Annotated in this window: 72 protein-coding genes (1 of these 72 only partly in view); 15 read left to right on the top strand and 57 right to left on the bottom strand. The window is 33.9% G+C overall.

What is annotated here, in order from left to right; translation table 11 throughout:
- From KA900_RS12410 to rpsJ, 30 genes are all read right to left on the bottom strand, one after another.
- Positions 1-443 carry the 5' portion of an energy-coupling factor transporter ATPase gene (locus KA900_RS12410; protein ID WP_096811200.1) on the bottom strand. It extends 367 nt beyond the left edge of the window, so the window shows 443 of its 810 coding nt (coding positions 1-443); the start codon lies at positions 441-443; its stop codon lies beyond the left edge, outside the window.
- Positions 444-1,087: 644 nt separating this feature from the next.
- Positions 1,088-1,456, bottom strand: coding sequence for a 50S ribosomal protein L17 (gene rplQ, locus KA900_RS12405; protein WP_096808701.1), 369 nt, complete (start codon positions 1,454-1,456; stop codon positions 1,088-1,090).
- Positions 1,457-1,475: 19 nt separating this feature from the next.
- On the bottom strand, positions 1,476-2,420 hold the full coding sequence (locus tag KA900_RS12400) for a DNA-directed RNA polymerase subunit alpha (protein WP_019468661.1): 945 nt from the start codon (positions 2,418-2,420) through the stop codon (positions 1,476-1,478).
- Positions 2,421-2,496: 76 nt separating this feature from the next.
- The gene (gene rpsK, locus KA900_RS12395) at positions 2,497-2,886 is read right to left on the bottom strand and encodes a 30S ribosomal protein S11 (protein WP_096808700.1); all 390 of its coding nucleotides are present in this window, start codon (positions 2,884-2,886) and stop codon (positions 2,497-2,499) included.
- 23 nt (positions 2,887-2,909) lie between these two features.
- Positions 2,910-3,275: a 30S ribosomal protein S13 gene (gene rpsM / locus KA900_RS12390; protein WP_096808699.1), complete on the bottom strand. Its 366-nt coding sequence runs from the start codon at positions 3,273-3,275 to the stop codon at positions 2,910-2,912.
- A 22-nt stretch (positions 3,276-3,297) separates the two neighbouring features.
- The gene (gene rpmJ / locus KA900_RS12385; RefSeq protein WP_002482634.1) at positions 3,298-3,411 is read right to left on the bottom strand and encodes a 50S ribosomal protein L36; all 114 of its coding nucleotides are present in this window, start codon (positions 3,409-3,411) and stop codon (positions 3,298-3,300) included.
- A gap of 31 nt (positions 3,412-3,442) precedes the next feature.
- Positions 3,443-3,661: a translation initiation factor IF-1 gene (gene infA, locus KA900_RS12380; protein ID WP_001118443.1), complete on the bottom strand. Its 219-nt coding sequence runs from the start codon at positions 3,659-3,661 to the stop codon at positions 3,443-3,445.
- 171 nt (positions 3,662-3,832) lie between these two features.
- A complete protein-coding gene (locus tag KA900_RS12375; RefSeq protein ID WP_096808698.1) occupies positions 3,833-4,483 on the bottom strand; it encodes an adenylate kinase in 651 nt (216 codons plus the stop codon).
- A gap of 17 nt (positions 4,484-4,500) precedes the next feature.
- The gene (secY, locus tag KA900_RS12370) at positions 4,501-5,793 is read right to left on the bottom strand and encodes a preprotein translocase subunit SecY (RefSeq protein ID WP_096808697.1); all 1,293 of its coding nucleotides are present in this window, start codon (positions 5,791-5,793) and stop codon (positions 4,501-4,503) included.
- Positions 5,793-6,233: a 50S ribosomal protein L15 gene (rplO, locus tag KA900_RS12365; protein ID WP_096808696.1), complete on the bottom strand. Its 441-nt coding sequence runs from the start codon at positions 6,231-6,233 to the stop codon at positions 5,793-5,795. Before rplO ends, secY begins: the two co-directional genes overlap by 1 nt.
- A gap of 16 nt (positions 6,234-6,249) precedes the next feature.
- Complete coding sequence (gene rpmD / locus KA900_RS12360) at positions 6,250-6,429, bottom strand: 50S ribosomal protein L30 (protein WP_096808695.1); 180 nt, start codon at positions 6,427-6,429, stop codon at positions 6,250-6,252.
- A gap of 16 nt (positions 6,430-6,445) precedes the next feature.
- Entirely contained in the window at positions 6,446-6,943 is a 498-nt protein-coding gene (rpsE, locus tag KA900_RS12355; protein WP_096808694.1) for a 30S ribosomal protein S5, read from the bottom strand.
- 20 nt (positions 6,944-6,963) lie between these two features.
- Positions 6,964-7,326: a 50S ribosomal protein L18 gene (gene rplR / locus KA900_RS12350; RefSeq protein ID WP_096808693.1), complete on the bottom strand. Its 363-nt coding sequence runs from the start codon at positions 7,324-7,326 to the stop codon at positions 6,964-6,966.
- Between the two features lie 31 nt (positions 7,327-7,357).
- Positions 7,358-7,894: a 50S ribosomal protein L6 gene (rplF, locus tag KA900_RS12345; protein WP_096808692.1), complete on the bottom strand. Its 537-nt coding sequence runs from the start codon at positions 7,892-7,894 to the stop codon at positions 7,358-7,360.
- Between the two features lie 27 nt (positions 7,895-7,921).
- Positions 7,922-8,320, bottom strand: a complete 399-nt coding sequence (gene rpsH / locus KA900_RS12340; protein ID WP_096808691.1) for a 30S ribosomal protein S8 — start codon at positions 8,318-8,320, stop codon at positions 7,922-7,924.
- Between the two features lie 31 nt (positions 8,321-8,351).
- On the bottom strand, positions 8,352-8,537 hold the full coding sequence (locus KA900_RS12335; RefSeq protein WP_096808690.1) for a type Z 30S ribosomal protein S14: 186 nt from the start codon (positions 8,535-8,537) through the stop codon (positions 8,352-8,354).
- A gap of 21 nt (positions 8,538-8,558) precedes the next feature.
- Positions 8,559-9,098 carry a 50S ribosomal protein L5 gene (rplE, locus tag KA900_RS12330; RefSeq protein WP_096808689.1) on the bottom strand — a complete coding sequence of 180 codons (540 nt, stop codon included), beginning with the start codon at positions 9,096-9,098 and terminating at the stop codon, positions 8,559-8,561.
- A gap of 25 nt (positions 9,099-9,123) precedes the next feature.
- Positions 9,124-9,441 carry a 50S ribosomal protein L24 gene (rplX, locus tag KA900_RS12325; RefSeq protein ID WP_096808688.1) on the bottom strand — a complete coding sequence of 106 codons (318 nt, stop codon included), beginning with the start codon at positions 9,439-9,441 and terminating at the stop codon, positions 9,124-9,126.
- A 41-nt stretch (positions 9,442-9,482) separates the two neighbouring features.
- Positions 9,483-9,851, bottom strand: a complete 369-nt coding sequence (rplN, locus tag KA900_RS12320) for a 50S ribosomal protein L14 (RefSeq protein WP_019468649.1) — start codon at positions 9,849-9,851, stop codon at positions 9,483-9,485.
- 30 nt (positions 9,852-9,881) lie between these two features.
- A complete protein-coding gene (rpsQ, locus tag KA900_RS12315; protein WP_096808687.1) occupies positions 9,882-10,145 on the bottom strand; it encodes a 30S ribosomal protein S17 in 264 nt (87 codons plus the stop codon).
- 26 nt (positions 10,146-10,171) lie between these two features.
- Complete coding sequence (rpmC, locus tag KA900_RS12310; RefSeq protein WP_002509269.1) at positions 10,172-10,381, bottom strand: 50S ribosomal protein L29; 210 nt, start codon at positions 10,379-10,381, stop codon at positions 10,172-10,174.
- Positions 10,371-10,805: a 50S ribosomal protein L16 gene (rplP, locus tag KA900_RS12305; RefSeq protein ID WP_019468647.1), complete on the bottom strand. Its 435-nt coding sequence runs from the start codon at positions 10,803-10,805 to the stop codon at positions 10,371-10,373. The genes rpmC and rplP overlap by 11 nt, the downstream gene beginning before the upstream one ends.
- A gap of 2 nt (positions 10,806-10,807) precedes the next feature.
- Positions 10,808-11,461 (bottom strand): 30S ribosomal protein S3, encoded by a 654-nt coding sequence (gene rpsC, locus KA900_RS12300; protein ID WP_096808686.1) that lies wholly within the window; start codon positions 11,459-11,461, stop codon positions 10,808-10,810.
- Positions 11,462-11,484: 23 nt separating this feature from the next.
- Positions 11,485-11,838, bottom strand: a complete 354-nt coding sequence (gene rplV / locus KA900_RS12295; protein WP_096808685.1) for a 50S ribosomal protein L22 — start codon at positions 11,836-11,838, stop codon at positions 11,485-11,487.
- A 28-nt stretch (positions 11,839-11,866) separates the two neighbouring features.
- Positions 11,867-12,145, bottom strand: a complete 279-nt coding sequence (gene rpsS / locus KA900_RS12290; RefSeq protein ID WP_096808684.1) for a 30S ribosomal protein S19 — start codon at positions 12,143-12,145, stop codon at positions 11,867-11,869.
- Positions 12,146-12,209: 64 nt separating this feature from the next.
- Positions 12,210-13,046, bottom strand: a complete 837-nt coding sequence (gene rplB / locus KA900_RS12285; RefSeq protein ID WP_096808683.1) for a 50S ribosomal protein L2 — start codon at positions 13,044-13,046, stop codon at positions 12,210-12,212.
- A 28-nt stretch (positions 13,047-13,074) separates the two neighbouring features.
- Positions 13,075-13,350 (bottom strand): 50S ribosomal protein L23, encoded by a 276-nt coding sequence (gene rplW / locus KA900_RS12280; protein WP_019468642.1) that lies wholly within the window; start codon positions 13,348-13,350, stop codon positions 13,075-13,077.
- On the bottom strand, positions 13,350-13,973 hold the full coding sequence (rplD, locus tag KA900_RS12275; protein WP_096808682.1) for a 50S ribosomal protein L4: 624 nt from the start codon (positions 13,971-13,973) through the stop codon (positions 13,350-13,352). Before rplD ends, rplW begins: the two co-directional genes overlap by 1 nt.
- A 26-nt stretch (positions 13,974-13,999) precedes the next feature.
- Positions 14,000-14,659, bottom strand: a complete 660-nt coding sequence (gene rplC, locus KA900_RS12270; RefSeq protein ID WP_096808681.1) for a 50S ribosomal protein L3 — start codon at positions 14,657-14,659, stop codon at positions 14,000-14,002.
- Positions 14,660-14,682: 23 nt separating this feature from the next.
- Positions 14,683-14,991, bottom strand: a complete 309-nt coding sequence (gene rpsJ / locus KA900_RS12265) for a 30S ribosomal protein S10 (protein ID WP_002482611.1) — start codon at positions 14,989-14,991, stop codon at positions 14,683-14,685.
- A gap of 355 nt (positions 14,992-15,346) precedes the next feature.
- On the opposite strand from rpsJ, the gene KA900_RS12260 reads away from it, so the two are divergent.
- Positions 15,347-15,736 carry a hypothetical protein gene (locus tag KA900_RS12260; RefSeq protein WP_207572738.1) on the top strand — a complete coding sequence of 130 codons (390 nt, stop codon included), beginning with the start codon at positions 15,347-15,349 and terminating at the stop codon, positions 15,734-15,736.
- 138 nt (positions 15,737-15,874) lie between these two features.
- Here the strand turns inward: KA900_RS12260 and KA900_RS12255 are convergent, their stop codons facing one another.
- Complete coding sequence (locus KA900_RS12255) at positions 15,875-17,209, bottom strand: NCS2 family permease (RefSeq protein ID WP_096808679.1); 1,335 nt, start codon at positions 17,207-17,209, stop codon at positions 15,875-15,877.
- A gap of 110 nt (positions 17,210-17,319) precedes the next feature.
- A complete protein-coding gene (locus KA900_RS12250; protein ID WP_207572739.1) occupies positions 17,320-19,458 on the bottom strand; it encodes a DNA topoisomerase III in 2,139 nt (712 codons plus the stop codon).
- 123 nt (positions 19,459-19,581) lie between these two features.
- Between KA900_RS12250 and KA900_RS12245 the strand changes: the two genes are divergently transcribed.
- The 3 genes from KA900_RS12245 to KA900_RS12235 all read left to right on the top strand — a co-directional run bounded on the left by KA900_RS12245 (position 19,582) and on the right by KA900_RS12235 (position 22,388).
- A complete protein-coding gene (locus tag KA900_RS12245) occupies positions 19,582-20,451 on the top strand; it encodes a GNAT family N-acetyltransferase (protein WP_115359560.1) in 870 nt (289 codons plus the stop codon).
- A 193-nt stretch (positions 20,452-20,644) separates the two neighbouring features.
- A complete protein-coding gene (locus tag KA900_RS12240; RefSeq protein WP_103372525.1) occupies positions 20,645-21,502 on the top strand; it encodes a RhaT/GlcU family sugar-proton symporter in 858 nt (285 codons plus the stop codon).
- A gap of 94 nt (positions 21,503-21,596) precedes the next feature.
- Positions 21,597-22,388: a glucose 1-dehydrogenase gene (locus tag KA900_RS12235; protein ID WP_119487683.1), complete on the top strand. Its 792-nt coding sequence runs from the start codon at positions 21,597-21,599 to the stop codon at positions 22,386-22,388.
- A 541-nt stretch (positions 22,389-22,929) separates the two neighbouring features.
- On the opposite strand, the gene KA900_RS12230 is transcribed toward KA900_RS12235, so the two are convergent.
- Positions 22,930-23,838, bottom strand: a complete 909-nt coding sequence (locus KA900_RS12230; protein WP_119487684.1) for an AEC family transporter — start codon at positions 23,836-23,838, stop codon at positions 22,930-22,932.
- A 148-nt stretch (positions 23,839-23,986) separates the two neighbouring features.
- Between KA900_RS12230 and KA900_RS12225 the strand changes: the two genes are divergently transcribed.
- Complete coding sequence (locus KA900_RS12225) at positions 23,987-24,163, top strand: SE1832 family protein (protein WP_096808672.1); 177 nt, start codon at positions 23,987-23,989, stop codon at positions 24,161-24,163.
- A gap of 63 nt (positions 24,164-24,226) precedes the next feature.
- Positions 24,227-24,544 (top strand): membrane stabilizing protein MspA, encoded by a 318-nt coding sequence (gene mspA, locus KA900_RS12220; protein ID WP_096808671.1) that lies wholly within the window; start codon positions 24,227-24,229, stop codon positions 24,542-24,544.
- Positions 24,545-24,700: 156 nt separating this feature from the next.
- Here the strand turns inward: mspA and KA900_RS12215 are convergent, their stop codons facing one another.
- Both KA900_RS12215 and KA900_RS12210 read right to left on the bottom strand, forming a co-directional pair.
- Complete coding sequence (locus KA900_RS12215; RefSeq protein ID WP_115342002.1) at positions 24,701-27,880, bottom strand: efflux RND transporter permease subunit; 3,180 nt, start codon at positions 27,878-27,880, stop codon at positions 24,701-24,703.
- Positions 27,881-28,074: 194 nt separating this feature from the next.
- Positions 28,075-29,325: a lipid II:glycine glycyltransferase FemX gene (locus tag KA900_RS12210; protein WP_207572740.1), complete on the bottom strand. Its 1,251-nt coding sequence runs from the start codon at positions 29,323-29,325 to the stop codon at positions 28,075-28,077.
- Positions 29,326-29,445: 120 nt separating this feature from the next.
- Here KA900_RS12210 and KA900_RS12205 point away from each other — a divergent pair, with 120 nt between their 5' ends.
- Entirely contained in the window at positions 29,446-29,700 is a 255-nt protein-coding gene (locus tag KA900_RS12205) for a hypothetical protein (protein ID WP_103372519.1), read from the top strand.
- Here the strand turns inward: KA900_RS12205 and KA900_RS12200 are convergent.
- Entirely contained in the window at positions 29,697-30,458 is a 762-nt protein-coding gene (locus tag KA900_RS12200; protein ID WP_210139693.1) for a VOC family protein, read from the bottom strand. The genes KA900_RS12205 and KA900_RS12200 overlap by 4 nt on opposite strands.
- Before the next feature lie 220 nt (positions 30,459-30,678).
- On the opposite strand from KA900_RS12200, the gene KA900_RS12195 reads away from it, so the two are divergent.
- On the top strand, positions 30,679-31,113 hold the full coding sequence (locus KA900_RS12195) for a MarR family winged helix-turn-helix transcriptional regulator (RefSeq protein ID WP_210139692.1): 435 nt from the start codon (positions 30,679-30,681) through the stop codon (positions 31,111-31,113).
- Between the two features lies 1 nt (position 31,114).
- Entirely contained in the window at positions 31,115-32,323 is a 1,209-nt protein-coding gene (locus KA900_RS12190) for an MFS transporter (RefSeq protein WP_210139691.1), read from the top strand.
- A gap of 320 nt (positions 32,324-32,643) precedes the next feature.
- Here KA900_RS12190 and KA900_RS12185 read toward each other — a convergent pair whose 3' ends face one another.
- The 7 genes from KA900_RS12185 to KA900_RS12155 all read right to left on the bottom strand — a co-directional run bounded on the left by KA900_RS12185 (position 32,644) and on the right by KA900_RS12155 (position 37,574).
- A complete protein-coding gene (locus tag KA900_RS12185; RefSeq protein WP_096808664.1) occupies positions 32,644-32,991 on the bottom strand; it encodes a transcriptional regulator, SarA/Rot family in 348 nt (115 codons plus the stop codon).
- A 506-nt stretch (positions 32,992-33,497) separates the two neighbouring features.
- Positions 33,498-34,520, bottom strand: coding sequence for a GTP 3',8-cyclase MoaA (moaA, locus tag KA900_RS12180; protein WP_096808663.1), 1,023 nt, complete (start codon positions 34,518-34,520; stop codon positions 33,498-33,500).
- A 13-nt stretch (positions 34,521-34,533) separates the two neighbouring features.
- Positions 34,534-35,142 (bottom strand): molybdenum cofactor guanylyltransferase MobA, encoded by a 609-nt coding sequence (gene mobA / locus KA900_RS12175; protein WP_096808662.1) that lies wholly within the window; start codon positions 35,140-35,142, stop codon positions 34,534-34,536.
- Between the two features lie 7 nt (positions 35,143-35,149).
- Entirely contained in the window at positions 35,150-35,383 is a 234-nt protein-coding gene (moaD, locus tag KA900_RS12170) for a molybdopterin converting factor subunit 1 (RefSeq protein WP_115342001.1), read from the bottom strand.
- Positions 35,380-35,832 carry a molybdenum cofactor biosynthesis protein MoaE gene (locus KA900_RS12165; protein ID WP_096808660.1) on the bottom strand — a complete coding sequence of 151 codons (453 nt, stop codon included), beginning with the start codon at positions 35,830-35,832 and terminating at the stop codon, positions 35,380-35,382. The genes moaD and KA900_RS12165 overlap by 4 nt, the downstream gene beginning before the upstream one ends.
- Positions 35,833-36,318, bottom strand: a complete 486-nt coding sequence (gene mobB, locus KA900_RS12160) for a molybdopterin-guanine dinucleotide biosynthesis protein B (RefSeq protein WP_096823767.1) — start codon at positions 36,316-36,318, stop codon at positions 35,833-35,835.
- Complete coding sequence (locus tag KA900_RS12155) at positions 36,315-37,574, bottom strand: molybdopterin molybdotransferase MoeA (protein WP_207572741.1); 1,260 nt, start codon at positions 37,572-37,574, stop codon at positions 36,315-36,317. Before KA900_RS12155 ends, mobB begins: the two co-directional genes overlap by 4 nt.
- A gap of 63 nt (positions 37,575-37,637) precedes the next feature.
- Between KA900_RS12155 and moaC the strand changes: the two genes are divergently transcribed.
- Positions 37,638-38,117 (top strand): cyclic pyranopterin monophosphate synthase MoaC, encoded by a 480-nt coding sequence (gene moaC, locus KA900_RS12150; protein WP_096808657.1) that lies wholly within the window; start codon positions 37,638-37,640, stop codon positions 38,115-38,117.
- Between the two features lie 197 nt (positions 38,118-38,314).
- Here the strand turns inward: moaC and KA900_RS12145 are convergent, their stop codons facing one another.
- From KA900_RS12145 to KA900_RS12100, 10 genes are all read right to left on the bottom strand, one after another.
- Complete coding sequence (locus KA900_RS12145) at positions 38,315-38,815, bottom strand: MogA/MoaB family molybdenum cofactor biosynthesis protein (RefSeq protein WP_096808656.1); 501 nt, start codon at positions 38,813-38,815, stop codon at positions 38,315-38,317.
- Positions 38,816-38,827: 12 nt separating this feature from the next.
- The gene (locus tag KA900_RS12140; RefSeq protein WP_115341999.1) at positions 38,828-39,832 is read right to left on the bottom strand and encodes a ThiF family adenylyltransferase; all 1,005 of its coding nucleotides are present in this window, start codon (positions 39,830-39,832) and stop codon (positions 38,828-38,830) included.
- 315 nt (positions 39,833-40,147) lie between these two features.
- The gene (locus KA900_RS12135; RefSeq protein WP_207572742.1) at positions 40,148-40,978 is read right to left on the bottom strand and encodes an MBL fold metallo-hydrolase; all 831 of its coding nucleotides are present in this window, start codon (positions 40,976-40,978) and stop codon (positions 40,148-40,150) included.
- A gap of 238 nt (positions 40,979-41,216) precedes the next feature.
- On the bottom strand, positions 41,217-41,822 hold the full coding sequence (locus KA900_RS12130) for an ATP-binding cassette domain-containing protein (RefSeq protein WP_115341998.1): 606 nt from the start codon (positions 41,820-41,822) through the stop codon (positions 41,217-41,219).
- Positions 41,822-42,493, bottom strand: a complete 672-nt coding sequence (gene modB / locus KA900_RS12125) for a molybdate ABC transporter permease subunit (RefSeq protein WP_096808652.1) — start codon at positions 42,491-42,493, stop codon at positions 41,822-41,824. Before modB ends, KA900_RS12130 begins: the two co-directional genes overlap by 1 nt.
- A gap of 12 nt (positions 42,494-42,505) precedes the next feature.
- Complete coding sequence (gene modA / locus KA900_RS12120) at positions 42,506-43,282, bottom strand: molybdate ABC transporter substrate-binding protein (RefSeq protein ID WP_103372526.1); 777 nt, start codon at positions 43,280-43,282, stop codon at positions 42,506-42,508.
- A gap of 114 nt (positions 43,283-43,396) precedes the next feature.
- Positions 43,397-44,887 carry a UDP-glucose--hexose-1-phosphate uridylyltransferase gene (gene galT, locus KA900_RS12115; protein WP_210139690.1) on the bottom strand — a complete coding sequence of 497 codons (1,491 nt, stop codon included), beginning with the start codon at positions 44,885-44,887 and terminating at the stop codon, positions 43,397-43,399.
- A 3-nt stretch (positions 44,888-44,890) separates the two neighbouring features.
- Complete coding sequence (gene galE / locus KA900_RS12110) at positions 44,891-45,883, bottom strand: UDP-glucose 4-epimerase GalE (protein ID WP_096808650.1); 993 nt, start codon at positions 45,881-45,883, stop codon at positions 44,891-44,893.
- A 31-nt stretch (positions 45,884-45,914) separates the two neighbouring features.
- Entirely contained in the window at positions 45,915-47,075 is a 1,161-nt protein-coding gene (locus tag KA900_RS12105; protein WP_096808649.1) for a galactokinase, read from the bottom strand.
- A gap of 90 nt (positions 47,076-47,165) precedes the next feature.
- Complete coding sequence (locus KA900_RS12100) at positions 47,166-48,191, bottom strand: LacI family DNA-binding transcriptional regulator (RefSeq protein WP_115341997.1); 1,026 nt, start codon at positions 48,189-48,191, stop codon at positions 47,166-47,168.
- A 309-nt stretch (positions 48,192-48,500) separates the two neighbouring features.
- Here KA900_RS12100 and fdhD point away from each other — a divergent pair, with 309 nt between their 5' ends.
- Positions 48,501-49,301, top strand: coding sequence for a formate dehydrogenase accessory sulfurtransferase FdhD (gene fdhD, locus KA900_RS12095; protein ID WP_103372509.1), 801 nt, complete (start codon positions 48,501-48,503; stop codon positions 49,299-49,301).
- A 146-nt stretch (positions 49,302-49,447) separates the two neighbouring features.
- Here fdhD and KA900_RS12090 read toward each other — a convergent pair whose 3' ends face one another.
- The 4 genes from KA900_RS12090 to KA900_RS12075 all read right to left on the bottom strand — a co-directional run bounded on the left by KA900_RS12090 (position 49,448) and on the right by KA900_RS12075 (position 53,618).
- Positions 49,448-50,197, bottom strand: coding sequence for a GNAT family N-acetyltransferase (locus tag KA900_RS12090; protein ID WP_103372508.1), 750 nt, complete (start codon positions 50,195-50,197; stop codon positions 49,448-49,450).
- Between the two features lie 28 nt (positions 50,198-50,225).
- Positions 50,226-50,774, bottom strand: coding sequence for a biotin transporter BioY (locus tag KA900_RS12085; protein WP_096808645.1), 549 nt, complete (start codon positions 50,772-50,774; stop codon positions 50,226-50,228).
- A gap of 322 nt (positions 50,775-51,096) precedes the next feature.
- Entirely contained in the window at positions 51,097-52,014 is a 918-nt protein-coding gene (locus KA900_RS12080) for an ABC transporter substrate-binding protein (protein WP_103372507.1), read from the bottom strand.
- A 452-nt stretch (positions 52,015-52,466) separates the two neighbouring features.
- On the bottom strand, positions 52,467-53,618 hold the full coding sequence (locus tag KA900_RS12075; protein WP_096808643.1) for an acyl-CoA dehydrogenase family protein: 1,152 nt from the start codon (positions 53,616-53,618) through the stop codon (positions 52,467-52,469).
- 152 nt (positions 53,619-53,770) lie between these two features.
- Between KA900_RS12075 and KA900_RS12070 the strand changes: the two genes are divergently transcribed.
- The 4 genes from KA900_RS12070 (at position 53,771) to KA900_RS12055 (ending at position 56,769) form a co-directional block, all read left to right on the top strand.
- The gene (locus tag KA900_RS12070) at positions 53,771-54,520 is read left to right on the top strand and encodes an amino acid ABC transporter ATP-binding protein (RefSeq protein WP_096808642.1); all 750 of its coding nucleotides are present in this window, start codon (positions 53,771-53,773) and stop codon (positions 54,518-54,520) included.
- Positions 54,521-54,588: 68 nt separating this feature from the next.
- Entirely contained in the window at positions 54,589-55,371 is a 783-nt protein-coding gene (locus KA900_RS12065) for an amino acid ABC transporter substrate-binding protein (protein ID WP_369970492.1), read from the top strand.
- Entirely contained in the window at positions 55,368-56,054 is a 687-nt protein-coding gene (locus KA900_RS12060) for an amino acid ABC transporter permease (RefSeq protein WP_210139689.1), read from the top strand. The genes KA900_RS12065 and KA900_RS12060 overlap by 4 nt, the downstream gene beginning before the upstream one ends.
- A gap of 13 nt (positions 56,055-56,067) precedes the next feature.
- Positions 56,068-56,769 carry an amino acid ABC transporter permease gene (locus tag KA900_RS12055; RefSeq protein ID WP_096808639.1) on the top strand — a complete coding sequence of 234 codons (702 nt, stop codon included), beginning with the start codon at positions 56,068-56,070 and terminating at the stop codon, positions 56,767-56,769.
- Positions 56,770-56,786: the final 17 nt, after the last annotated feature.

Raw genomic sequence — 56,786 nt, 5'->3', positions numbered from 1 at the left:
TTTTGCCCTCCAGAAAGCGACTGTGGTTCATAAGTAGCTCTATCTAACATATCAACATCCATTAACGCGTTAGGCACAATGGCTTGCATATCCTCATATGACACGCCATTGTTCTCTAAGCCAAACGCCACATCGAATTCTACAGTTGAACCAACAAATTGATTTTCTGGATTTTGAAATACAATCCCTATATGTCGTCTTAGTTCATTTAAATTCTCATCATTAATACAAACGTCGTTTAAGTATATTTGACCTTCAAATGGCTTTTCAATACCAATCATCAATTTAGCTATAGTAGATTTACCCGAACCGTTATGGCCTACTATAGATGTCCATTTGCCTTTAGGGATACGAAATGATACATCATTTAACGCAAGTGGTTCATCGCTATTATATTTAAATGATACATGATTAAATATAATCATGCCTTCTTCTTGCGTCATCATATCAATTGCCTCCTAAATCTATACTTTCTCATCATATATTATCTTATTTTACATGAAAAATTAAAAAGAATCACTGTTTCTTCTCTAATTATTTTTAATTTTCATATTAAATTATACTCCTTCGTCTATATCAATGTACTGTCTTATATAAGTCAAAGTGCTTTATTAAATGCAGGATAGATTTAACATAATACTTTCGTGTTTTTCACAAATATATGCAAGTAATACACTAAACTTATTTTGCTAGTACTGCTTATGTATTTGCTTTAGCAAATTTAATTGTCATTCACAGAACACAAAAAAAAAACAAATTTTTCAGTTCGCTATTGCATAAGTCTAAAGCAGCACGCTAAACTTTCTTTAGCTAGCACTGCTTATGCATTCGCTTATCGAATGTATTCCTTTTTTATTCTGAAGAATTAAGGTTCTGCAGTTCGCTATTGCTTCGCAATTGCATAAGTCCCCCTAAATTCTGAAGAATTAAGGGGGACTAAATAAAAAAGCGCGCACCCCATCTATTTGAGTTCACGCTTTAAAGTTTATTAAGTTTGATGGGGTACTCTGAGCTAGACAATATCTGTATGTGGCAAACATTATCGTTGCACTCATTTGCTTTATATATAGTAGTACGTATATTTAAATTAAACTAATTCTATAATTACTGATTCAGCACCGTCACCACGACGTGGGCCTACTTTAAGGATACGAGTGTAGCCACCTTGACGTTCTGTATAACGTTCAGCAACTTCACCAAATAATTTTTGAAGTGCAGTTTGTGTTGTTTCATCTTCATTTAAGATTTCAACATTACGCAAAGTCTTAGCTGCTTGACGACGAGATGCTAAATCTCCTTTTTTACCTAAAGTGATTAATTTTTCAACAACACTACGTAATTCTTTTGCACGTGCTTCTGTAGTTTCAACACGTTCACTTATGATAAGTGAAGTAGCTAAGTCACGTAACATCGCTTTACGTTGATCAGAAGTACGACCTAATTTTCTGTAACCCATGAGTTAACCTCCTTTTTTATTAATCTTCTTTTCTTAGACCTAGACCTAAATCTTCGAGTTTATATTTAACTTCTTCTAATGATTTACGACCTAAATTGCGGACTTTCATCATGTCAGCTTCAGATTTATCAGCTAATTCTTGAACAGAATTAATACCCGCGCGTTTTAAGCAGTTATATGAACGTACAGATAAATCCAATTCTTCGATAGACATTTCAAGTACTTTTTCTTTTTGGTCTTCTTCTTTTTCAATCATGATTTCAGCATTTTGTGCTTCATCAGTCAATCCAACGAAGATGTTTAAATGTTCAGTTAAGATTTTTGCCGCTAGAGAAACAGACTCTTGTGGCGTGATTGAACCGTTAGTCCAAACATCTAAAGTTAATTTATCAAAATCACTACTTTGACCTACACGTGTATTTTCTACTGTATAGTTAACACGTTCTACTGGTGAATAAAGTGAATCCACTGGAATTACACCAATTGGTAAATCACTAGTGTTATTTTGTTCTGCTAATGCGTAACCTCTACCCTTATTAGCAACAAGACGGATTTTTAAATGTCCACCTTTAGAAACTGTTGCGATTTTAATCTCAGGATTTAAAATCTCTACATCACTATCATGAGTAATGTCACTTGCAGTTACTTCGCCTTCATCTTTTACATCAATTTCTAATGTTTTGTCTTCTTCAGAATAAATTTTTAATGCTAGTTTTTTGATGTTCATAATAATTGTCGAAACATCTTCTACAACATTATCTATTGCTGAGAATTCATGTAACACACCTTCGATTTCGATGTACTTAACGGCTGCACCTGGTAATGAAGATAGTAGGATACGACGTAAGGAGTTTCCTAGTGTAGTACCGTAGCCACGTTCTAGTGGTTCAACAACGAACTTACCGAATTTAGCATCTTCACTAATTTCAATTGTTTCAATTCTAGGTTTTTCGATTTCAATCATTTACAAATATCCTCCTTGATTACGTCGACTTAAATTATACTGTATTTCTCAGTGACCTGCGACAATAACGATAATATTATACGCGACGACGTTTTGGTGGACGACAACCATTATGTGGTACTGGAGTAACGTCACGGATTGCAGTTACATCTAATCCAGCTGATTGTAATGCACGGATTGCTGATTCACGACCAGGACCTGGTCCTTTAACAGTCACTTCAACCGTTTTTAAGCCATGTTCCATAGCTGCTTTCGATGCAGTTTCTGAAGCCATTTGAGCTGCAAAAGGTGTTGATTTTTTTGATCCTTTGAATCCAAGTGCACCTGCTGATGACCATGATAAAGCATTACCAAATTCATCAGTAATAGTTACGATTGTATTATTGAATGTTGAGCGGATGTGTGCTACACCATTCTCAATATTCTTTTTCACTCTACGTTTACGAGATACTTGTTTACGTGCCATTTAAAATTTGCCTCCTTTACCTATTATTTTTTCTTGTTAGCTACAGTTTTAACTGGACCTTTACGAGTACGAGCATTGTTTTTTGTCTTTTGTCCGCGTACTGGTAATCCGCGACGGTGACGAATACCACGGTATGATGAGATTTCCATTAAACGTTTAATGTTTAAGTTTTGCTCACGACGTAAGTCACCTTCTACTTTATAGTTGTCAACTACTTCACGGATACGACCTAATTCGTCATCAGTTAATTCGTTAACGCGTGTATCTGGTGATACATTAGCTTCTTCCACAATCTTTTTAGCTGTAGTAGTGCCGATACCATATACATAAGTTAAAGAAATAACAATACGTTTTTCACGTGGAATATCTACTCCTGCAATACGTGCCATAATTATTTACACCTCTCTTTTATTAGCCTTGTCTTTGTTTATGTTTTGGGTTGCTACAAATTACCATTACTTTACCTTTACGTTTAATGACTTTACATTTTTCGCAAATTGGTTTTACTGATGGTCTTACTTTCATTTTAATACCTCCCTATATTATGGAGTGACGATTATTTATAACGATACGTAATTCTGCCGCGTGTTAAATCATACGGAGACATTTCTACTGTTACTTTGTCGCCAGGTAGAATACGAATATAATTCATTCTGATTTTGCCACTCACGTGAGCTAAAATCTCATGACCATTTTCTAATTCTACTTTAAACATTGCATTTGGTAAAGTATCTAATACTGTACCTTCTAATTCAATAACATCTTGCTTAGCCATTTATTAACTTCCCCCTTTTTACAATAGTTGGTTATCGTCTAAGATCAACTCTAACCATACGAGTCTATAAGTGTTGTTAATAAGTTCAACAAAAATAAAATGAATTACTATATCGCATTGTCACTCTTTCGTTTATACTCTTGGCATTACATAGACCGTACAAAGTTGATACTATTTTAGATTCTCAAGAATTTCGATTACGTCTGAAGTAACCTCTTTAATATCTTTTGAACCGTCAATGTTTTTCAATACATTTTCATTATCATAGTATTCTAAGATAGGCTTAGATTGTTTAACATTGACATTTAAACGATTTGCAACTGTCTCTGGGTTGTCATCTTCACGTTGGTATAATTTACCGCCGTCAATATCACAAATGCCGTCAACTTTTGGAGGATTGAATACAAGATGATAAGTGGTTCCGCATTTTTCGCAAATTCTACGACCAGTAAGGCGGTTCATTAATTCTTCTTCAGGGACCTCTATATTGATAACAGCGTCAATTGTTCTATCTAATTCTTGCATGATTTCACTTAATGCTTTAGCTTGTTCAATAGTACGAGGAAAGCCGTCAAGTAAGAATCCTTTTTTTGCATCGTCTTCTGAAATTCTATCTTTAACGATGCCCACAGTAACTTCATCAGGGACTAATTCTCCACGATCCATGTACGATTTAGCTTCTTTGCCTAAATCCGTTTCATCTTTAATCGCTTTTCTGAACATGTCTCCAGTAGATATGTGTGGAATCGGGAATTTCTTAACAATTTCACTCGCTTGAGTTCCTTTACCTGCGCCAGGTAAACCCATTAAAATGATATTCATAAGTGCCCTCCTACAATTTATCTACCACCAAAGCCTCTATAATCTTTTTGACTCACTTGAGCTTCAAGACTCTTCATTGTTTCAATCGCAACACCAATTACGATAAGTAGACTTGTACCACCAACTTGAATACTTTGTGGTAAATCCATCACCTTAGTGGCAATGATTGGAAGAATAGCAACGACTGCTAAGAATATTGATCCTACAAAGGTCAATCTGTAGAGAACTTTAGTAATATATTTTTTGGTTTGTTCGCCAGGTCTGATCCCTGGGACATAGCTTCCTTGTTTTTTAAGGTTATCAGACATCTTTTCAGGATTGACTTGTACAAATGCATAGAAATAAGTGAAAGCAATGATGAGTACTACGTAAACGATCATTCCGATATTATTCGATGGATTTGCAACGTCAGATATTTTTTGCGCCCAACTAGCATCAGGGAAGAACAATGTTAATGTTCTTGGTAATAAGAAGAACGCCATTGCAAAGATGACTGGTATAACCCCTGCAGAGTTAACTTTCAAAGGTAAATATGTTGCTTGTGAACCTAATCGTTGTGCTGATTGTTTTTTCGCATATTGAATTGGTATTTTACGAATAGCTTGTAGTACAAATATTGCACCAACTGTTAATAATATCATTCCAACAATTAATCCAATAACTTTTAACCATGCTAATGTTGTATCATCTTGCCCCACAAAGGATTGTTGGTAGAACTGGATTAATGATGAAGGTAATGAAGATAAAATACCACCAAAGATTATAATGGAAATACCATTACCAACACCGAATTGAGTGATTTGTTCACCTATCCAAATTAAGAATGCGGTACCCGCTGTTAACACAACAGCTATCGTTAAATAACTAATTACTGATTGGTCTATAATAAGTTGTCCTTGTAAATAATTATTAAACTGGAACGCCATACCTATAGATTGGATAAATGCAAGTACAATTGCAAAATAACGTGTTACATTATTAAGTTTCTTTCTACCTGCATCACCTTGTTTTGCCCACTCAGAAAACTTCGGAACAATATCCATTTGTAATAACTGCATCACAATAGATGCAGTGATATAAGGCATTATACCCATGGCAAAGATAGAAAAGTTCTGCAAGGCTCCGCCACCAAATGTGTTTAACAAGTCAGTGACACCTTGAGAACCTTGTTGACTGTCAAATGCAGCTGGATTTACACCAGGTGCAGGAATATAAGTACCTATTTTAAAAATAACTAACATTGCGAGAGTAAAAAAGATCTTGTTACGAACTTCTTTTGTAGTAAAGAAGCTCACAAGCGTTTGAAACATTAGATCACCTCGTGTGCTCCGCCTTTAGCATCAATAGCTTCTGCTGCAGATGCAGAGAATTTGTTAGCTTTCACTGTTAACTTCTTGTCAAGTGAACCTTTACCTAATACTTTAATACCAGATTTTTCACTTTTAACTACACCAGATTCTACTAATAAAGCAGGAGTTACTTCAGTACCATCCTCAAATTTATTAAGTTGGTCTAAGTTAACAATAGCATATTCTTTGCGGTTAATGTTAGTAAAGCCTCGTTTTGGTAAACGACGGAATAAAGGTAATTGTCCACCTTCGAAACCTGGTCTTAAACTACCACCTGAACGCGCTTTTTGTCCTTTTTGTCCACGGCCACTAGTTTTACCGTTACCAGTAGCTGCACCACGACCTACGCGGTTACGAACTTTGCGAGAACCTTCTGCTGGTTTTAACTCATGTAATTTCATTTCGGCACCTCCTTAATTATTGTTTTTCTACTGTCACTAAGTGACTTACTTTGTTGATTTGCCCACGAATAGCAGGGTTATCTTCAACAACTACTGAAGAGTTTGTTTTTTTCAAACCTAAAGCTTCAACAGTTTTACGTTGTGTTTCTGGACGACCTATAACACTACGAGTGAGGGTAATTTGTAATTTAGCCATAACTTATTTTCCCTCCTTAATTATATAATTCTTCTACTGACTTGCCACGTAATTTCGCAACTTGTTCAGCATTTTTAAGGTTTTGTAATCCATTAAGTGTTGCACGCACCATGTTGATTGGTGTGTTTGATCCTAAAGATTTACTTAAGATATCAGTGATACCTGCTAATTCTAATACTGCACGAACAGGGCCACCCGCAATAACACCAGTACCAGGAGCTGCTGGTTTCATTAATACACTACCTGAACTGAATTGTCCAGTAATCGTGTGAGGCGTTGTACCTTCGACACGTGGAACTTCAACTAAGTTTTTCTTAGCTGCTTCTACTGCTTTTTTGATTGCTTCAGGTACCTCTTGTGCTTTACCAGTACCGAATCCAACGCGACCGTTTTTGTCTCCAACTACTACTAAAGCGCTAAAACGGAAACTACGACCACCTTTTACAACTTTTGCAACACGGTTAATTGTAACAACGCGTTCTTCAAATTCTTTCGCTTCTTCTCTACGAGCCATGTAAATGTCCCTCCTTTAAATTAAAATTCTAAACCATTTTCACGAGCTGCATCTGCTAACGCTTTAACACGTCCGTGATATAAATATCCTCCACGGTCAAAAACAATTGTTTTCACACCATTTTCGCTAGCTCTTTTAGCAACAGTTTCGCCGACTTTAGCTGACAAATCAACTTTTGATCCAGTTTCGTTAGCTAGATCTTTATCTTGAGTTGAAGCTTGTGCTAATGTTCTGCCATTAACATCATCGATAACTTGTGCATAAATGTGTTTATTTGAACGATAAACATTTAAACGTGGTTTTTCAGCAGTGCCAGCTAGTTTGCTACGGACACGTGCATGTCTTTTTAAACGCACTTTATTTTTATCAATTTTGCTGATCATTTTATTACTCCTTTCTTCTGAAAGTTATTTATTATTTACCAGTTTTACCTTCTTTACGGCGAACATATTCACCTTGGTAACGAATTCCTTTACCTTTATAAGGTTCTGGAGGTCTTACTGAACGAATGTTTGAAGCGATAGCTCCAACTTGTTCTTTAGAGATACCTTCTACAGTTACTGTAGTGTTCTTCTCAACGCCGAACGTGATACCGTCTTCAGCTTTAAACTCAACTGGGTGAGAGTAGCCAACGTTTAATAATAGGTCATTACCTTGCATTTGCGCACGGTAACCTACACCTACAAGTTCAAGTGTTTTTTTGTAACCATCTTTAACACCTTGAATCATATTATTGATTAAAGCACGCGTTGTACCATGAACTGTTCTATCATCTTGAGAATCAGTTGGTCTTACAACTTCTAATGTGTTTTCATCTTGTTTATATGTCATTCTTTCATTCATTGTTTGTGATAATTCACCTTTAGGACCTTTGACAGAAACTGTATTTCCTTCGATAGTTACTGTAACGTCACTAGGGATGTCAATAATTTTTTTACCAACACGACTCATGTTATCGCACCTCCTTATTATTAATAATTACCAAACGTAACCTAAGATTTCTCCACCAATATTACGTTTTCTTGCTTCTTTATCAGTGATAACACCTTCAGAAGTTGAAACTAATGCAATACCTAAACCATTAAGTACTCTTGGTACTTCATTCGCTTTAGCATACACACGTAAACCTGGTTTTGAGATACGTTTTAATCCAGTGATAACACGTTCATTATTTTGACCATATTTAAGGAATAAACGGATAACCCCTTGTTTATCGTCTTCAACATATTCTACGTTTTTAATGAAACCTTCACTTTTTAATATTTCAGCAATTTCTTTTTTAATATTTGAAGCAGGTAATTCTAACTTGTCATGACGCACCATGTTTGCGTTTCTTACTCGAGTTAGCATATCTGCAATTGGATCGTTGATTGTCATTGAATGTTGCCTCCTTTCAGACTTTTTTCTATTACCAGCTAGCTTTACGAACGCCAGGGATTTGGCCTTTATAAGCTAATTCACGGAAACAAATACGGCATAATTTAAATTTACGATATACAGAATGTGGACGACCACAGCGTTGACAACGCGTATATTCACGTACTTGGAACTTTTGTTTTTTTTGTTGCTTAGCAACCATTGAACTTTTAGCCACTTAATTAGCCTCCTTTAGAGATTATTTTTGAAATGGCATACCGAATTGTGTTAACAATTCACGAGCTTCCTCGTCAGTGTTAGCAGTCGTTACGATAACGATATCCATTCCTCTTATTTTGCTTACGCGATCATAGTCGATTTCAGGGAAAATTAATTGTTCTTTAACACCTAATGTGTAGTTACCTCTACCGTCGAATGCTGATTTTGAAACACCACGGAAGTCACGTACACGTGGAAGTGATACAGATATTAATTTATCTAAAAAGTCATACATTCTTTCACCACGAAGTGTTACTTTAGCTCCAATTGGCATACCTTCACGTAAACGGAATGTAGCGACAGATTTTTTTGCTTTAGTTACTAATGGTTTTTGCCCAGTGATTGCTTGTAATTCTTCTACAGCATCATCTAATACTTTAGCGTTTTGTACAGCATCACCAACACCCATGTTTACTACAATTTTTTCTATTTTTGGTACTTCCATTACAGAACTATAGTTGAATTTTTTCACTAAGTCGGATGTAACTTCGGTATTGAATTTTTCTTTTAAACGATTCACAGTGGATCCTCCTTTCAACTAGTTATTAATTATTAGATTTGATTTCTTCGCCAGATTTTTTAGCTACACGAACTTTTTTGCCATCTTCGAATTTATAACCTACACGAGTCGGTTCATTCGTTTTTGGATCTAATAATTGTACATTAGAAACATGGATTGCTGCCTCTGTTTCTAAGATTCCACCTTCAGGATTAAATTGAGTTGGTTTTTGGTGTTTTTTGATAGTGTTAACACCTTCCACAACGACACGGTCTTTTTTAGGTTCAGTAGCTACTACTTTACCTTCTTTACCTTTGTCTTTACCTGCGATAACTTTTACGTTGTCACCTTTTTTGATATGCATGTGTGGCACCTCCTTAAATTTATATATTTATAAATAGTTTATTATAGTACTTCTGGAGCTAATGATACGATTTTCATGAAATTACCTTCACGTAATTCACGCGCAACTGGTCCAAAAATACGAGTACCACGTGGGCCTTTGTCGTCACGAATGATGACACATGCATTTTCATCAAATTTGATATATGAACCGTCATTACGACGTACACCTGATTTAGTACGTACAACAACAGCTTTAACTACTTCACCTTTTTTGACAACGCCGCCTGGTGTAGCATGTTTAACAGTAACGACGATAACGTCACCAATGTTCGCTGTTTTACGACCAGATCCACCTAATACTTTGACTGTAAGTACTTCACGTGCACCAGAGTTATCTGCTACTTTTAATCGTGTTTCTTGTTGGATCATGAGTTAAACCTCCTTTATCTTCACTGTTTATTAAATAATTACTGATTCTTCAACAATATCTACTAAACGGAAACGCTTAGTTGCTGATAAAGGACGTGTTTCTTGAATCTTAACGATGTCCCCTAATTTAGCTGAGTTGTTTTCATCATGTGTTTTGTATTTTTTAGAGTATTTTACTCGTTTGCCATATAGTTTGTCGGTCTTGTATGTTTCAACAAGTACAGTTACTGTCTTATCCATTTTATCGGAAACGACTCTACCTACATAAACTTTACGATCATTTCTTTCGCTCACTTTAGTAACCTCCTCTTTCAATTAAATTATTGATTAGCCTTACCTTGTTCAATTTCTCTTTCACGAGCAACAGTTTTTAGACGTGCAATCGTTTTTCTTACTGTACGAATACGTGCAGTTTCCTCTAATTGACCTGTAGCTAACTGAAAGCGTAGGTTAAAAAGCTCCTCTTTTGAAGATTTGATTTGTGCTTCGATTTCAGAAGTGGTTAAGTCTCTAATTTCCTTAGCTTTCATTTGTTTCACCACCCAATTCTTCACGTTTTACAAACTTAGTTTTAACTGGAAGTTTGTGACTTGCTAAACGTAATGCTTCACGCGCAACTTCTTCGTTTACGCCTGCAACTTCAAATAAAATTCTACCTGGTTTTGCAACAGCAATCCAGCCTTCAACGGCACCTTTACCAGCACCCATACGAACTTCTAAAGGTTTTTTAGTGTAAGGTGTATGTGGGAAGATTTTGATCCAAACTTTCCCGCCACGTTTCATATAACGAGTCATTGCAATACGAGCTGATTCGATTTGACGAGATGTAATCCAAGACGTTGTAGTAGCTTGTAAACCATACTCACCAAATGTTACATAGTTACCGCCTTTAGAACGACCAGTTGTTTTAGGACGATGTTGACGACGATATTTAACACGTTTTGGTAGTAACATTATTATTTTCCTCCTTCACTAGTGTTCTTAGTAGGAAGAACTTCTCCACGATAAATCCACACTTTGACACCTAACTTACCATAAGTTGTGTCTGCTTCTGCGTGTGCATAGCCTATGTCAGCACGTAGTGTATGAAGTGGAACAGTTCCTTCTGAATATTGTTCTGCACGAGCGATATCAGCACCAGCTAAACGACCAGATACTTGTGTTTTGATACCTTTAGCACCTTGTTTCATCGCTCTTGTAATTGCTTGTTTTTGTACACGACGGAATGATGCACGGTTTTCTAATTGACGTGCAATGTTTTCTGCTACTAATTTAGCATCTAAATCAACTTTTTTGATTTCAATTACGTTGATGTGTACTTTTTTGTTTGTTAATGAATTTAATTTGTTACGAAGTTTTTCAATTTCTGAACCGCCTTTACCGATTACCATACCTGGCTTACCAGTGTGAATAGCGATGTTGATACGATTAGCAGCACGTTCAATTTCTACATGAGAAACTGAAGCTTCTTTTAATGCGTTATCAATAAACTTACGGATTTTTAAATCTTCGTGTAATAATGATGCGAAGTCTTTTTCTGCATACCATTTAGCTTCCCAATCACGGATTACACCGACACGAAGTCCAATTGGATTAATTTTTTGACCCACAGTGTTCCCTCCTTAAGAATTTATTAAGCTTCTTTCGCTTCTTCTTTACCGTCACTCACGACGATTGTAATGTGGCTTGTACGTTTGTTGATCGCACTTGCACTACCTTGTGCACGTGGACGGAAACGTTTTAATGTTGGTCCTTCATTAGCATAAGCTTCTTTAACTACTAATTCATCTGTATTCATGTCGTAGTTATGTTCAGCATTCGCTAAAGCGGACATTAATAATTTTTCAATTACTGGCGATGAAGCCTTGTTTGTTAATTTTAAGATCGCAATCGCTTCACCAGCGCTTTTGCCTCTAATTAGATCTAATACTAATCTAACTTTACGAGGTGCGATTCTTATTGTTTTAGCAACCGCTTTTGCTTCCATTCCAATTTCCTCCTCTACCTGTTAGATACTATCTTCTTGTTTTTTTATCGTCTGCTACGTGACCTTTAAATGTACGTGTTGGTGCAAACTCTCCTAGTTTATGACCAACCATATCTTCTGTTACGAATACAGGTACATGTTTACGTCCATCATAAACAGCGAATGTATGTCCGATGAAATCAGGGAAAACAGTTGAACGACGTGACCAAGTTTTGATTACTTGTTTTTTCTCACTTCCGCTTTGAGCTTCAACCTTTTTCATTAAGTGATCGTCAACGAAAGGTCCTTTTTTAATACTACGAGCCATAGTGGCGCCTCCCTTCTTATTATGTGCGTGCAGCGTTTAAGCCGCACACCCAAATAAGTTATTTTTATTTTTTCTTCTTACGTCCACGAACGATAAGTTTATCAGATGATTTTTTACCGCGACGTGTTTTCTTACCAAGTGTTGGTTTGCCCCATGGTGACATTGGAGAAGGCATACCGATTGGTGCGCGTCCTTCACCACCACCGTGTGGGTGATCGTTAGGGTTCATAACAGAACCACGAACTGTTGGGCGAAGACCTTTCCATCTTGAACGGCCAGCTTTACCAACATTAACAAGTTCATGTTGAATATTGCCAACTTGACCTATTGTCGCACGGCAAGTTGAAAGAATCATACGTACTTCGCCAGATCTTAATCTGATTAATACATATTTACCTTCTTTACCTAATACTTGCGCACTAGCGCCAGCAGAACGAGCAATTTGTCCACCTTTACCAGGTTTCAACTCGATATTATGAATAATTGTACCTACTGGAATGTTTTGTAATGGTAATGCATTACCAACTTTAATATCTGCATTTTCACCGTTTTCAAGTATTTGACCTACTTTTAAGTTTTTAGGCGCAATAATGTAACGTTTTTCTCCATCAGCATAAAATAACAATGCGATGTTTGCTGAACGGTTTGGATCATATTGAATTGAATCAACTTTTGCTTGGATACCATCTTTGTTACGTTTGAAATCAATTACACGGTATTGACGTTTATGCCCTCCACCATGGTGGCGAACAGTCAATTTACCTTGGTGATTTCGTCCCGCTCTTTTCGGTAGCGGTTGTAATAATGACTTTTCTGGAGTAGTTTTCGTAATTTCTGCGAAATCTAAACTAGTCATATTACGACGACCGTTAGTAATTGGCTTATATTTTTTTAGAGCCATTGTCGTTTACCTCCTTATTGGTAATTTATTAGTTAAATAGATCGATTGATCCTTCTTTTAGTTTAACGATTGCTACGCGTCGTTTGTTTGTATAGCCTTGGTAACGGCCCATACGTTTTTTCTTCGGTTTGTAGTTGATGATGTTTACACTATCAACTTTAACATCGAAGATTTCTTCTACAGCAATTTTTACTTGTGTTTTATTAGCACGAGTATCAACATCGAATGTATATTTGTCTTCAGCCATTGCAACTGATGATTTTTCAGTAATTACGGGGCGCTTAAGAACGTCTCTTGCTTCCATTATCCGAGCACCTCCTCAACTTTTTTAGCAGCTGCTTCTGTGATTACTACACTGTCAGCGCTTGTTAAATCTAGAACGTTTAAACCTTGTGCTGTTGTCACTTGAACGCCAGGGATGTTACGAGCTGATAATGCCACGTTCACATCTTCAGATTCTGTGATTACTAACACTTTTTCAGGTTGTTCTAAGTTAGAAAGTACAGTTTTGAATTCTTTCGTTTTCGGAGCTTCAAAACTTAATGTATCTACAACTGTTAAGCTATTTTCTTGTGCTTTAAATGATAATGCTGAACGCAATGCTAAACGGCGCATTTTTTTAGGCATTTTATAAGCATAGCTTCTTGGTGTTGGTCCAAATACGATACCACCACCACGCCATTGTGGAGCACGAATTGTACCTTGACGCGCACGTCCTGTACCTTTTTGTCTCCATGGTTTACGTCCACCACCACGTACTGCTGAACGGTTCTTAACAGCATGAGTACCTTGGCGTAATGAAGCACGTTGTAAGTTAATTGCTTCAAAAAGAACATTGTTGTTTGGTTCGATTGCAAATACTGCATCGCTTAATTCAACTGAACCTGATTTAGTTCCATCTACTTTTAATACATCATAATTTGCCATTATGCATTTCCTCCTTTCGCTCTATTTTATTTATTACCTTTAATTGATGAAGAAATTTCTAAGAATCCTTTTTTAGGACCTGGCACGTTACCTTTTACTAAAATAACATTATTTTCAGTATCAACTTGAACTACTTCTAAGTTTTGGACTGTTACAGTGTTTCCACCCATACGTCCAGGCATCTTTTGCCCTTTGAAAACTTTTGAAGCGTCTGACGCCATACCTACTGAACCAGGTGATCTATGGAAATGAGAACCATGTGACATTGGTCCGCGTGCTTGATTATGACGCTTAATGGCACCTTGGAAACCTTTACCTTTAGATACGCCAGTTACATCAATGATTTCACCGGCTTCAAATGTATCAACTGAGACTTCTTGACCTACTTCGTATTCATCAACGTTAACGTTTCTGAATTCACGAATGAAGCGCTTAGGTGCTGAATCTGCTTTTTTAGCATGTCCTTCAGCTGGCTTATTAGCATATTTGCTTGATTTGCTTCCTTTTTTGTAAGCTTCTTTATCAGCATAGCCTACTTGGATTGCATTATAGCCATCTACTTCTTCAGTTTTCTTTTGTAATACTACGTTTTTACTAGCTTCTACTACTGTTACTGGGATTAAATCACCGTTTTCACCGAAAACTTGTGTCATCCCGATTTTTCTTCCTAAGATTCCTTTGGTCATCGAAAGTCCACCTCCTAATTTTTTTATAATTTAATTTCGATGTCTACACCGGATGGTAAGTTTAAGCCCATAAGAGCGTCTACTGTTTTTGGTGTAGGGTTAACAATATCGATTAAGCGTTTATGTGTACGTTGTTCGAATTGTTCACGTGAATCTTTGTACTTATGCACGGCACGAATTACAGTGTAAACTGATCTTTCAGTTGGTAACGGAATTGGTCCAGAAACGTCTGCACCAGAACGTTTTGCTGTTTCAACAATTTTTTCTGCAGATTGATCGATAACTCTGTGATCATAAGCTTTTAATCTGATTCTGATTTTTTGTTTTGCCATAATTTTCCCTCCTTATACGTCTACATTTAAGTGATAGACTTCTCCACGAAAACTATCTCACACAGCGCCATGGCAAAGCGGCCGGGTGTGTCAGTAACCTTTCGCTTCATCGCGTGTTCTTAAAGTCCAACATTAGATATGTTACATGAAAAGCAGTGAGTTTTCAAGCTTTTCTGCAAAACTTTTTTACTTTTTGCCTAACACATACCTTGTTATTATACTTGAATAAAATATTCAGTTCAACCTCTTTTGAAAAATTTTTATACTTTTATTTTATGATAGTCATCGAATGACTAAATATTATTTTTCTTTTTTAATTTCGTTTATACTATACAATGTCAGGTGGTGAATATTTATGAAAAGTGGTATTCGTACAACGCTTATCGTATTAAGTCTCATTTTAATTATTGGAGAATTTATATATGGCGTTCCCTTTTTAGGAGGCAGTATTATCTTTAGTCTTGGTTGGCAGCCATTGCTTTTGAATGCATTGCTGTATTTTATAATTGTTATTATATTAGTTGCAGATAAGCAAAATACTATTAAACCAATGTTATTAATTCCATTATTAGGTGTGATTGGTTCATTTATAGCATTTGTACCGTTTATCGGTATGATCATCCATTGGATTTTATTCTTTTTAATGTTGTTCTTTATTTTAATTGTATTTTCTACGCCACTATATATCCCCAATAAGCATGCAAAAGTTGTTTATACTCAAGAAAAACAGGAAGAAAAAAATTAGTTATCATATTATTCATACTTTCTAGTTAGGTGAAACATTATAATGTAGAAACTGGTTTTAATACGTCGTTATGTAACTTATATATAAATAAAAAATCCCTTTGCATTCGAATTATCTCGAAGCAAGGGGATTTTATTTTTAACCATGAACAAATACAAAATATAATATAAACAATATCATCAAACCGTACATAATGGGATGTACTTCTTTATGTCTTTTAGAAATTAACATTGTAATAGGATAAAAAATGAAACCACATGCAATACCTGTAGCGATTGAATACGACAACGGCATCATGATAATCGTAATAAACGCGGGCACCGCAACTTCAAATTTTTTCCAATCAATTTCTGCAAAGTTAGCCGCCATTAAAACCCCTACTACAACTAATGCTGGCGTAGTAACTGCGCTTGTTACTACTTCCATAAGCGGACTGAAGAATATCGCTAACAAAAAACAGAAGCCTGTAACTACACTGGCAAATCCTGTTCGCGCACCAACAGCTACACCAGAACTAGACTCTATATAGGATGTTGTCGTAGTTGTACCAAAAATTGCGCCCACAATCGTGGCTAATGAATCAGAGAAAAGCGCACGTCCGGCTCTTGGTAATTTATTATCTTTCATGATACCTGCTTGTGTAGCTACGGCAACAAGTGTCCCCGCAGTATCAAAGAAATCTATAAACAAGAAAGTTAAAATAACGATTAAAAATTGAACCGTAAATAGTTGCGCTGGATCTTTAAATGCTTCAAATGCAGCACCAAAGGTTGGTTCAATACTTGGTATCTTACCTACGATTCCACTCGGCGTATGTATTAAGCCAGTTAACATACCTGAGATAGAAGTGATAACCATACCTATAAATATGGCACCTGGAACTCTTACTGCGTAAAGTATCACTGTAACCACGATACCAAATATTGTTAGCAATACTGGACCATCTGTAATATTTCCTAGTGTTACTAATGTAGAATCATTATTAACAATAATTCCTGAACTTTGTAATCCTACAAATGTAATGAAGAGCCCTATACCTGCAGATACTGCCATTTTCATTTGAAAAGGTATTGCATTAATAATTGTTTCCCTAAGACCTGTCATAGTTAGAAATGCGAAAACGACACCAGAAAATAGTACGCCTGTTAATCCAATTTCCCATGGTATACCCATAGTTAATACAACAGTAAAAGCGAAGAATGCATTTAATCCCATACCTGGCGCTAAACCTATAGGATATCTAGCTATTAGTCCCATAAATAGCGAACCAACAAATGCTGCTAGCGCAGTGGCAACAAAAATGGCGCCTTGGTCCATCTTCATGCTTTCGGATACCCCGTCTACACCTGCTAAACTAAGTACTTGAGGGTTAACAGCTAAAATATATGCCATTGATAAGAAAGTTGTTAAACCACCAAGTATTTCTTTTTTATAATTAGTCTCATGTTTATCAAACTTGAAATACTTTTTCACAGTAAGTTCTCCTTTTTTTAAAATACCTACATATTCTAATACCAAACTTACTAATTTACAATAGTAAACACGAACTTTGATATATTTTTATATCTTTTTGTTCGATAAAACTAAAATTTAAGTCCTTTTAATGCGTCTTGGAATGGATTATTTTCTATACCTTCATCATTATTCATATATTTTTTTAGATCTTTTTTATTTACTTTATCAGACTTTTTATTTTTATGGCGTTTATCCATTTGTGCCTGTGTTTCAGTATGGCCACATACACAACGATAAACTGCTTCTTTACCTTTACCAAATAACATCATTTTTTTATGACAATTAGGACAACGTGCGTTCGTTTTTCTTTGGACATTTTTCTTAGTCTTACATTTAGGGTCCTGACAAACAAGCATTTGTCCATTTTTTGTTTTAACTTTAATCATAAATTTTCCACACGTTGGACATTCAGTTGTTGTTAGGTTATCGTGTTTATAATTTTGCTTACTTTCTTTAATTTCATTAACGACTTCATGCGTAAAAGACTTCATCTCAGATATAAATTGATTTGCATTATATTTTCCTTGTTCAATTAATGAAAGTTTTTCTTCCCATTCTGCTGTTAATAATGGGGAAGTTAATTTTTGTGGCGCTAATTCTAAAATTTGCTTACCTTTGGAAGTAACTTTTATTTTTCCATCACGTGATTCAATCGCATTCATATTAAATAGCTTATCGATGATATCTGCTCTAGTCGCAACTGTGCCAATACCGCCTGTTTCTTTCAATGTTTCATTGTGCTTTTTATTATTCAATTTAAAGAATTTTTGTGGGCTTTCCATCGCTTTTAATAAAGTTCCTTCATTAAAGTACGATGGAGGTGTTGTTTCTTGTTGTTCGATTTTGTATTGTGTAATTTTTAATTTGGAGCCTTCCGATAATTGCTCAACTTGATTATTAACCGCTTCCTTATTTTCATAAATCGCTTTGAAACCTAATTTTGTTGTAATTTTATCTTTTAATACAAATTGATAGTTTCCTATTAATAAATTAATAGCTACAGCTTCATATTCATGAGGAGGCATAAGATTTTCTAAAAATCTTTGAGCAATCATCATATATATTTTTGATTCACGTTGCGTTAACTGTTGCATATCAGGACGCACTTCTGTTGGTATAATTGCATGATGGTCTGATACTTTTTGGTTATTTATAAATTTTTGATTTTTTGAAAATGATTGTGCTATTTGTAATTTTGCAATTTCCTTTAAAGAAGTACCCATAATTGCTTGAACGCGATCTTTAAGTGTGTTTACCATGTCATCAGTTAAATAATTCGAATCTGTACGTGGATACGTTACAAGTTTATGTCTTTCATACAAAGCTTGTAAGACATTCAATGTTTCTTTTGGCCCGAAGTGATAACGTTTATAAGCCTCCTGTTGTAAATCTGTTAGATTAAATAGTTTAGGCGCGTATGATTTCTTATGCGTTTTATTTATTTTTTCCACTAACGCTGGTTTGTTGTTTATTTCATTTTTAATGTTTTCAAACACAGTTTTATCAGTTGCTGATTGTGGATTCACACTTTGGAATGTAAGGCCATCAGCAATAACTTTCATTGTAAAATACATCTGTGGTGCGAAATGATTAATTTCGTTTTGTCTCATTTGAACAAGTTGTATTGTCGGCGTTTGAACTCTTCCAAGTGATAGTTGAGCATCATATTTCGTAGTTAATGCACGTGTTGCATTAATTCCAACAATCCAATCTGCTTCGCTTCGAGCTAACGCTGCATAATATAAATTATTAAATTTGCGTCCATCTTGTAACTTTGAAAAACCATTTTTAATAGCTTTATTCGTTACTGAGCTGATCCATAACCTTTGAATAGGTTTTTTATTATGGGCTTTATCCAATATTAATCGAGCAACCAGTTCGCCTTCTCTCCCAGCATCTGTTGCTATAATAATGTCTTTTACACTTTTATTATTGATTAAAGATTGTACTATAGAAAATTGTTTTTTTGTCTTGCTAATGACAACCGTCTTCATATGTTTAGGTATAATCGGCAGGTCATCCAGCTTCCATTCTTTATAATTATTATCGTATTGTTCTGGCGTCGCATTTGTGACTAAATGTCCTAGCGCCCAAGTCACGATATATTTACTATTTTCGAAATAGCCATTACGTTTTTCATTTATATTTAGTGCTTTGGCAATGTCTCTGCCTACTGAAGGTTTTTCAGCAATAATAAGTGATTTCATAATTTCGTCCTTTCAAATTCAATATAATATTTATTGTAACATGTATATAGCACATCAAAACTTCCATTTACATGAAAAAGTTCTTATAATTAACTTAATAGTTCATCATATGGAGGGAATGATATGAAAACAACAAATCCGAAAGATGTCGATCAAATTCTAGAATTTCTAAATAGTGCTAACTACCAATTTGCTTCTTATTTATATAAACTACCTCAAATGCACAATGATATTAGAACTGTTATTTCAGACGCTATAAAAGATCCAGGTGTATTTGCAAGTGTCAATGAGCAAAACCAAATAACGATGTTAATCTTAGCACTAAAATATGAGCATAATAAATATAAAGTGATTGGGCCTTTCTTAGCTGAAAATATAAAACCATCTATTGAAGATATGAATCATCTTTTTGAAAGTTTGGCAAAGAGCAAACCTGATTTTGCAAATTTCAATTTCTCTTTCGAAGAAAACGAACAAGACTATTTACCATTCATGAAATCTTTAGGTGCGTCTTATAACTTTACTGACTATCATCTCATTACTACGAAAGATATGGGCGAAGTCAATAACACCCAAAATATTATTGAATATCAACCTGCTTTTTACCGTTATTTTAGTAAACTTCACAATGAAACGTTTAAACATGATGTCATGACTGCTGATGAAATCGTCGAATCATTGGATGACTGTCATCGCTTATTTATATTTATGTCAGAGGGATTGCTTAAAGGTTATCTATTCCTTGAAATCTATGAAAATAATCATATTGCTGAAATTAAGTATTTTTCTTCTCATTCTGATTATAGATTAATGGGTATCGCTTTTGATTTACTTTCATATTCATTACATTTTGCATTTACATCTTATAATATCAACAAAATTTATTTTAAAATTCGTAGCAAAAATTCAACTTTAGTTGAGCGGTTCAACGAACTAGGTTTCAATATTAATTATGAATATAAAAAATTCAAATATGTAGCTGCATATATTTAATTGTAAGCGTTTTATAAGTTTCTTGTTTAAATTATCTATTCATATTAATTTTATAAATAAAAAGGCTGCACTATAATCTAATATTTTTACTATCCGATAACTTTACTTTAGAATATGTATCTAGGGCGATCAAAAATGATTGTTTTATATAGAAGGAAAGTAAAATTAAATAGAGAGTGAGTGAAGCTTAATTATGGATTTATTAATTGCCCTACTCCCTGCGTTGTTTTGGGGGAGTGTTGTTTTAATTAATGTGCTCGTTGGTGGAGGCCCTTACAACCAAATTAGAGGTACTACTTTCGGTGCGCTTATTATTGGTATTTTACTCTTACTTACTGGCAATACAAAATTCGATGACCCCATCGTTATTATTGTAGGTTTAATTTCTGGTGCTTTTTGGGCATTAGGACAAGGATATCAATTAAAATCAGTGAGTTTAATTGGTGTATCTAAAACCATGCCAATTTCTACAGGTTTGCAACTTGTCGGCACAACTTTATTTAGTGCCATTTTCTTAGGTGAGTGGAGTACTGGAACTCAAGTTGCGCTCGGCTTAGTAGCAATGGTTTTACTTGTTGGCGGTATTGCGCTTACATCTATTAAAGGAAAAAATGAAGCATCAGAGAATACCAAAAACTTTGGTAAAGCGATTCCTATTTTATTAATTTCTACAGTAGGCTATGTCGTCTATGTGGTAGTTGCTCAAATATTTGGTGTAGATGGCATGAATGCCCTCTTCTTCCAATCTATAGGTATGGCAATTGGCGGATTAATTTTATCTGCTAAACATGAAACTTCAATAAAAAGTACAGTTTGGAATTTAATCCCAGGTGTAATTTGGGGAATAGGTAACTTGTTTATGTTCTATTCACAACCTAAAGTAGGCGTAGCAACTAGCTTTTCATTTTCACAATTATTAGTAATCGTCTCTACACTTGGAGGAATATTCTTATTAGGTGAAAGAAAAGACAAACGTCAAATGATTGGCATATGGACAGGTATAGTACTAATCGTTATAGCTGCCTTTGTCTTAGGTAATATTAAAGGTTAATATAGAAGCGTTACAACAAAGCATTATCAATCAATATACTTTATTATATGATCTAAACTTTTAAAGTATGCCGAATAACAAGGAGGAATTTTAAATGTTTAAAGATTTAGAAGGTAAAGTCGTTGTTATTACTGGGTCTGGCAGTGGTATAGGAAAAGCAATGGCAGAACAATTTGGTGAAGAAAAAGCCAATGTCATATTAAACTATCGTTCTGAACGTCATATGGATGCTATCGAGTCCTCAATTAAATTCATAGAGGACGCTGGTGGTAAAGCTATTAAAGTTCAAGCAGATATCTCAAAAGAAGATGATGTTAATCATCTTGTCCAATCTGCCGTTAAACATTTTGGTACACTTGACATTATGATTAATAACGCTGGGTTCGAAAAACCTATACCAACTCACGAGATGCCTTTAGAAGAATGGCAAAAAGTGATTGATGTCAACCTAACTGGTGCTTTTTTAGGTTCAAAAGCTGCAGTTAATCAATTTCTTAAAGAAGATAAACAAGGTATTATTATTAATACATCAAGCGTTCACGACAAAATTCCTTGGCCAAACTATGTCAATTATGCCGCGAGTAAAGGCGGGTTAAAATTAATGATGGAAACAATGTCTATGGAATACGCGCAATACGGCATTCGCATTAATAATATCTCACCAGGCGCAATTGTAACTGAACATACAAGAGAAAAATTCTCAGATTCTAAAACACGCGAAGAAACCTTAGAAATGATTCCAGCTAAAGCAATCGGCGAAGCTGATGAAGTAGCTAACGTTGCAAGATTCCTCGCATCTGATTTAGCAAGCTATATTCACGGAACTACCATTTATGTGGATGGCGGAATGACAAACTATCCAGCATTTATGGGAGGTAAAGGTTAACATACCTCCTCGTCTATAACAAACCAACTTATTTAGATTGGCTCAAAAAATAGACAAATCTTACGCAAACATTTGATTTGCGCTAGGTTTGTCTATTTTTGTTTGTATAACATTAATGTGAGGTTGATGAATAGATTTATTAAGTTGTTAAATGATGTAATTTATCTAAAAACGACATCCTAAATATGAGCAGTAGTTACATTAATTTTGTCCCAATGATCGCTTATCTCATCGACTTTATTCCAAAAATTTTTTAAAATAGCAATATTTTCACTAAAATCATAGCATTTGTTAATTACTTTACTATATTTATGCAACCTATAAACTCGCTTGCTATATAATTTCATATATTTTATTGCTTTCATTTTAAATGCAGCAGTAATTGGATACGATGCCTGCAAATACACTAACCGAAAACGACGAGCTATAGCAATGCCTACGGAAAGTATGCATAAAAAACTGCCAACAAAGTCGGAAACTTTGTCGACAGTTAGAACTAACCTATCCAGATTAGTTTAGAAATATTATCTATTTTAATGATTTATACAAATAAAGCTTGATAGATATACAAAATAATAATACTAATTACAATCGTCAAGTTACTGACCATACCTACCAATGGCAACGTCTTATATTTAAACTGAATAGAATAAGGTATGATAGCTACACCAATCGGTAATAACCAAGCAACTTGTAATGTTGTTTTAATCATTTGGTCGTCTACTGGTAACAAGAAATAAACTAATAATCCCGCTAATATGCCTAAGCCATAATGCAAGCCTAAATATTTTAAAGCAATAGGTAAAAAGCGATTATCAATACTGAAGTTTAGCATTAAACCAAGTAAAATCATAGATAATGGCATATTAGCACCTGATAAAACAGAGAAGAAGTTAATTACAGGTTCTGGGAAATGAATATTAAGCATATTTAAAATAAACATGATGATATATGTCATTAAAGGAACAGATTTAAGCAAATTTTTACCTAAATACTTGAAATCAAAATTATCGCCAGCACTGCTGAAGTAACTCCCAACAAAATAAGTTACCCCAAACATAATAATAGCACCACCGATATCAGCCATGCCGAAATATATCATACCTGTTTTAGGCCAAATAGCCTCTACAAGAGGATAAGCAAATAAACCAATATTGAGTGATGCCGTCATCATCCCAACAGTGCCACGTATATGATTATCGTATTTTAAGAAAAACCAAATCACAATGACTTTTGCAATAACACCGTATAGTATCATCATAATAGGCAATATAGAAAGCGATAAATCTAAGCTTGCCCCATTTAAATTGACGATTACTAAAGAAGGTAACGTGACATTTAAGACTAAGGTTGAAAAGACTTGACTATCATTAGCTTTAAAGTATTTTATGCGTTTAAGTGTATAGCCTAAGGCAATAAGTAAAATAATAATAATAAATTGTTGGGTCACATAAATCCTTCTTTCATTCAATCATATCATTTTCATTCTATTTTCATACTTTAACATAAGTTACATCTATTTTAGAAGCTTTCGAATCCATGTTATAATTCTAACTATATACTGAAAGCCTATACAAGATAGTGAAGGAGGTAATTAAATGGATTTAAATGATAAGCTAGCAGAACTAAAACATGATTACGTTCGATTACAAGGTGATCTTGAAAAAAGAGAATCCGTTAGTCAATCTGTAGATCCTTTAATTCGACAACTTGAACAAATAGAACAAGAAATGGCAGAAGTACGTTCAGAAATTAGACAAAAAGAAAATAAATAACATCCTAGTAAATAAATATTTTACATGCTAAGATTAAGGACGAACATAGAAAGGATGTAATATATGCAACTGTATCTTATATTTTTGCCCGTGTTATATTTAATCGTAAGCTACATAAGTATATTTAAGATGAACACAATTATTACACGTATTTTACGTATCATTATGGCTTTACTTTTGTTATTCGTTGTAGCTATTACAACATTATCATTCCCCGCTGTAAATTGGTGGGTATTTATCGTGCTATTACTTATCGTAGGTAATGTGGAAATTACAGGCTTTAAAAATAGTAAGAACGACCAGAAAGCTGTACAAATTTTAAATATAATGAGTATTGTTTTATTTGTAATCTATGTCATTTTGACGTTAGTTTTATATTAAAAACACCCATTTTAATGCTGATGTAGCTAAGCTATTTCAGCATTTTTTATTAAATTAAAAGACGGGCGTACGGTATCTACAACTTGATACGGTACGCCCGATTCATATTTTATTAGTTCAATAATTATAATGCATTTCTATGTTGTCCTGCATCAGTTATTTTGATTTATTTTCTTTTTTTAATATTTTGGCTTTTAAAGTAAACAATATTTCATAAATAACTGGCACAACAATTAATGTCAGTAATGTCGAAGATATTAAACCGCCTACAACTGTTGCAGCCATACCTTTGGAAATAATAATAGAACTATCTTCACCAAATAACATTGGTGTTAATGCACCAATCGTTGCTAATGCAGTCATCAGGATTGGTCTGATACGCGTGCCCCCTGCTTCTAATAGCGCTGCTTTCATTTCCATGCCTTGTTGTTGCTTATTGATTACTCTATCGATTAACACAATTGCATTTGTTACCACGATACCAATCAACATTAGCATACCAATCATACTTGGTACAGAAACTGTTTCACCAGTTACAATTAGTGCAACAACAACGCCGATAACTGTATAAGGTAATGAGAATAATATTGTAAATGGTGCCAATGCGCCTTTAAACGTCAACACTAATACTAAATAAACAATAATAATTGCTGCGAGCATTGCCATAGTTAGTTGCGTTACTGCATTATTAATATCTTCATTAGCGCCCCCTACATTAATATCTACATTATCAGGTTTCTCTATTTCATTGACTTTTGAAAGTATTTTTTGAGATGTACCACCAACATCATCACTTGTTACTTTACCGGAAACTTTTGAAGTATAGTCCCCTGCTTTTGTTTCTATCTTGTTCGGTGTGCTTGTCTTCTCTAATTCAGCTATATCACTTAATTCAATTGATTGACCTGTTGGTGTCTGAAGCTCAGTGTTGTTAAGTTTTGCTTCTGTCCAGTCAGTCTCTTTATCTTCTTTAATCTTTACGTCAATCTCTTTACCGCTTTCTTTAACTGTGGTTACACTTTGTTCTGGTGTGTTTTGGTTTAATGTCATAGCTAATTGTGACGCAGATAAACCATAATTTGAAGCTTTATTCTGATCTACTTTGATATTATATTGTTCGTATGTTTTTGTTAAATCAGATTTTACATTTGCCATCCCCTCAATATCTTTCATATCATTCTCAACTTTATTAACCGTATCTTTTATTGCGTCAAGTGATGGTCCTGTTACGGATACTTCTAATTCATTATTTGTGCCGCCACCACTCATATCTTGGTTCGCCCAATCCCCGGGATGCTGATATGTCTCGATATGATTCAAGACTTTATCAGGTTCTTCATCGAAATTAGGGGTGTTAGATTCATATTCCACCATAATCGCCATACTGTTTGAACTACCTGTCGGATCTGTTGGTGTTGCTCCACCAACAGAATATTGTACTGTTTTCACTTTATCTTTATTATTCAAATATTTTTGTACTTGTTCAGCATGTTCTAAGACACCTGCTTCTGTTTCACCTGGCTCTGGTGTATACGTTAATGCCATAAATTTATCTTCACCAGTTGAGATAAAGCTAGTTCCTAGTTTCGCAGCACCTAAGCCCACACTAGCTATTAAAACAACAGTACTTATAAGCATTACTATCCATTTATGCGCGAGTGACCAACGTAATATCTTTTTATAGCCCCTACCTACTATGCCTAAAGATGTTTCTTTTTTCCGTTTTATACCTTTTTTAAAAAATGTAGCACTCAAGGAAGGTACAATCGTAATTGAAACAAGTAACGACGCTAATAAACTAAACGCAATTGCAAGTGCAAATGGCCTAAACATTTCACCTACTGAACCAGTTACAAATGCTAACGGTAGAAATACGATAATCGTAACAATAGTAGAAGACATGATTGGTTTGAAAACTTCTTTTGTTGCACTGATGATTAGCTTATCACCCGTTAATGCCTCTTTTTTGTCTGATAAACGTCTATATATGTTTTCAACTACAACGATTGAATCGTCGATAACACGTCCGATTGCAACTGTCAGCGCACCAAGTGTTAAAATGTTTAATGAAACATTGGCTAATTTCAGCGCAACCATCGCAATAAGTATAGACATAGGTATGGAAACGACTGAAATCGCCGTAGTTCTAATGTTTCTTAAGAATAATAAGATGACAATAATAGCTACAATCGTACCGAGTGCTGCTTTTTCAATCATTGTATACAGTGAATCTTCTATTGGTTTGGCCGTATCCATCACTTTTGTAGCTTTTATATCTTTATTTTCTTTTGTGAATTCATCTATGGCTTTTTTAGTATCATTTGCTACTTGAACAGTGTTTGCATCTTGGGCTTTTGTCACTTGTACATTAATTGCGTCTTTGCCATTTGTTTTAGAAATAGACTCACGTTCCTCACCTACTGAAACACTTGCAATGTCCTGAAGTTTAACTGAAGGTACACTACTATCATTAGCCGCTTCATCCGAATTATTATCAGACGATGGTGTATCAGCTGCTTGTGACGAAAGTTGCGCCTCACCATTTTGAGTTGACTCTCCATCACTTTGTCCTTGGCTACTCATACTTGATGCTGATAATGGGATTTCCAAATTTTGCAACGCTTCTACTGAAGTGAATTGTCCATCGATTACTACCGATTTCTCAGTTTTACCAAATTGGAATAATCCTAACGGGGTTTCACTAGTAGCACTTTTTAAAAATTGTTCCACACTTTCTACAGTCAAACCACTCTGTTGTAATTTATCTTGGTCAAATTTTATTGAAACTTCTCGTGATGTTTGCCCGTTCAATTGTGCATTTTGTACGCCATCAATTGTCTGTAATTTAGGCAATAGTTGGTTATTAACTTTGCTTGTTGTATCTTTAAGATTATTATCATCTGTGGTAAATGAATAGGCTACAATTGGAAAAGCATTCATGGAACTTCTCGTTAACTCTGGTTCTTCAACTTCATCACTGAAGTTAATTTTATCCAATTCCTTTTTTAAATCATTTTCAGCTTTATCCATATTCGTTCCATTTTCATATTCAACAGATACCATAGAAGCATTTTGAATGGATTGAGCATTAACATTTTTTACATTTGCCATGGATCTTATTTGGTCGTCAATCTTATCACTTATATCATCTTTGATCGTTTCAGGCGTAGCTCCTGCCATTGTCGTTTGTACAGTAATTACTGGTGGTTCTACGTCAGGTAATAGTTCAAGTTTCATTTTAGCACTTGAATATACGCCACCTAATATAACCAGTATGACCATAAGGAAGATAGCAAACTTATTTCCCAGTGAAAACTGTAAAAGTTTTTTGATCATATTTTCTTTCTCCTCTACATTATAATTCAGCTTATGTCAGTATATTGTTTTATTATTCAATCATTTGTTTGTATCACTTTAACTTTTAAAATATATGTATACTTTAAAACCCATAAAAAATGCACGTTATAAAGTTTAACTTTCATATTAATACCTTATAACGTGTCTATCTTTATAACATACTCTTCTTAATATTAATTACGTTTTAATTTACGTGAAAGTTTGATTTTCGCTTTCGTCAATTTAGGTTTAAGGTTTTCAATCACTTGGTATAACGGTTTATTTAAAACATAATCAAATTCCCCAATTTTTTCACTTAAATAAGTGCCCCACACTTTCTTAAATGTCCATAGTCCATAGTGGTCTGAATCTTTATCTGGATTATTATCTGTGCCACCAAAATCATATGTAGTCGCGCCATGTTCTCTGGCATATTGCATCATCGCAAATTGCATATGATGGTTTGGTAAGAAATCACGATAATCATTTGAGGAAGCACCGTAAAGATAATATGACTTGTTTCCTGCAAACATAAGTAACGCCCCAGATAAATAGATGCCTTCTGGATGCTTGTCTTCTAGCGCTTCCATTTCATCAATTAGTTCTTGTGTCTTTTTCATTTTATTTTCGGCGTCATTTATTTTATTTAATGTTTTTTTATCTTGCTTTTTCTCAGTTAATTTCACTTTTTCTTCTTCTAATTGTGCTAAATCTTGGCGTAAATCTTTAAGTACTGGTTTAGGTTCTAACTTCACTAAAAATAATTCTGCATCGCCATCAGGATGAAGTGCATCATAAATATTTTGAAAATAACTAACATCTCTTGTTAAAAAGCCATCTCTTTCACCAGTAATTTTCATTAATTCAGCAAATGTTTTTAAACCTTCTCTATCAGAACGCTCTACTTTGGTGCCGCGTTTTAAAGCTAATCTCACTTTTGAGCGATTTCTTCTTTCAAAACTTTGAATTAAGTCATCGTCATTTTTATCAATAGGTGTTACCATTGTCATTCTTGGTTGAATATAGTCTTTAGAGAGGCCTGCTTTAAATCCTTTATGTTTAAATCCTAATTCTCTTAAATGTCTCAGTGCGTCAGCACCTTTATCCACTTCTACATCTGGGTCTATTTTAATTGTATAAGCTTTTTCTTCTTTAGCTATTTGTACTGCATATTGTAATAATGTTTCTAACGCAAGCTTATTACTATAATCAGTTACAAATCCTCTTGAAATATAACATAGTGTGTATGGCAATTTAGGTATTTTTTTAAATAATAACTGGGCTACGCCTAAAATTTCGCCATTTTCACCGACTGCAATACGTTTCGAGTACCAGCCAGTTAATTTTTTTGTTTCTGCCCATTGTGTTAATTGTAACAAATCTCCTTGTGAGTGTGATTTGACAAACGCATCATGAACCTGATTTGTGATATTCATCTTTTCCATAAAACTGATATCTCCTTTTACCATTACATACTTTGTTATTATACATTGCTTCACGCATTCTTTCACATCATTTCCTATTCTTTGATATAATAATGTAAATAAAGAAATGAGGTGATTATTATGCGTATCATCATATTAGGACTACTTTTCCTAGTCAATTTAATTTTTGTAATTCAAGCGTTTGGTACATCTTTTAGTATTTCATACCTAAGTTTGAGGATTATATTAGCTGCTTTTACATTTTTATTATCTGTTTATTTATTACTTTTATCTGGTAAAAACAAATTGGCAACTTCCTTAACTATTTTAACACTAATGGTTTCTTTGATACATGTTATTGTTATTGCGCATAGTATATATATCTATATTTATTAATCTGCTTCAACTTTATACTTTAGCCCTCTAATAATCAATGTGTAGGGAGAGGCTGTTTTATTGTCTTTTAATATCACTGCTTTGTAACCAGAATATGCCCCATCATATATTCGATAGACAACATCATCATTTTTTAATTTTAATGTTGTCTCGGTTTCTGAATGACTTACGACTTCCATTCCAAACCATTGTTTCCACTTTTCAGCGGTGTGATTCCTTTCGGTACTGTTTATTTCAATACCTTTTATAGTAAAAGCTTCTTGTCGTAATGGCGCTATCTTTGTTTCTCTCTCTTTTACGCTTTCATCCCATTGGATAAAAAAGGGCGGCTTCACCCTATAATCAGGATCAGCAATATATAATAACTTCCATGTAGTCTTTTCACCTTTGGTATTTTCTCTATCCATCTCTAAGGGGCCGACAACCTCTATATTTTGGGCCTCTAAATTTTCTTTCAATTTAGATATATCCTGTGTTTGAAAGGCTATTGTTTTTAGACCTTGTTGATAATGGTCTTGAACGATTTTCGAAGGAAAAGACACACGTCCTTCTTCACTCTTAATTATTTTTTGTAATGTTTCCGGTTTATAAACGTCTAATAATTCAATATATGCGTTATTTAAATAAGCCAAACGATTATACGTGCCTAATCTATCGTGCTTTCCACCTTGATGTAATGTAAATATGCGGCCTGGGAATTTGAAATTATCTAACTGTTGTACATAATGAACAATATGATCTAATTTTAAATCTTTCATGACTTATCCCCCTATTTCTTCTTTAGCTTTATCTTAACAAATTGTACACGTGTTTACTTCTTATAACTCATTACCTCAATTTAAAATATTACATTTTCCTATCTTTCTATACGAAAACGTTTTCTTTAAAATACGTATTGATTTTTCTCCATAAATAGATTAAAATATAATTTGTTCAAAATTAAGTTAGCTAAGCTAACTATTTCGGAGGCACTCATTCATGGAAAATAAATTTGTATTTGATAATATTATCGCCATTTATAGACCTTATACCAAACTTTTTCAACCTATTTTTGAAGAATTTGAACTCTATCCAGCACAATGGCTGGTATTAAAAGACATTTGTTACAATGCGCCAACCACTCTAGTACAAATTTCAAAACGACGCTCAATTGAAAAACCAACAGCTAGAAAAATTTTAAAAGTACTTTCTGAAAAATCCTTATTAACTGTTGAATCAGGCACAGACAAACGAGAAAAATGGCTCTCACTTTCTCAAGAAGGACAATCACTGTATAACAATATCAGTACTCGTGTAGATAAATTGCAAGACAAAATTATTAAAAACACAGGCTTGTCAACGTCAGAACTTGAACATATTACCAAATCATTACAATCTATTCATGAACAAATTTTAGCAATGGAGGAATTTTAAAATGAACCAAACAGCATCGACGAAGTCACCTATTTGGACAAAGAGTTTTAACATTAATTTTATTACAAACTTTTTAGTTTATTTATGTATGTATTTACTTATTGTTATTATTGCAAGTTATACGAAATCAGAATACCATGCATCAGATAGTATGGCTGGGCTTGTATCTGGTTTATTCATTATTGGATCATTAATAGGCCGCTTTATTACAGGTAAATATGTTAATAAAATCGGTCCTAAGCGCATTTTAATCATCGGTTTAATCTTATTAATTATCACTCAATTATTCTACTTTATCGAAGGCGCTTTAGCAGTGCTTATGTTTACAAGATTAGTTAATGGTATAGCTACTGGCGTTACGACAACTGCTACTGGAACAATCGCGGCATATACCACGCCACCAGAAAGAAAAAGTGAAGGGATTAGCCTATTCTCATTAAGTTTAGTTATTGGAGCTGCAATAGGCCCATTCTTCGGTCTTCTACTTATCAATACATTTCCTATTCAATTATTATTTTTACTATGCTTATTATGTGGTATCGTAAGTTTTATTATTTCATTCTTTATTAAATTGAATATCGATTTAACAAGTGAAGTTGCTATGCCCCAAAATGCTAAGAATAAGAAATTTGATATCAATCATTATATTGCAAAAGAAGCGCTGCCAGTTGCTATTATTATGCTACTTGCAGGATTATCTTATTCATCTATACTGACATTTTTACAATTCTTTGCTCAAGAAATTAATTTAGTTACAATTTCTAGTTATTTCTTTATTTTCTATGCTATTGCTTCTTTAGTTACACGACCAGTAGCTGGAAGAATGATGGACGATAAAAATGAAAATGTTGTAGCTTATCCAGCATTCATCTTTTTAATCCTTACATTCCTAACATTAAGTATCACAAATAATAGTTGGTTACTTATACTTGCAGGATTATTCTTGGGGGCAGGCTACGGGAACATTTCATCATGTATGCAAGCAATCGCAATCAAAGTATCTCCACCAGCAAAATATGGTATTGCGACATCAACTTATTTTATCGGTTTAGACTTGGGTCTTGGATTTGGCCCGTATGTATTAGGTTTCGTAACTTCTGCTGTATCATTCGCACAGCTATACGCTATTATGGCAATTTTAGTATTGATTACAGGTGTTATTTATTACTTTGTGCACGGTAAAAAAGTAAAACACACTAGTGCATTTTAATATTTGATATAAACGATAAATTACAAAGAGTTCACAGTGTACTTAAATGATATTTTATATATAAATACCCCCTCAAATTTTTCATTTTTCAATGGTTACTTCGAGGGGGTATTCTTATCGGTAGTTTTTATGACCACAAAACGTATGTCATGCTTGAGTTTGCATTCATCATATTCTACGGTTTCAAAAAAACATACAACCAACATTTTATATTGCTTTATAAATAAATCATTTTAAATATCAAAATGCAAATGCCTTTATAGCACTTGGTTAGTCTCAATTAAATGTAGATGGTAAGCCTTTGACTTTTAATTTGCCTGTTAAGCAACTTTTATATTTTCTATTTCCTTAATAATATCATCAATTTGCTTCGCTTGTGCTTCTGTATAATAGTAAAATACTTGCCTTTCATCGGTTTCTGAACGTACCTTTGAAATCAATTCTTTTTTATAAATTTTTCTTATAATAACGTCTATTTTACTCGTGTCCCATAACATTTCAAAATGTAGCGTGTCTCTCAATTCTTTTCCACTAATTTTATTTGCTTCATATACTTTAAATAACACCACAAATTCTTCAATAGACAAACGATGCACTGACTTTAACCAATGCTTCAATTGGCTTAAAGCTCTTTCAGATGTAATATAATATGCTGCTTTACTTTCCATAAATATGGCCTCCTCATGGTTTATTCTCATTGTTAGTATTGGCTTTATATAATGAATAAGCTTTTTAAATATTATATAACACTTTCTTCATTAAATCTATTATTTTTAAAGAAACAGATAAATAAATTTTACTATTGGAAAATATTTATATAGTTACATATGATTATAGTAATCATTTTCTATTGTTCGTTATCTTTAATCATTAAAAAATTACTTATGTATAATACATTATCTTGCAAATCTATCATTCCTCACTTTTGAACTTATTTTACATAAAACATGATTTAAAATGATAATAAAAAAAGAGCAGGGAAAAATCAACATTCAAAATTTGATTTCTCTCCTACTCCTATTAAGCTCATAATTAGAATTAATAGCTTCACACATCTTTGTAAAAGACACACTCATCTACCTTGGTTTTAACGCTTTGTATGAATATTTTTATTAACTATTATTATCAAAAACTGGTTGTTTCCATTCGATAACTAGATGTGCTTTGATTGTTATTAGCCACCAATATAATTCATATTTATTTTTTTACGTTTTCTATTGGCCACAGTTTGTGCCGTACGCTCATCTGAATATCTATCATCTCTAATGTTCCATAGCGCTTTAAACTGTTCAAACAGTGCGTCATCTGACACTCCAGAACGCATAAACGATTTTACATTAAATCCATCTACCGTACTAAAAAGGCAACCATAAAACTTACCATCAGATGATAACCTTGCACGTGTACATGTAGAACAGAAAGATTCAGATACACTTGTAATAAGCCCAAATTTAGCGCCATTATCTTTATGACGATAGTATTTTGCAACTTCGCCAAAATACTTAGGCTCAACAGGTTCAATATCAAATGCGGACTCAATCATATTTAACATTTCATCTTTTGTAACTACTTTACTAAAGTCCCAACCATTATCATTTCCGACATCCATAAATTCAATAAAACGTATTTCAATATCTTTATCTTTAAAATATTGTATCATAGGCAAAATTTGGTCGTCGTTCACGCCTTTTTGAACAACAACATTCACTTTCACATGAAATCCTATTGAAACAGCATAATCTATTTGTTGCAAAATCGTAGAAGCCTTAATATTTCGGTTGTTTATAGCTTGGAATACTTTATCGTCAATCGCATCTAGACTTACATTAATACGTCGTAAACCTGCATCATATAAATTTTGACCATGTTTTTTTAATAACAAACCATTTGTGGTTAAACCTATATCTTCTATACCTTCCAATTGATTTAACTCATATATTAATTTATATAAATCTCTTCTTAATAAAGGTTCTCCACCTGTAATCCGTATTTTTTTAACACCTAATCGTGTATAAACTTTAGCGATACGCACCATTTCATCAAACGTGAGTAATTCGTCTTTAGGTAAGAAAACAAAATCATCACCGAAAATTTCTTTCGGCATGCAATAATCACAGCGGAAATTGCAACGATCTGTAACTGACAATCTTAAATCTCGAATTGGACGGCCAAGTTTATCAGTTATTTGTTCTACCATAATATAAGCCCCCTTAGCTATTCATAATGTCATGGTGTAAATCTTCTAAATCTTGTTGATAATTTATATTTTTGTACCAATAATTAGATGAATCTATTTCATGTACATCTAACCAATCACTTTTAACTTTAGAATAGACATTTTTAAGGCTATAATCACCTGAATCCAAAGCTGTTTCTATAGTAGGCAGTGTCTGTGGACTATAAAATGCCATCGTAGGGATTGGCATACCCTTTTCTTGGAAACCGGCAATATTGAGTTGATCTTCAATCAAATGTTCAATCATAAATTGATACAATTTACTTATTGCTTTTTGTGTAATCATGGGTGTATCTACAGATATTACAAAGAAAAGTGTTTCATCTGTATGTTGTCGCATCACTGAATAAATACCAGCCATTGGACCTTTATCTTTGTTTTCAGCATCATCAATAGCAATATTAGGATAATCAAATTGTGGTGCTAATGTTTCATTGGTGCTTATAATAATTTCATTGAACAAGTTTGTTCCTTCTAACACTTCTATAATTCGCTTATAAAACATCTGCGAATTAATTTGTGCAAAAGCTTTTGGTTTACCGAATCTCTCTGATTGTCCTCCGGCAAGTATAATCGCTTTCATTTTCTTATTAACCTCCACTAACTGGTGGTATCAACGCGATAGTGTCATTAGGCTGTACTATGTCATCGCCTTTGACAAATTCCTCATTGACCGCTACTTGAAATTGTTTATCACTGACACCAGGATAACGTTTAAATAAATCTGTCAAAAACTCATCTACAGTAATATCATAACTCAAATCAATATCTTCTGATGTTTTTGCTAAAATCTCTTTTATTTCTGCAAAATACAACACTTTCATATCTTATCCCCTCCCATTGCATCCTCATGGTAACCACGTTGGTGACCTTGCCATTCAGCGCCATCTTCCCAAATTTCTTTTTTCCAAATCGGCACTACTTCTTTAATTCTTTCAATTGCATATTCATTTGCTTGATAGGCGTCTTTACGATGTGGGGAAGAAACACTTATCAGGACTGCAATATCTGATATTGCTAACGGTCCAATCCTGTGGACTATAGCAGTTTGTGTACCAGGCCATTTTCGTGAAATCTCATCACCTATTTGAGCCAATTTTTTTTCAGCCATAGGGATATAAGCTTCATATTCTAGATACTCGGTCTTAACTCCTTTAGTCCATTCTCGTACATGCCCAGTAAAAATAACCACTGCGCCTTGATGTTCATTGAGTACATATTGACGATATTGCTCTGTTTGTATAGGCACGTTTGTGACTTCAAATTGCTTCATTTAATCCATTCCTTTTACGTTAACAAAAGATAATAACCACTGCTCAAATTTTTGCATCGCTAATGGCTGTTCTATATTAATGTCGTACTTAATATTTGATAATTCACTTAAGTATTTATAATCAATATCATCACGATATACAACTACTTTACTGTATTTTGCTTCTTTAAAACCTTCTACTATAACGATATCATTATCTATTGTAACAGATTTGGCTATAATTTCATCAAGTCTTTGATTTTCGTAACGCGTCACAGTTTGCTGAAAATGATGCCCCTGTACAATACTTTGATCTGCGCCAGCGTTAAAATGTCTCATATGATCAACTGTATTTGTTTGCAATGCAATATCAGAATGCCCTTTGTCCTTGCCACCGTGATGTTTTATGGTTGCCACACGCATACCATGAGATTTTAATATTTCAACCGCATAAGTCATGAGTGTTGTTTTCCCTGAATTTTTATAACCTACAATTTGCAAGATCATAATGTACTATCCAATTCATAAGCTTGAGATTCAGTTAAAATCACATTCACAGTATGCCCTTTTTGGTAGCCTCTTGTACCACTTGGCAACATAATCATCGCGTTACTGTGGGCAATAGCTACAACCGCACCAGATTTGTTGAATCCTGAAGGTCTGACGGTCATTTCTTTACCGTTAAAAGTAACTGTTGCTCGAATAAATCTCGTGAATGGGTTGGGTTTTTTAAAGTCTTCCATGAGTGTCGCTTGGACGATTTGCGGATAAATAGCTTTAGCACCCATCATATGTTGTATTGCAGGTTTAACGTATAATTCAAAACCAGTGAAACAAGCAGAAGGATTGCCAGATAAACCAAATAAATATTTACCATTAGCAACTGCTACTGTCGTTACACTTCCCGGTCTCATTGCAATCTTATTAAACAATACTTCAGCATTGATAGCTTCATAAATCTGTGGCAAATAATCAAAGTCTCCTACAGAAACACCTCCAGTTGTAACCACAATGTCATGATTAGCCAATGCTTGAGTTACAACTTCGATACTACTGTTTAAATCATCTTGCTGAATTTTATAAGTGTTAACCTTTAATTCATGTTTTTTTGCCAATGCTGTTATCATTGGTCCATTGGAATTTCGAATTTTTCCAGGTTCTAACGCATCACTGACATCTAACAATTCACTACCGGTCGCAATAATGGCGACGCTAGGTTTTTCATAAACTGTGACTTGTGTATAACCATATGTCGCTAAAACAGCTATAGCGCCTGGATTAATCTGTTGTCCTTTTTCTAACACTACATCTCCGACTTGTGTTTCTTCACCTTTTAATGAAACATTCTCATTTACGTTAAACGATTTCCTTATTGAAAACTCCTGATTACCTTCTATCGTTTGCTCAAGCATCACAATTGCGTCAGCGCCTTTAGGTATTTCTGCACCTGTCATAATACGCACTGCTTCAAACTCACCAACTTTTTTATTTGAAACCGAACCTGCGCCTATGTGATCAATAACTTGGAATGTAATCCGATTATCACCACTTGCGCCTTCTGTATCAATACTTCTTAACGCAAAACCATCGTACGGCGATTTATGAAATCTTGGTATCTCATGTGTAGCTACAATATCTTCAGCTAAAATGTGATTTAAGCTGTCCTCTAAAGCTAATGTTTTTACATCCATAAAAATAGCTTGATTAACCACACGTTTAATGGCTTCACTCACTGGAATTGGATTTCTTTTCTCAACAGACATCACAATCTACTCCTTATAATTTATAATTTCGTGATATACTAGAACTCGATTAGGAGGGATATTTTGACTGAATTCACACATATTAATGAACAAGGTAATGCAAAAATGGTAGACGTTTCTGATAAAAATATAACAAAACGTTCTGCTATTGCGCACTCAAGCATTACTGTAAATTCAGATATTTATCAACAAATCGTTGATCATACGAACCAAAAAGGCAATGTACTCAACACCGCTCAAATCGCTGGTATTATGGCGGCTAAAAATACTTCAGATATTATACCGATGTGTCATCCACTACCTCTAACTGGCATTGATGTCACTTTTGACTGGCAAGCAAACAAACAAACTTACACACTCAATATCCAGGCTACCGTGTCTACTACTGGAAAGACTGGTGTGGAAATGGAAGCACTTACGGCAGCTTCAGCTGTGGCGCTTACTGTATATGATATGACAAAAGCTTTAGATAAAGGAATGGTCATCGGCGAAACTTATCTTCTTTCTAAAACTGGTGGCAAATCAGGTGATTATAAAAGATAATCATTAGCATCTCATATTATATAAAAATAGCATTCGAGACATCAAAGATAACTTCATCTCAAATATAGTACGGCCACTAGAAGATGACAGAAACAAAAGCAAGCTTATATTAAACACTTTCTCTAGTCATGGTTTTATGATTGCCGGGGCGAGACAATGAAAGCATTTTATAATGATGCTCCATGTCCCGCCCTATTTTATTTAGTAATTTCTTGTACTAAATGGTTTAATTCTGGTTTGATTAGTTTGTTTAAAGCTAATTTTACGGCACCAGTAGAGCCAGGTATACTAAAAATTAATTTGTCATTCACAGTGCCTGCAATCGCACGAGACAACAAGGCACGCGTACCTACATCTTCGGTGTAGCTAAGGTATCTAAACAATTCTCCGAAACCTTCTATTTCTTTTGTGATCAAACTTGAGACCGCTTCAATCGTAACATCTCGTTGTGCGATACCAGTACCACCTGTAGTGATCACAACATCAATATCTTCTAATAACCAACGCTCTATTTGTTGGATGATAGCTGTTTGTTCATCTTCCACAATTTTATAATGCGCTTTTGAAATAGTAACGTTTAAAGAAGATAGTAGCTCTATAACTAATCTACCACCTTTATCTGTTTCATAATCTCTTGTATCAGAAACCGTTAACACAGCGCATTTAATATCTCTATCTAGCTTTACATTAGTATGCATAATGCCTCACCTCTACCCAAATAATTGATTAATTAAGTTAATAGCTTGTTGTGGTTTGGTCATACCGTGAATCAACATTCTACCACCTTTAAAGCTAACAATTCTGTGCTTTTTATATTCAAAATGTAACATATATGGATTACGTTTATAAGGTATAGCTTGGTGTATTAAAAACGTTTCCAACATTTCCTGGGAAATATCTGAATTCTCATACTGTACTGTATCTCTCCCACATAAACTTGCAAACTGTCTTTCAGTCGCATTGAGGTGTGGGTAGGTAGGCTGGGAGCCACAAGTTGGACATGATGCATTATAAAGTTTACTAAAGCCAAATGTAAAATGCGTACCTTCCCAAATATCTCCGTACGTCAATTTTGGCGTGGTTGCTTCACCAATCAATATCTTTAGCGCATCTCGTAATTGCAAACTTGTTGTCATAGTAACTGCAGGTTGGATGACCCCGACAGTATCGCAAGTCATATTAATGACTGGTAATTGTGGCATTAGACAATTGAAACAAGGCGTTTTATCAGGTATAAATGTAGATTCTACATAAGTGCTCTGTACCACACCACCATAAATCCAAGGAATAGTCGCTTTATAAGCAAAATCATTAACCAATTGTCTTGTTTCAAAATTATCCGTTGCGTCTAAAATAAGTTGTACATCTTGAGCATATGTTTCTAAAAATAGTCTATCTACATGTTCAATATATGGATTTAACTTCAAATCTTGACGTATCGCCATTAAATTACGCTCGGCAGCAATTACTTTAGGTAAGCGCTCTTGTGCATCCATTTCTGTAAACATTGTTTGTCGTTGCAAATTACTATATTCAATATAGTCTCTATCTACTATCGTTAACTCACCTACACCAGCTCTCGCTAAACCTTCAGCAAGATGTGTACCTAGAGCACCCATCCCCACAATTAATACATGCGCATTCATAATTTTTTCTTGCCCATTAGAACCTATATGTTTAAATAACATCTGTCTTGAATAACGTGCTTCATTCACGATGACATCCCTCACTTTGCGTCGTTATTTCTATTATAAATCTTGGATTACTTTGTAACAACGGTTTGAGTGCATTATTCGAAAAACGAGCGTATTCCCTATGTTTAAATTAAAATAGATTAATGTGTCTCTAATGCAATCATAAACTAGCACCAGTACTTAGTTATTAAAATATTATGTAGATTAGTAGTGCTTCTACAAGTATTTAAATGATTGTATTTGTTTGCCCAATCTGATCTTTCTTAGAATTACAACGGTGTCTGATTAGAAAGATTAAATGCTGGTTTATGCTTAATCATTTTCACTGTTATCACTTCAAACTTTAATTTTCAAACTGTCATAAGCAATTGTCGATGAGATCCCCGCTTCGCTTAACTGTCGTTCTAATGCTTTCGCTTGTAATTGAGTTAAACTTTCTGTTGCTTCAATATGCGTGAAATATGTATGTTTAGCGTTGATGTTTTTAGCAATTTCCACACATTCTTCAAACGTAGCTTCGCCTAATGTACTTAACATACCTTCCTCATGAATTCGCTCTTTTGTAACAGGGTTTACTTCATTACTACCAAAAGGTAAGATAGCTACATCTACATCCTTTACTTTATTAATCGGTTGAAAACCTTTGATTTCATCTGGGATTATGAGTAGTCGTTTGGTAGGTGTAGTTATATAAAAACCAAAAGCAATTTTTTCTGATAATTGAATCCATTCAATCGTTGTATCTTTAATCGTAATCTTTGCATTATTACTTACAATTTTTAATTCAACAACCCCTATTTGTTGTAAATACAACAAATGATTCCAATGCCCAAAATATGTTTTAAAATCTTCTACTTCTTGCGATGTTAAATATATTGTTGTGACTTTCGATTGGGGTATTGTGTTCACAAAATCAAAATTAAGTGTTTCCCAAATTCTAAGACCCATTGTATGATCTGGATGCCAATGTGAATATATACCATATTTAATATCGGCTATTTTTGCTTGTCTTAACTGATAAAATATATCTTCTGAACTATCAATTAAAAGTTTCAAATCGTGAATAAAAAGACCAGGACCGGTTCGTATAGGCGCATCTTTATGTTGTGAAACTGAATCAAAAAGTGAAGGCACGCCTCCCGCAGTTCCTAAAAATTCTACAATCATTATAAAAGGTCTCCTTGCTATAAAATTATGCTTATTATATACACTTATCACACCAATATTCAAACTTCTAATCTAAAAAGAGCAGAAACAAAACCAAATTTAGATTTGATTTTAATTCCCACCTTTTTAAATAGAAGCTATATTTTAAAAGTTATTTATAGACATGGCTTCACATACCATTTATTTCCAATTTTTATACATAATATCATTTTAAACTTTTAAACTTCACACTATAATATCACTCGATATTGATAACTTCATGTGCTAGCCGTGCTGCTTCATAATTAGAATGCGTAACAAAAATGATTGGAATTTGCCATAACTTAAAAATGCGTTTAACGAGTGAAATACTCTCTTCTTTAGTCGTATCATCTAAACTAGAAAATGGCTCGTCTAATAATATTAAATCTGGTTTAGTACTTAGTGTTCTAGCTAACGCTACACGTTGAGATTCACCGCCCGAGAGCCGAATTGGAAATTTAGTTTTCAAATGTTCAATATTTAATTGAGTAATTAAAGTATCAATATGATCAGAAGGTCCTGCCATAAATGTAATATTTTGAAAGACGTTCATATGCGGAAATAACTGATAATCTTGAAATAGATAACCTATATTACGATTTTGAATTTTTACATCAATATGATTGATTGTGTCTGTCAGAGTATGATTATTTATGCTTATTAGGGCTTGATCTGGTTTTCGTAAACCTGCTAGCATATTTAATATTGTCGTTTTACCGATGCCTGAAGGGCCCTTAATTGCATAAATTTTAGGTTCAGCATCTTCAATTTTAATTCGGAGTTGTGTTTGATTTAGTAAATGCTTTAAATCTATTGTTAACATTAACGCACCTCTCGATAAACATCTTTATTTAACACATTAATTGTACCGATTACAGTTACAGCAAATGCTACCAACACTAATACCCAGAGCCATGCTTGATTCTCTTTTCCTTGTTCCACTAAGAAATATATCTCTAATGGTAATGTATTAGTCTTATTAGGAATATATCCCGCCACCATTAACGTAGCACCAAATTCACCTATTGCACGCGCAAAACTCATCATGATGCCTGATAATATAGGTCTTTTAGACAATGGAAGAATAATTTCAAAAAATATTTTACGCTCACTTGCCCCCATTGTTCTAGCCGTATTCAACATCTTGTTATCAATACTCCGGAAGCCTTGTACAGTATGCTGATACATTAATGGGAAACTAACGATAATCGACGCTAACACTGCTCCAGTTAATGTAAATACGACTGGCAAATGTAATATATCCGTAAAAAATGAACCAATTATACTTCGTGGAGAAAACACTATTAATAAGATAAATCCCATAACTGTCGGAGGTAAAACAATGGGTAAAACAATCATACTTTCTAGTAATCTAGCAATAAAACCATGACGTTTATACAACCATCTTGATATAACAATACCTAAAATTGTAACGATGATCGTACTAATAATTGCTACTCTTAACGATATCCAAAATGGTGTGACATCTGGCATTTATAAGACCTCCTAAGCATTGAATTTATATTTTTTTAAAATTTCTTTTGCTTCGTCTGTTTTTAAGAACTTAACCCATTCTTTAGCTAAGTTTTTATCTGAAGTTGTAGCTGATTTATATGTAATTGGATTTTTTAGGTTTGCAGTTTCAATTTCTTTCACTTTACTTTTTCCATTTTGCTGACTTTGGTATAAATCTGTTTTATAAACATACCCTAATTGAGCATTGCCTTTTTCTACATAATTCAATACTTGTCGCACGTCTTTTGCAAAAACTAAATGCGGTTTTACATCATTAAAAAGTTGATTATCTTTTAAATATTGCTCAGCATATTTCCCTGCAGGAACTGACTTAACTTCACCAATAGCTAACTTATCATCATCTTTTAAATCTTTCACGCTTTGATAGTCGCTATCTTCAGCGCCAATTAATACTAAAGTATTTTTGGCATATTGATATTTATTTTGAGCTTTTTCTCCTAAAGCATCAACATCTTTTGTATTCGCAGACATAAAAACATCAACAGGCGCCCCCTTTTCTATTTGTTGTCTTAAAGCACCTGATCCACCATAATTAAATGTAATATGTGCATCTTTATGCTCTTTTTTGAACGCTTTTTCTAAATCTTTAGTTGCATCCGTCAAACTAGCTGCGGCTGCAATATGTAGTTCGTGTTTGGCATCGTTGCTATTAGATTTTTGTTCATCATGATTACCTTCAGTATTGGAACATCCTGCTATCATGAGACACATCATAATACATGCAAAAATGATATATTTACCTTTTATTTGCATTTAATCTCCTCCTATTTCTTTTAATTATATGCTTATTCATTTCAAAAAAAAAGAGCAGATACGTAAGTAGAAATTACCTTGTATCGCTCTTTATATGATTATTTATTATTATAAAGTTTCAATAAAACGCTCAAACGCCTCTTGACCCTGTGACGTATTTTTAAATACGCCTGCATCTTCTAGTACACGTTTGAATTTATGTCCAACTTCTTTTTCGATGATTTCATCGACATTTTTTTCATTAATATCATAGTTTGCTTTCATTTCTTCAGCCCATGTCTGGTGCGCGCCTAATGATTGCTGATGATTTCCTAATAAAAAAGCCTTAACTTCTTGCAGTTCTGTTTTCAATCGTCCAGGTAGAATAGCTGTACCCATGACTTCTATCAGTCCGATATTCTCTTTTTTTATATGTTGTACATCTTTATGAGGATGGAATATGCCATCAGGGTAAGTTTCTGATGTCTGGTTGTCCCTTAAAACAACATCCAGTTCATACTGACCATGTCTAAAACGTGCAATAGGTGTGACAGTATGGTGACGGTCACCTTCATCACTATATGCTCTGATTGCTTCACTTTCATCTGAATAATTATTCCATGCGAGCCTAATACATTCTGCTGCTTCTATTAAGTTTTCTTTATTAGTACTTTTGAGGCGTATCACACTCATTGGCCAATGTAATGTAGATGCTTCTACGTTTGTAAACTGTACCAATTTAAAGTTTTGAAGTTCTTTAGCATTATCCATCGGAAAGGTATGTCTGCCAGATTGATAATGGTTATGCGTAAGAATCGACCCACCAACTAACGGTATGTCCGCGTTAGAACCAATAAAATAATGTGGAAATTTGTCTACAAAATCCAATAATTGCACAAATGTTTGTTTATCAATATTCATTGGCACATGCTCTTTTGATAGAACGATACTATGCTCTTTAAAATAAGCATAAGGTGAATATTGAAATCCCCATTGCTCATCTCCTAAATTCAGTCTCACTATACGATGATTTGTTCTTGCTGCTTGCAAAACAGAGCCTTTAAATCCTTCATTTTCTAAACATAATGCACATTTAGGATAGTCTGTTGAAGGCGCCTCTTTAGCTTTAGCGATTTGCTTTGCATCTTTTTCGGGTTTAGATAGATTAATAGTTATTTCAAGATCGCCATACTCATTTGATACGTCAAAATGGATGTTATTTGCTATAGCATCTTCTTTTACGTAATGATTACGTTTCGTAATATTATAAAAATAATCGGTAGCTTCTTTTGCGTTTCGCTTGTACAATTCATTAAATTGATCGTTAACCACAGATGGTCGCGGTGTAATTAAATCTAAAATCTGAGCCTCAATAATTTCTTTATTATACAATGCGTCATCAATACAGTTTGCTTTTATTGCTTCTTGAATCCAGTCTTGCGCAATAGCATTGGCTGTAGCGTTTGGGCTAAATTTAGGTGACGCTGTGTCGTCTATACCAGATGCATTTAAAATACTGATCAACCTGTTTTGAATATAAATGGCATCTTCCTTTTCATAATCACCATATGTGGTAGCATATGAAACAAATAACTGCACAGAATGTTGATTCAATAACATGCATTATACCTCCTGATATCCGTTTGGATGTTTTTCATGCCATTGCCACGCTGAACCGATAATATCGTGAATATCGTCATGTTTAGGTTTCCAACCCAATATTTGTTGCGCTTTATTACTTGATGCAACAAGTTTACTTGGATCGCCTGCTCTTCTTTCCCCAACAACAGCGTTGATTGGTTTATTTGTTACTTTTCTTGCAGCTTCTAAAATTTCAAATACAGAATAACCTTGGCTACTTCCTAAATTAAAAGCTCCAGATTTTCCGCCATTTTTCAAATGTTGAAATGCTAAAATATGCGCGTCAATTAAGTCTACAACATGTAAGTAATCGCGTATACAAGATCCATCTTCTGTATCATAATCATCGCCGAAAATCGTCAGTTCTTCTCTTTGACCCAGTGCAACTTGCAATACGATTGGGATTAAGTGTGTTTCTGGTCTATGATCTTCACCGATCACGCCATTTTCTTTTGCACCTGCCACATTAAAATAACGTAATGCTGCATAATTAACACCATAAGCTTCGTGGCTCCAGTGCATCATTTTTTCCATCATTAATTTACTTTCGCCATAAGGGCTCGTAGGTGTTTTAGAATCGTCTTCTGTAATTGGTACAGCATCTGGTTCTCCGTAGACAGCTGCTGTTGATGAGAAAACAATATGTGCTACATGATGGTCGTACATTACTTCTAATAGCACCTGCAAACCATAAACATTATTATTAAAATATGCTAGTGGTTTTCCAACAGATTCTCCAACTAATGAATAAGCACAGAAATGAAAAACGCCTTCAATATCTTCGTTTCCAAATACACTTTCTAAGAATGCCTTATCACGTATATCGCCCTCATAAAATTTTGCCTCATTATGCACAGCTGCTCTATGACCAGTTCCCAAGTTATCTACAACTACAACATCGTAACCTCGATTGATTAACTGATCTACTGCATGACTTCCAATGTAACCTGCGCCACCTAATACTAATACAGACATAAAAAAATCCTTTCTAATTTATATTTTGTGTTTATATAGTTTTAACGCCATCACTGATACCTACATGATAAAATGATGGTTCATAACCTATTTTTGCCAAGTATTTTTTGGAAACTTCATCTTCTAATGCTTTGATTTGTTTTTTGTGTACTAACGCAATCGCACATCCTGCAAAACCTGCACCAGTCATTCTTGCTCCTAACACGCCTTCAACTTGTTGTGCTGTTTCAGCTAGCGTATCGAGTTCCATGCCTGTTACTTCATAATCGTTTTTCAATGATGTATGTGAATCATTTAATAACTGACCAAATTTTTCAAAGTCGTTGTCGGATAATGCTTGATGTGCAAGTTTAGTACGTTCATTCTCTGAAACAGCATGTCTCGCTCTTCGCCGTTGTACTTCATCCTTAATCAGCATTTGATACATTTCAAATTGATCCATTGTTAACTCACCTAAAGACTGAATATTTAGTTCTTGCTGTAATGATGCCAATGCAGATTCGCACTCACTTCTACGTTCATTATATTTACTTTCAGTTAATGAACGTCGTTTATTTGTATTCATAATTGATATGACATAATCACCAAATTTGGCGGGAACAAAATCATATTCTAATGTTGCTGTATCTAATAAAATAGCATGTTCTGATTTACCCATTCCAATAATAAATTGATCCATAATACCAGAGTTAACACCCATAAAATGATTTTCTGTACGTTGTCCTATTTTAATAAGTTCTAGTCGCTCTAAATCCAAATTAAATAATGCTTTTATCAACCAGCCTGTTAATAGTTCAATAGAGGCTGATGACGAAAGACTTGCACCATTCGGTATATTCCCCTCCACCAAGATATCAAAGCCTTGGTTTATACCAGGAAAAGATTCTTTTAAATATTTTATGACCCCTTTAGGGTAGTTTGCCCAGTCATCGTCCTTCTCAAAAACCAAGTTATCTAAATCTAAAGTTATCATGCCAATATTTTCAAAATTATTAGAATATAGACGAATCAATTTATCGTTTCGTCTAGCAGCTAAACCGTATGTCCCTAATTCAATTGCTGCTGGGAACACATACCCTCCGTTATAATCTGTGTGTTCACCAATTAAATTAATACGCCCAGGTGCAAACGCACTTACTTCAGCTTGCACATCAAATAAATCTTTAAACTTATTGCGCATTGCTTCTATCATAATAATCCCACTCCTTTTTAAAGACGATATAAAAAATACAATTTATGGTAGTAAACTTAAATAAAGTTTACTTGTTTACTAAATGTTTTGTCAATGTGCTTTGTTTTTTACTTTAAATGTAGCACGTTCTTTTAATTGTGCTTCTGCAATGACATGAATAGCAATTTGTCTTGTATTATTTATTCTTTCTTCTGCCATTCTTACTGCGATTCTTCCGTACTCATCTATAGGTATATGTACGCTGCTGATAGAAGGAACTGCATATTGAATAATTTCCAAATCATTAAAACTAATCAATTTAACGTCATCTGGTAAAGTGATTTTTTCTGCTTGTAGTTGCTGTAATATGCCGATTGCAACCATGTCGTTACCAGCAATAAACACTTGAGGTAAATGATTTGTTTTCAATAATTCTTTTACTGCATTTACACCGTCCTCTTTATTCCAACCGTTAAGCAATGATTCACTTATTATTTGGCGTTTTTTACACCATTCCGTAAAAGCTTTAAATCTTACGTCTTCAATTTGTGTATTATTTGAAGTTGGCAAACCTTCCAAGTTTTTGATCGTGTGTGTGCCACCTACATAAACAATATGATTTAATCCTGTGTTATCAATATCATTTAATAATTGCAGCATGGAATCATATAAATCTGAATATACTGCGTCTATAGATTTAGGCGTATTAGGGTTATTAATGACCACAATGTTATGGTTATATTTCTGTAGTTCTAAAATTGATTCGGACGAAAAGTTCCCTACCACAATAATAGCTCCTGCTTTCGCTATTTTAGTTATATCTATATCATCATGTTCCCCATCAATACGTAGCGTTCTCCTTAACGATAAATTTAATCGTTTAACCTCCGCTTCAATTGCTAACCTAATTTCTCTGTAATATGGATCAGACATTTCTTTTGCACGTGAAGCATAAGTAATAATTTGAATACTTTTATTTTTTCTTTCCATTTTTTTATATTGTAAATTTTCAGCGGTTTCATGAATTCTTCGTCGTGTTTTTTCTGCTACAGATAATGTAGGATCGTTATTTAATACACGTGATACTGTGCCAGGGCTCACTTCCGCTTCGCGCGCAATGTCTCTGATGCTAGCCATTTAGCTTTTCACCTCTTTATATTTGTTTACTATAAGTTTACTTCTATGCATCCTATATAGCAAATATATTTATTGTAGTTAAATTAGTTCAGAGTAGTACAAATTAGGCTTCTTTTAAAATATTTTATTAACAGGTGTTATCAAGATTACTAGGAACAAAAAAATGGAATAAAAAACATGTTCATCTTTACGGGATATTGTCGCCTTTTAAAATATTTTATGTCCTACGCATATTGAAACTGTTTATTTTTTTTGCAACTCGAAATGCGCTAAAATAAATAAGTGAATATGAATTGGGGGATGAATAATATGAATGAAGACGTTTTAACAAATCAGCATATTGTACGATATGAAAATGGTAATCTTATAGAGACGACTGACCATTATGTCACAGAATTCCCATTAACCATCATGGTCAACGGAGAAGAATTTGCTACGGTCATTTGTAGTCCAAATCATATGGAAGAACTGGTCCTAGGATTTTTAGCATCAGAAGGTGCTATTTTAAAAAATGATGATTTAAAATCAATTCAAATAGACGATAGTAAAGGGTTCGCTCATGTTGAATTAACTAAATCACTCAATGAACGTTTTGAATACTCAACTAAGCGGATGATTGCCTCGTGTTGTGGTAAAAGTCGTGAATTTTATTTTCAAAATGATGCGGCAATAGCTAAAACATCTATGTCAAAAATCACTTTAATCCCGTCTCAAGTACTCAATATGATGACACGTTTACAAAGTGCAAGTAAAATTTTCAAACAAACCGGCGGTCTTCATAATGCTGCTATTAGTGATGGTGAAGCTTTTTTCGAACATAGACAAGATATTGGTAGACATAATGCACTAGATAAACTTTATGGTTATTGCATTCAGCACCATATACCTATCCGTGATAAAGTGCTCATATTTAGTGGTCGTATATCTTCTGAAATACTTATTAAAGCTGCTAAGATTGGCGTTGGCGTTATTTTATCTAAATCTGCTCCAACCACATTAGCAGTATCGCTCGCCCAAGATTTAAATATTACTGCAATTGGTTTTATTCGTGATGGCAACTTTAATGTTTACAGTCATCCAGAGCGTATTACTGCAACAAAAACTAATTAAAAAGCGGGACAACGATTTCATTTTTTAAATGATTTCGTTATCCCGCTGAAACTACCGGAACTGAGAAAAGCGCACGAAGATTGATACTTTTACATACCAAGCGACGCATCTTCAACAATGATATAAACTGTGTTTTTCGACTTCTCTTAAATATGTTCTTTTACAATATGATAACAAAAGCTTATGTATACATAGCCTTGTTTAACATACATATCTTTTGCACTATCTTCTCCATCAGCAATCAAAATGATTGGTCTTCGGTTAGCTAACTTTGCTACAATGCTTTGCATAACGCTACCAACACCTTGTCTTTGGTAACATTCTAATACACCAAAGCCGTCGATTTCCACTGTATCTTCTGTCACAATCAAATCTAATATACCAGCTGGTTGCCCATGTTTGTAAGCGATAAGACGCGTCTTGGCATCATCATTAAAGTGATTTTTAATCATCCGCGTGCTTTCTTCAACGTAGCCTTCACCATATGGTGCTGCGAATTGCCTATAAACACTAATATAATCCTCTAGCGTTGTTTCATCTACAAATGCCACTTTCACTTCGTCATCTGCATGACCTTTAAATTGTTGTGGCTCAATCGCATATAACTCCATTAACCCCAATTCAAATTGTTCATTGTTAATCAATGCTATCCATTGTTGATCCAATTCAACATTTTCAGGAAAAGTAAAAGTTAAATGATTAGAATTTTGCTGTTTATGCATATGTGTCTGTGTAGCAATATCCATTTTCCACTGGTAAATCGAAGGCATTTGTTTATATACCCACTTATTGGCATCAAATACTAAAGGGGTAGTTGGCGTTAAATAAATTGATTTATACCAATCATTATCATAAATATCACCGGGTTGAAAAATATCATTTAAAGATATATTCATAACTACCTTGCCCCCTTACTCATAATAATTACTTAAGTAGTTGCTTAAATTGACTATGATTTAACATGATATTACCTATAAAACTAGCTATCACAGCTTTAATAATATCTGCTGGCATAAATACAAAAGAAAGCAACACAGATTTAGACATTGGTATGTTCGTCATAATTCCCATTAACAGCGTACCTCCAATATCTAATAAAACTACGCCTATCACTATAGTTGTAATTAATAATACAACAAAATTAATTTTTTTAAAATATAAGTCTCTTACAAGTCCAATAAGGTATGTAATGACTGGGTACATAAATAAAAAGCCTGCTGATGGTCCAGCAAACACACCGATACCGCCTCGACCGCCTGATAGTAACGGAAGACCCGTAGCCACTAACAATAGCAATACAATAATACTTAATGTCCCATATTTACGTCCTAATAAAATAGCAGCTAAAAATATACCAATATTTTGTAGCACAATTGGTACAGGCATAATAGGCAGCGGTATGGCAGGTATAAAGCCTAATATTGCAATAATTGCTGTCATTAGTGCCGTATAAACTAAATATTTTGTTGACATCATCAAACCTCCTTTGATGATGAAAATTATACCATTAATGTAAACTATATAAAATAAAAAGTTTACATTAATGGCGCGTCATTTCATTTTAATCCAAAAAAGCGAGATAATGAAATCTCATTTTTTAAAAGATTTCGTTATCCCGCCAATGGTGATCAACTAGAAAAAGAAATACATAAGCTAACGCCCTGTACAAAAACTTAATATAAAATCACTTCTTATTAACTAACGGCTAACAATATTTTAGATGTATTCAAAATATTGTTTGATATCATTCAAATTTTCAAATGATTATTTGCACCTTGGTCTTTTAAGAGTGGGCTTATGAATTTAGATTTAAAAATTTCTCTTTTAAATCTTTTCTCATAAACTCTAAGGTATATGGATCATTGTACCAGTATGCTTCTGCTTGTACCTCTATAACTCTATCATTTTGAACAGCCGGTAAATTTTTCCAAAGATCTGTTTTTTTATAACCTGGTTCTGATTTGCCTTCACTAGTTGAAACAATATAATCACCTGCATAGTCAGCAAGTTTTTCTTGTTTCACTTCAGCCCATCCTTCTTTTTTAACTAATTCAGTTAATTTCTCAGGTGCTTTCAAACCGAATGCTTGATACATCACTTCACCGCCGCGACCCCAGTTAGGACCATAAGTATAAAGTTTTTTATCAAACTCATCAAAAATTGAGACTGTGGCATCTTCCCCAATTTTATCTTTAATTTCTTTTCCATCTTTTTCAGTTTGTGCTTTCCATTTATCTTCCCATTCTTTTACTTTATCTTCTTTTCCAAGTAGCTTACCTAACTCTTGTTGTTGATCTAAATATTTATGTTTACCATAGTCATAAGCTACGGTCGGCGCAATTTTTTTATACTTTTTGATATTTTTATCATTAGAATAAACTACAATCAAATCTGGTTTCGTTTTTGCTACTTTTTCAACATCATTTTCCCCAATTTTTTCTACGCCTTTAAATTTATCTTTTAAAATCTTACTACTATCAACTTGTTCGTTTACTGCAACTATATTACCACCTAAGTATTTAATGCCACCAGCATACGTTGGCGCGACAACTGCAATACGTTTAGGGTCTTTTGGTATATCAATTTTCTTACCACTATCTAAAGTGTAAGATTTCGTCTCTTCTTTTTTATTATCAGTGTCGTTTTCTGACTTATTCCCGCAAGCAGCTAATACTAAAACAAGTGCGATAATTGAAAATAATAATTTTTTCATAATGTTCCCTCCATTGAAAATGATTATCAATACCATTGAATTATATAATGCTTAGTCTTTTTTAACAATAGTAAAATATGAAAATTTTTACTAATTTTAAAGTTAAAAAATAAGCCTCCTAGGTTTTTAGGAAGGCTCATTCAAACATAAACCGATTATCTTTTAATTTTAATTCATAATGCTTGGGTATCTCTAGACCACAGTAAGCTTTCGTATAGCAAACCGTCGCCTTGACTATCAAAAGGCATCACGTTAATACAATGAATTTGTACAACTTTGCCTTCTATATTAATATAATCATATAGAAATAACCCATCGATTTAATTCATTATTTTGATACCACATAACTATTTAATATTTATACTCGTCATTATATAGGCAAAAACATAAAGCTATGAAGTTTTTGACAAGTAAAATACAAATGGTATCAAATTGGTTCCAATGTACAATAGCTAATCAAACAATCCCATCAGTGATTTAGATATATTAGTATAAGCCATATCTTCCATCGGCGGATTATGCAACCCAGCACGCATATCTCTATAATAACGTTGCAATGGACGTTCCATTTCTAAGCTTTTAGCGCCAACAATACGCATTGCAATATCAATCACTTCTAGCCCTTGATTCATAACTAATACTTTACTAGCTGATGTTTCATTCCAAACCGGCTCATCTTGCTCATGATTGTATAGTGCGGCCGTGCTCCATAAAAAATGACGGGCTGATAGTAATAATGATTCCATTTTACCGATATTTTGTTGGACAGTTGGTATATCACCAATGGCCCCCTCTATACTTGCCGGGCTATAATTCTTAGCAAAATCAATTGCATAATCTCTTGCTGCTTGAGCAATCCCTAAATAGGTACTAGGAATATGTAAAATCCATCCATTCGGTTTTTTTCCGCCTGCCCCTCTAATTTCAACAAAATTTTCTTCTGGAATAAAAACATCATTTAAAATTAAATCATGACTTTCAGTAGCACGCATACCTACCATATTCCAATTATCTGCAATTTCAACACCTGGCGTGTTTTCTGATATCAAGAAGAAACCTACTTTATCTATTTCTTCATAATATGCACTGACAATAAAATGGCTCAATCTTTTACTCATTGAAGTGAAAGTCTTAACACCATTCATCACAAAACCATCGTCCTTTTTAACTGCATTAGTAGCCGGTCTAGCGCCACGCGTTGGACTTCCTGTTTCTGCTTCACTGATAGCTCTATTAACCAAAGCACCATGTTTCACAGAGATTGCAAAGCGATCTAACATGTCTTGTTCCCAAGCTTGCTGCTCATATAATTGTCCAACGACGCTAAGATGCCAACCTATTGAAAGTGCTGTAGCACCATCAATAGCTCCTAAATAGGTTTGTAGCACTACCATATCTTCGACAGTCGCACCTTCCCCACCATAAGCTTTAGGCAATGTTAATAATGTATAGCCTTCTTTGACCAACCAATCAATATTTTCATATGGAAAACGTGAATGTTTATCGTTATAATCAGCTTTTTCTTTAAATTGTTCTTTGACCGTATTGAATTTTTCTATCCATTTCTTTTGAATACTCGTATGTATTAATGCAGAATAATTCACTATGTCCACCTCTTTTTTAGCCTTTTCTTTATTTAAACTTAGTGTAACACTCGCTTATAACGAAAGAAAGTCTTCCAAACAATAAATCCTTACTTTACCGATAGGGTTTATTGTGATACTTTGTATTTATTGATAGTCTAGGGGGTAAAAAAATGATTTCAGTAAAACATTTAATACATAAATATAAAGACAATACCATACTTAATGATGTGAGCTTTTCGCAAAACAAAGGTACTGTGACAGCTATTATAGGTCCAAGCGGTTCAGGTAAAACAACGCTCCTTAGAACATTAAATGCATTAGCTATACCAAAATCGGGCACCATCCAAATTGGCAACAAAACATTTGTGGGTGATAAGCATTCCAAAAAAGAGATTTCCCAACTCCGAAAAAACTCCGCTATGGTTTTTCAAAACTATAATTTATTTAAAAACAAAACTATTCTGGAAAACATTACTGTAGGGTTGATACATGGTAAAAAAATGCCAAATAAACAAGCAAATGAAGTAGCTATTTCTTATTTAGAACGTTTTAATTTATTAAATCAAAAGGATAAATATCCTTCTCAATTATCAGGTGGCCAAAGCCAACGCATCGGTATTATTCGCGCTTTAGCACTCAATCCAAAAGTATTACTTTTAGATGAACCTACATCTGCACTTGACCCTGAATCAATTCAAGGTGTTTTGTCACTCATCAAATCCATTGCACAAGAAGGTATGACAATGGTCATCGTCACACATGAAATTCAATTTGCTAAAGCAATTGCCGATCAAATTTTATTTATAGATGAAGGTGAAATATTAAAGGAAGGTTCACCTCAAACCGTTTTAGAATCCTCTGATTCTAAAAGGATAAACCGTTTCTTAAATACCGTAGAAACGGAGCGTGAATTAACATGAACCACAATAAATACTTTCTTCTAGTTATTGGGGTTTTTATTACAATGCTGTTAAGCGGGTGTAATAAAATGGAAGAATCCGATAATCAAAAAAGTAAAAAAGAAATTAAAGTAGCTATATCTGCAGAAGTGAACCCGCCATATTTATATACAGATGAACATAATGAATTTACAGGGTTAGATATCGATTATTTAAAACGCTTAGAAAAGAAGTTACCTCAGTATCAATTTAAATATGAAGTTGGTGAAGAAGAGTCAAATTTAGTCGGTATTGGCGCTGGGAAGTTTGATATGGGCATTAATTGGTTTTTTAAGACACCTGAACGAGAACAACAATTTCTTTATCAAGATGTCCCTTATAGTTACGCTTTACCTTTAATTGTTGTTAATAAAAATAATGCTGATATACATTCGCTAAACGATTTACCGGGTAAAAAATTAACTCCGATGGCACCAAGTGGTGGTTTGTATTCTATATTATCTCAATATAATAAATCACATACTTCAAAGATTAATATTGATACCATCCAAGAACCTTCCAATGGTGACAATTTAAAAATGATAAGTGATGCTAGGCGCGATGCCATATTTTTAAATTGGAACACATACAACGCAATACAGAAACAAATCGGCGCTGACGTTAAAATTGGCGGCATCGTAAAAAAAGAACCATTGCATATTGTCTACAACAAAAAACATCAAAAATTACATGACGATATCGATCAAGCTACACAAGAACTTAAAAACACAGGTGAATTACAAAAACTTTCTAAAAAATATTTCGATATTAATGTATTTGATGATTTAGATGAAATCAATAAGCAAAAAGATAAATTGGAGGTACAATCATGAATGAACCTGTAAATTGGCTTTCTTTATTTGGGCAAGTTTTACAACAATTACCTTTGACTCTATTAATATTTGTACTTTCTTTTGTATTTGCGCTTATACTCGGCTTTGTGCTAGCAAGTATTCGTATCAAAAAGATTAAGATACTCTCAACAATCGTTCGAGTCTATCTATCTTTTATTCGCAGTACGCCTTTAATCTTGCAACTTTTTTTAGCATATTTTGCATTGCCACAACTACTATTAATCATACAAATTGATTTAAACCACTTCAGCAGATTATTTTTTGTGATTTTAGCGTTTACCTTACATACAGGGGCTTATCTATCTGAAATTATAAGAGCGGGATATCAATCTGTAGATTACAGTCAAATTGAAGCGGGTCTTTCAGTTGGATTATCTTATCCTCGTTTTTTAAAGGAAATCATTATACCTCAAGCTTTACGTAATAGTATTCCAAATTTAACAACCCAAATCATTGAACTATTAAAAGATACATCGCTAGCATTTACTATTGGAATTATAGACATGATGGGGCAAGTTAAATTAATTATTGGGAATAATTATGGGTTAGGTATGCTAGAAGTATACATCGTGATATCAATAATTTACTGGTCCATTGCACTGATAATCCAAAGTACATTTGCTCTGATTAACAAACGAGCCCAAAAACCTTATAGCGTTTAAGGAGGAAAACATTTTGCCATTTATTATTTATACAATATTAGAAGTCCTTAAAGGTGTACCAAACACAATAATGATTTCCCTTATAGCAATGATTGTCGGGCTGATTATTGGAACACTATTCGCGTTTATTCGAACTAAAAATGTACCCATACTCTCTCAACTTATCGTTATATATAATTCATTTTTTAGAAGCACACCGCTCATTGTTCAATTATTTATGATGTATTATGGGGTGCCAAAGCTCATTATGTGGTCCAATGAACAATTCGGTTTTGCAATAAATCCTGATGTTTTCTCGCCGCTAATCATCGCGTTTATTGTTTTTTCTTTACATGCTGTTGCTTATTTATCAGAATCTATCAAAGGCGGTTTACAATCCGTTGCTAATGATCAAATTGAGGCTGCTCAAACAGTAGGTCTTTCAACATTAAGAACCTATAAAGAAATTATATTGCCACAAGCATTTAATTACGCCCTTCCAAATATTGAAAATCAATTTATCATGCTTATCAAAGGTACTTCATTAGCGTTTGCTGTTCAAGTTACTGAAATCATGGCTGTCAGCCATGTTATCGCTAATGAAGGTTATCGCTTTATAACAGTATATAGTGTTGCCGCAATATTTTATTGGTTACTTGCTATTTTGTTAGAATTGGTGTTTTCAAAAATAGAAAACCGCACATCAGCTTATATGTTCACTAAAACTTCAGCATAAAAAAGAACAGAACGGAA

Source organism: Staphylococcus sp. GDY8P120P (assembly GCF_017892065.1).
GTDB lineage: Bacteria > Bacillota > Bacilli > Staphylococcales > Staphylococcaceae > Staphylococcus > Staphylococcus nepalensis.
This window is presented reverse-complemented; position numbering and strand designations above follow the sequence as displayed.

What these genes read in the sequence shown, in the direction of transcription:
- mobA (WP_096808662.1), bottom strand. Translation starts at nt 35,142, where the DNA reads ATGAAAGCGATTATACTTGCCGGAGGACAATCAGAGAGATTCGGTAAA.
- KA900_RS12185 (WP_096808664.1), bottom strand. Translation starts at nt 32,991, where the DNA reads ATGGAAAGTAAAGCAGCATATTATATTACATCTGAAAGAGCTTTAAGC.
- rpmJ (WP_002482634.1), bottom strand. Translation starts at nt 3,411, where the DNA reads ATGAAAGTAAGACCATCAGTAAAACCAATTTGCGAAAAATGTAAAGTC.
- KA900_RS12195 (WP_210139692.1), top strand. Translation starts at nt 30,679, where the DNA reads ATGGAAAATAAATTTGTATTTGATAATATTATCGCCATTTATAGACCT.
- KA900_RS12065 (WP_369970492.1), top strand. Translation starts at nt 54,589, where the DNA reads ATGGAAGAATCCGATAATCAAAAAAGTAAAAAAGAAATTAAAGTAGCT.
- galE (WP_096808650.1), bottom strand. Translation starts at nt 45,883, where the DNA reads ATGTCTGTATTAGTATTAGGTGGCGCAGGTTACATTGGAAGTCATGCA.
- rplC (WP_096808681.1), bottom strand. Translation starts at nt 14,659, where the DNA reads ATGACCAAAGGAATCTTAGGAAGAAAAATCGGGATGACACAAGTTTTC.
- rpmC (WP_002509269.1), bottom strand. Translation starts at nt 10,381, where the DNA reads ATGAAAGCTAAGGAAATTAGAGACTTAACCACTTCTGAAATCGAAGCA.
- infA (WP_001118443.1), bottom strand. Translation starts at nt 3,661, where the DNA reads ATGGCTAAGCAAGATGTTATTGAATTAGAAGGTACAGTATTAGATACT.
- rplV (WP_096808685.1), bottom strand. Translation starts at nt 11,838, where the DNA reads ATGGAAGCAAAAGCGGTTGCTAAAACAATAAGAATCGCACCTCGTAAA.
- KA900_RS12130 (WP_115341998.1), bottom strand. Translation starts at nt 41,822, where the DNA reads ATGTTAACAATAGATTTAAAGCATTTACTAAATCAAACACAACTCCGA.
- KA900_RS12245 (WP_115359560.1), top strand. Translation starts at nt 19,582, where the DNA reads ATGAAAACAACAAATCCGAAAGATGTCGATCAAATTCTAGAATTTCTA.
- KA900_RS12100 (WP_115341997.1), bottom strand. Translation starts at nt 48,191, where the DNA reads ATGGCTAGCATCAGAGACATTGCGCGCGAAGCGGAAGTGAGCCCTGGC.
- rpsJ (WP_002482611.1), bottom strand. Translation starts at nt 14,991, where the DNA reads ATGGCAAAACAAAAAATCAGAATCAGATTAAAAGCTTATGATCACAGA.
- KA900_RS12080 (WP_103372507.1), bottom strand. Translation starts at nt 52,014, where the DNA reads ATGAAAAAATTATTATTTTCAATTATCGCACTTGTTTTAGTATTAGCT.
- KA900_RS12135 (WP_207572742.1), bottom strand. Translation starts at nt 40,978, where the DNA reads ATGATTGTAGAATTTTTAGGAACTGCGGGAGGCGTGCCTTCACTTTTT.
- moaD (WP_115342001.1), bottom strand. Translation starts at nt 35,383, where the DNA reads ATGAAAGTGTTGTATTTTGCAGAAATAAAAGAGATTTTAGCAAAAACA.
- KA900_RS12105 (WP_096808649.1), bottom strand. Translation starts at nt 47,075, where the DNA reads ATGATAGAAGCAATGCGCAATAAGTTTAAAGATTTATTTGATGTGCAA.
- KA900_RS12155 (WP_207572741.1), bottom strand. Translation starts at nt 37,574, where the DNA reads ATGTCTGTTGAGAAAAGAAATCCAATTCCAGTGAGTGAAGCCATTAAA.
- mspA (WP_096808671.1), top strand. Translation starts at nt 24,227, where the DNA reads ATGCAACTGTATCTTATATTTTTGCCCGTGTTATATTTAATCGTAAGC.
- KA900_RS12090 (WP_103372508.1), bottom strand. Translation starts at nt 50,197, where the DNA reads ATGAATATATCTTTAAATGATATTTTTCAACCCGGTGATATTTATGAT.
- modB (WP_096808652.1), bottom strand. Translation starts at nt 42,493, where the DNA reads ATGCCAGATGTCACACCATTTTGGATATCGTTAAGAGTAGCAATTATT.
- KA900_RS12070 (WP_096808642.1), top strand. Translation starts at nt 53,771, where the DNA reads ATGATTTCAGTAAAACATTTAATACATAAATATAAAGACAATACCATA.
- rplR (WP_096808693.1), bottom strand. Translation starts at nt 7,326, where the DNA reads ATGATCAGCAAAATTGATAAAAATAAAGTGCGTTTAAAAAGACATGCA.
- KA900_RS12190 (WP_210139691.1), top strand. Translation starts at nt 31,115, where the DNA reads ATGAACCAAACAGCATCGACGAAGTCACCTATTTGGACAAAGAGTTTT.
- rplW (WP_019468642.1), bottom strand. Translation starts at nt 13,350, where the DNA reads ATGGAAGCAAGAGACGTTCTTAAGCGCCCCGTAATTACTGAAAAATCA.
- KA900_RS12210 (WP_207572740.1), bottom strand. Translation starts at nt 29,325, where the DNA reads ATGGAAAAGATGAATATCACAAATCAGGTTCATGATGCGTTTGTCAAA.
- KA900_RS12205 (WP_103372519.1), top strand. Translation starts at nt 29,446, where the DNA reads ATGCGTATCATCATATTAGGACTACTTTTCCTAGTCAATTTAATTTTT.
- rplX (WP_096808688.1), bottom strand. Translation starts at nt 9,441, where the DNA reads ATGCATATCAAAAAAGGTGACAACGTAAAAGTTATCGCAGGTAAAGAC.
- rpsK (WP_096808700.1), bottom strand. Translation starts at nt 2,886, where the DNA reads ATGGCACGTAAACAAGTATCTCGTAAACGTAGAGTGAAAAAGAATATT.
- KA900_RS12240 (WP_103372525.1), top strand. Translation starts at nt 20,645, where the DNA reads ATGGATTTATTAATTGCCCTACTCCCTGCGTTGTTTTGGGGGAGTGTT.
- rpsS (WP_096808684.1), bottom strand. Translation starts at nt 12,145, where the DNA reads ATGGCTCGTAGTATTAAAAAAGGACCTTTCGTTGACGATCACTTAATG.
- rpsM (WP_096808699.1), bottom strand. Translation starts at nt 3,275, where the DNA reads ATGGCACGTATTGCAGGAGTAGATATTCCACGTGAAAAACGTATTGTT.
- KA900_RS12375 (WP_096808698.1), bottom strand. Translation starts at nt 4,483, where the DNA reads ATGAATATCATTTTAATGGGTTTACCTGGCGCAGGTAAAGGAACTCAA.
- KA900_RS12215 (WP_115342002.1), bottom strand. Translation starts at nt 27,880, where the DNA reads ATGATCAAAAAACTTTTACAGTTTTCACTGGGAAATAAGTTTGCTATC.
- fdhD (WP_103372509.1), top strand. Translation starts at nt 48,501, where the DNA reads ATGAATGAAGACGTTTTAACAAATCAGCATATTGTACGATATGAAAAT.
- rpsE (WP_096808694.1), bottom strand. Translation starts at nt 6,943, where the DNA reads ATGGCTCGTAGAGAAGAAGCGAAAGAATTTGAAGAACGCGTTGTTACA.
- KA900_RS12165 (WP_096808660.1), bottom strand. Translation starts at nt 35,832, where the DNA reads ATGAAGCAATTTGAAGTCACAAACGTGCCTATACAAACAGAGCAATAT.
- KA900_RS12225 (WP_096808672.1), top strand. Translation starts at nt 23,987, where the DNA reads ATGGATTTAAATGATAAGCTAGCAGAACTAAAACATGATTACGTTCGA.
- rplD (WP_096808682.1), bottom strand. Translation starts at nt 13,973, where the DNA reads ATGGCAAATTATGATGTATTAAAAGTAGATGGAACTAAATCAGGTTCA.
- rpmD (WP_096808695.1), bottom strand. Translation starts at nt 6,429, where the DNA reads ATGGCTAAATTACAAATTACCCTCACTCGTAGTGTTATAGGTCGTCCA.
- KA900_RS12085 (WP_096808645.1), bottom strand. Translation starts at nt 50,774, where the DNA reads ATGTCAACAAAATATTTAGTTTATACGGCACTAATGACAGCAATTATT.
- rplN (WP_019468649.1), bottom strand. Translation starts at nt 9,851, where the DNA reads ATGATCCAACAAGAAACACGATTAAAAGTAGCAGATAACTCTGGTGCA.
- galT (WP_210139690.1), bottom strand. Translation starts at nt 44,887, where the DNA reads ATGTTATTGAATCAACATTCTGTGCAGTTATTTGTTTCATATGCTACC.
- KA900_RS12235 (WP_119487683.1), top strand. Translation starts at nt 21,597, where the DNA reads ATGTTTAAAGATTTAGAAGGTAAAGTCGTTGTTATTACTGGGTCTGGC.
- rplF (WP_096808692.1), bottom strand. Translation starts at nt 7,894, where the DNA reads ATGAGTCGTGTTGGTAAAAAAATTATTGACATCCCTAGTGACGTTACA.
- rplP (WP_019468647.1), bottom strand. Translation starts at nt 10,805, where the DNA reads ATGTTACTACCAAAACGTGTTAAATATCGTCGTCAACATCGTCCTAAA.
- KA900_RS12260 (WP_207572738.1), top strand. Translation starts at nt 15,347, where the DNA reads ATGAAAAGTGGTATTCGTACAACGCTTATCGTATTAAGTCTCATTTTA.
- mobB (WP_096823767.1), bottom strand. Translation starts at nt 36,318, where the DNA reads ATGATCTTGCAAATTGTAGGTTATAAAAATTCAGGGAAAACAACACTC.
- rplO (WP_096808696.1), bottom strand. Translation starts at nt 6,233, where the DNA reads ATGAAATTACATGAGTTAAAACCAGCAGAAGGTTCTCGCAAAGTTCGT.
- KA900_RS12400 (WP_019468661.1), bottom strand. Translation starts at nt 2,420, where the DNA reads ATGATTGAAATCGAAAAACCTAGAATTGAAACAATTGAAATTAGTGAA.
- moaA (WP_096808663.1), bottom strand. Translation starts at nt 34,520, where the DNA reads ATGGTAGAACAAATAACTGATAAACTTGGCCGTCCAATTCGAGATTTA.
- KA900_RS12145 (WP_096808656.1), bottom strand. Translation starts at nt 38,815, where the DNA reads ATGCATACTAATGTAAAGCTAGATAGAGATATTAAATGCGCTGTGTTA.
- KA900_RS12250 (WP_207572739.1), bottom strand. Translation starts at nt 19,458, where the DNA reads ATGAAATCACTTATTATTGCTGAAAAACCTTCAGTAGGCAGAGACATT.
- secY (WP_096808697.1), bottom strand. Translation starts at nt 5,793, where the DNA reads ATGTTTCAAACGCTTGTGAGCTTCTTTACTACAAAAGAAGTTCGTAAC.
- rplB (WP_096808683.1), bottom strand. Translation starts at nt 13,046, where the DNA reads ATGGCTCTAAAAAAATATAAGCCAATTACTAACGGTCGTCGTAATATG.
- rplQ (WP_096808701.1), bottom strand. Translation starts at nt 1,456, where the DNA reads ATGGGTTACAGAAAATTAGGTCGTACTTCTGATCAACGTAAAGCGATG.
- KA900_RS12060 (WP_210139689.1), top strand. Translation starts at nt 55,368, where the DNA reads ATGAATGAACCTGTAAATTGGCTTTCTTTATTTGGGCAAGTTTTACAA.
- rpsH (WP_096808691.1), bottom strand. Translation starts at nt 8,320, where the DNA reads ATGACAATCAACGATCCAATTGCAGATATGCTAACTCGAGTAAGAAAC.
- KA900_RS12200 (WP_210139693.1), bottom strand. Translation starts at nt 30,458, where the DNA reads ATGAAAGATTTAAAATTAGATCATATTGTTCATTATGTACAACAGTTA.